Origin of the sequence: Mumia xiangluensis (genome assembly GCF_010994095.1) — a bacterium.
In the GTDB taxonomy this organism is placed as follows: Bacteria; Actinomycetota; Actinomycetes; order Propionibacteriales; family Nocardioidaceae; genus Mumia; species Mumia xiangluensis.
On sequence record NZ_WJYO01000001.1, the window covers coordinates 565,294 to 622,964 of the forward strand.

Genomic DNA, 57,671 nt, shown 5'->3' on the forward strand with positions numbered 1-57,671 from the left:
CAAACTACGCGCCCGAGCCCGTGTCCTGCCAGTCGCGTGCAGCGGTGGACGCACAACCTTTGTGGATCTCGACCACATTTATGTGGATAACTGCGGTTGTGCATGTGCACAGGTTGTGGGTATCTGTGTGGATTACCGCGGCGGAGTATCCACACCTGTGGGCTGACCTGGGGAAACGTCGTCCCCCGCGTGTGGAACGAAACTCGCAGGCGGGCGTGTCTCTCAAGTTGCACACAGGCTGGAACCGATCTAAATTGCCCGGCCGCGCCCGACATGTCCGAATCCGGCACTCGTCGACGTGCCATGTCCACACCCTCCTGGAGCGCTAGCCTCAGCCACGTGAGCGACACGATCCACATCGACGGGCTCCACAAGAGCTTTGGGACGACGCGCGCCTTGGACGGTTTGGACCTCGTGGTCGAGACCGGCGAGGTTCACGGCTTCCTCGGTCCGAACGGCGCCGGGAAGTCCACCACCATCCGGGTCCTGCTCGGCATGCTGCGCCACGACGGCGGGACGGTCCGGCTGCTCGACGGCGACCCGTGGTCCGACGCGACCGCGCTTCACCGACGACTCGCCTACGTCCCCGGTGACGTGACCCTGTGGCCGAACCTCTCCGGCGGCGAGGTCATCGATCTCCTCGGCAGGCTCCGCGGCGGGGTCGACCGCGCCCGACGCGACGACCTGATCGAGCGCTTCCAGCTCGACCCGACGAAACGCGGCCGCAGCTACTCGAAAGGCAATCGCCAGAAGGTCGCCCTGGTCGCCGGGCTCGCGGCGAACACCGAGCTGCTGCTCCTGGACGAACCCACCTCCGGACTCGACCCGCTCATGGAGGAGGTGTTCCGCGGCGCCGTCCAGGAGGTTCGCGAGCAGGGTCGGACTGTCCTGCTCTCGAGCCACATCCTGAGCGAGGTAGAGGCCCTCTGCGACCGCGTCACGATCATCCGCGAGGGCAGAACCGTCGAGTCCGGGACGCTCGCCGAGATGCGGCACCTCACCCGTACGTCGGTCGACGTGACCACGTCGCGTCCCCTCGAAGGGCTCGACGCCCTCGCCGGCATCCATGACCTGGTCCTCGAGCAGGGCGGCGCCCGTGCGCGCTTCGACGTCGACACCGCCCGGATCGGCGAGACGCTCACCCACCTCGGGACCTTCGGAATCACGGCTCTGACCAGTACACCTCCGACGCTCGAGGAGCTGTTCCTCCGCCACTACGGCGACGAGATCGAGGCCGCCGAGGAGCCGGTGTCGTGACCGACTCCTTCACCGGCACGGGCACGCTGGTCCGGCTCGCTCTGCGGCGCACCCGCTTCGCGCTGCTCTGGTGGTTCGTCGGCATCAGCGCGCTGTACTACGTCACCGCGGTCAGCCTCGCCGCGACGTACCCCGACCAAGCCTCGCTCGACCGGCTCGCCGCCTCCGTCGAGGGCAACGCGGCACTCCTCGCGATGGCCGGTCCCGACTACGCGCTCGACACCCTCGGCGGCCAGACCGCGTGGCAGACCTCGGCGTTCGGCGCGATCCTCGCCGGACTGATGAGCACCTTCCTCGTCGTCCGCCTGACGCGCGCCGGCGAGGAGAACGGGCAGGACGAGCTGATCCGCGCCGACGTCGTGGGCCGGTCGGCGACGACGGCCGCCGCCCTCGTCATCACGAGCGCGATCAACGTCGTCCTCGTCGTCGCGGTCGCCCTCCTCCTCATCGCGAGCGACCTTCCTGTCGCGGGGTCGTGGGCGCTCGCGCTGGCGCTCGGCTGCGCGGGACTCGTGTTCATGGGATTCGCGCTCGTCTTCTGCCAGGTGTCGAGCACGACCCGCGGCGCGTGGGGCATGAGCGGCGGCGTCATCGCCCTCGCGTACCTGCTCCGGGCTGTCGGGGACGTCGGCAACGGCGCCCTGTCGTGGCTCTCGCCGATCGGCTGGGGCCAGCAGATGCGGGCGTACGACGACGAGCGCTGGTGGCCAGCCTTGCTGTCGCTCGCCGTCGCCATCGCTCTCTGCGGCCTGGCGCGGGCGCTCTTCGACCGGCGAGACTTCGGCGCCGGTCTCGTCGCGGCACGGCGCGGTCCGGGGACCCGCGAGTGGCGCGGCGGCGCGTACGAGCTCGCCTGGCGCCTGCAGCGTCCGACCGTGATCGGATGGCTGATCGGCCTCGCCGTCGGCGGGTTCGCGTACGGGTCGATCGGCGACGACGTCGGCGACCTCGTCGGCGACGGCGACCTGTCGGACGTGATGACCGGCGGCGAGACCAGCGGGACGGCACTCGTCGACGGCTTCTACGCCAGCGCCGTCCTGCTGCTGGCGATCGCGGCCGCTGCCTTCGGGGTGGCCTCAGTGCTGCGCGCCCGCGCCGAGGAGGTCAACGGCCGCCTCGAACCCGTGCTGACGACCGCGCTCTCGCGGCCGACGTACCTCAGCAGCCACCTGCTCGTGGCACTCGGCGCCTCGACGCTCGGGATCGCCCTCGCTGGCTTCGCGACCGGCCTCATGAACGGCGTCGTGTCAGGCGACTACGGGAGGGTCTGGCCGCTCACCTGGGCCGGGCTCTCGTACGCTCCCGCGATCTGGGTCCTGATCGGCGTCGCGGTGGCACTCATCGGCCTCGTCCCGCGACTGACGTCGTTGGCCTGGGTCGCCATCGTGTTCGCGGCGGTGGTGATGTTCTTCGGGCCCCTGCTCCAGTTCCCCGACTGGGTCACCAACGTGTCGCCGTTCTCCCACCTGGCGATGGTGCCGCTCGAAGATCTGTCGTGGCCCCCGATCATGTGGTTGACGGCGGTCGCCGTCGCGCTCCTGGCTGCGGGCTACGTCGGGTTCCGTCGGAGGGACGTGGTCAACTAGCCCGGTGAGGTGGCACCTGGACGCGCGCGATCGCGAGATCTTCCGCATCTCCGTCCCGGCGTTCGCGGCTCTCGTCTCCGAGCCGTTGATGCTCGCCGCCGACACCGCGATCATCGGCCACCTCGGCACCGACCCCCTCGCCGGTCTCGCGCTCGCGTCGACGGTGCTCCAGACGTTCGTCGGGCTGTGCGTCTTCCTCGCGTACGGCACGACAGCCTCGGTCGGTCGCCACATCGGCGCGGGAGACCTGCGCGGGGCCATGACGACCGGCATGAGCGGCGTCTGGCTCGCCGTCATCATCGGCGCACTCGCCGCCGTGGTCGCCGGAGCCGGCGCCTCGCTGCTCATCGGTGCCTTCGGCGCCGACGACGCCGTGACCGACCAGGGCGTCACCTACCTCGTGTGGGCGGCCCCGGGCATCCCCGCGATGCTCGTCGTCCTCGCTGCCACCGGTGTCCTGCGCGGCATGCAGGACCTCAAGACGCCCCTCTACACGGTCGTCGTCGCGAACATCGTCAATGTGCTCCTCAACCTCGCGCTGGTCTACGGGCTCGACATGGGGATCCGCGGTGCCGCCATCGGCACCACCGTTGCGCAGCTCGGCTCCGGCGTGTTCCTCGCGTACGTCGTGGTCCGCGCGGTGCGCGCCCAGCACGCCCCGGTGCGCCCCCAGCGCTCCGGTATCCACGAGGCCGCGCGCGCCGGCGTCGCCCTCGTCGTTCGTACGCTCACCCTGCGGGCCGCACTCCTGATCGCGACCGCCGTCGCCGCGACGATGGGCTCGGCGGCGCTCGCCGCGCACCAGATCGCCGTGACGATCGTGACGATCCTCGCGTTCGCCCTCGACGCGATCGCGATCGCCGGTCAGACGTTGACGGGCCGCTCCCTCGGCGCGGGCGACATCGCCGGCACGCGGTCCACGACCCGGCGGATGATCGGCTGGGGCGTCGTCTCGGGCATCGTCGCAGCGGTCCTGCTCCTCGCTTCCGCACCCTGGCTCCCGGACCTCTTCACCTCCGACGAGGACGTGCGCCACCTGCTGATCGGCGCCCTCGTCGTCATCGCGCTGACGCAGCCGATCTCGGGAGTCGTCTTCGTGCTCGACGGCGTGCTGATCGGGGCGGGCGACGGCGCCTACCTCGCGTGGGCCGGCGTCGTCACCCTCGTCGCGTACGCCCCGCTGGCCGTCGCCGTCTGGCTGCTCGGTGGCGGACTCGTGTGGCTCTGGATCGCGTACGCGGCGTTCATGGTCGCGCGGATGGTCACGCTCGTGCTCCGCGAGCGGACCGATCGTTGGATGGTCGTCGGCGCGTAGTCGTCGGCGCGTAGTCGGCGGCGGCGCGTAGTCGGCGGCGGCGCGTAGGGGTAGGTGCGCGACGGGCGGCGCAGCAGCGGCCGGCGTCAGGCGAAGCGCGGTCAGGCGGCGCGGATGCGGCGGCCCGGCCCGTCCGAGCTCGACGCGCAGCTGACGCAGACCGCCTGAACGTCCACGTGCATGCCGCTGAGGTGCTCGTCGAGAACGAGGCAGCACTCGGCGCAGCGGTCGAGCCAGCCGTCGGCAGCGACGAACTCGGCGTCGCAGTCGATGCACATCACGACCAGCTCGCTCATCACGCGCCACCTCTCGAAGGACCGGGGAAACCCTTACGTGTCGAGTGTGCGCGCAGGCACTGACAAGACCGACGACGTGGTCCCGTCGGCGTGTCGGGCTCGCGACGCACGAGCAGCCTGATCGTGGGCCATAGGTGCCACCCGGTGGCATCTATGGCCCGCATTGGCTGATCGGGGTGTGGCGTCAGGAGGCCTTCTTCGCCGCCTTCTTCGCGGTGGTCTTCTTCGCCGCGGCCTTCTTCGCAGGCTGCTTCTTCGCCGCCTTCTTGGCCGGTGCCTTCTTCGCTGCCGACTTCTTCGCTGCTGGCTTCTTCTTCGCCGGCTTCTCGTCCTGGTCCACCCCAGCGACCGGCTCGCCCTCGCCCTTCTTCGCGCGATCGATCGACGCCTGCAGAGCGGCCATCAGATCGACGACGTTGTCGGACTCCTCCTCGCCCTCGCCGACGGCGGGCTGCAGGACCTCGTTGCCCTCGAGCTTCGCCTCGACCAGCTCGTCGAGCGCCACCTCGTACTCGTCGGTGTACTCCTCGGGGTCGAAGTCGCCCTCCATGCTCGCCAGGAGAGCCTGAGCCATCTTGACCTCCTGGGGGCGCAGGTCCAGATCCTCGCCGAGGAAGCCGAACTCAGGCTTGCGGACCTCGTCGGCCCACAGCAGCGTGCTCATCGTGAGAACCCCGTCGCGCACGCGGATCGTCGCCATCTGCTCGCGGGTGCCGATCGTGACCTTGACGACCGCCACCATGTCGGACGACTCGAGGGCCTCACGCAGGAGCAGGTACGGCTTGAGGCCGGCGTTGGTGTCCGGCTCCAGGAAGTAGCTCTTGTTGTAGAGGATGGGGTCGATCTGCTCGAGCGGGACGAACTCGAGGACGTCGACGACCTTCTTGGTCGGCAGCGGCAACTGCTCCATGTCGTCGTCGGTGAGGACGACCATCCGCCCGTCCGGCAGCTCGTAGCCCTTCGCGATCTCGGAGTACTCGACGACCTCGCCGTCGGCCTCGGCGACCCGCTTGTACTTCACTCGCGACCCGTCGCTGCGCCGGACCTGCCGGAACGAGATGTCGTGCGTCGCTGTGGCGCCGTACATCTTGATCGGGATGCTCACCAGGCCGAACGAGACCGTGCCCTTCCACATCGCGCGCATCGTTCCACCCCCTCTCGTACGCCAAGCGAACCGGCAGCGACCAGCGCTGTCAATCGGGAGACTCACCGTAGGCGCCGCTCTCATCGGTCCTCGGTCTGCAAAACCGCGCCGCTGGACGGAGAGTGAGGGCATGACGACCGACCGGCTGCGCATCGGGTTCAAGCTCATGGCGGAGAGCTTCGACCCGTTGACGATCGTGGACCAGGCGGTCGCCGCTGAGGAGGCCGGGTTCGACTTCGTCGAGGTCAGCGACCACTTCCACCCGTGGCTGTACTCGCAGCAGCACTCCGGCTTCGCCTTCTCGATGCTCGGCGCGATCGCCGCTCGGACCACGCACCTCGGGCTCGCGACGGGCGTGACTTGCCCGATCATGCGCTACCACCCCGCGATCGTGGCGCAGATGGCGGCGACCACCGCGGTGCTGAGCCGCGGACGCTTCACCCTCGGTGTCGGCTCGGGCGAGAACCTCAACGAGCACATCGTCGGCGGCGGCTGGCCGTCGGTCTCGGTCCGTCACGACATGCTCAGCGAGGCCCTTGAGATCATCCACACGCTCTTCACCGGTGGCTACCACTCGTACTCCGGGCAGTACTTCGACCTCGAGGACGCCCGGATCTTCGACCTGCCGGACACCCCTCCGAAGATCGTCGTCGCGGCTGGTGGCGAAGAGGCCGCGAAGCTCGCCGCCGAGCTCGGCGACGGACTGTTCGCGACCGAGCCCAAGGCGGAGATCGTGGACGCGTACGCGACGGCGGGCGGGAACGGCCCACGGTACGCCGAGGTGCCGCTCGCCTACTCCCTCGACATCGACGCCGCCGCGGAGGCTGCGCACCGGACCATGCGCTTCGGGCTCGCGGGCTGGAAGGTGCAGGCCGAGCTCCCGAACCCGGTGAACTTCGAAGCCGCGACGGCGAGCGTACGGATCGAGGACATGCGTGCCGCGTTCGGGTGCGGGCCCGACACCGAACGCCACCTCGAGGTCGCCCAGCGCTTCCTCGACACCGGGTTCGACAACCTCGTCCTGATGAACGCGGGTCCCCCCGAGGAGATGGGCGCATTCTTCGAGCACGTCCGTACGTCCCTGCGCCCGCGACTGGAAGATCTCGCGTCCTGACGCGAGACTCGTGCGATGCGGAAGATCGGGATCGAAGAAGAGATGCTGCTCGTCGACCCTGCGACGGGCCGGACGACGGCGGTCTCCGAGCGGGCCGTCCGGCGTCATGACGGCGACGCGGAGATCGAGCACGAGCTGTTCCTCGAGCAGATCGAGACGATGACCGAGCCCCACGCGCTCCTCGCCGATCTCGCCGCCAACCTGGAAGAGGTCCGCCGGCAGTCGGTCGCCGCGGCCCGGTCGGCGGGCGCATCGCTCATCGCGTCAGGAACCCCTCCGCTCCTCAGCGGCGAGCTGTCGGTCACCCCGAAACCGCGCTACGAGCGGATGATCGAGGAGGCCGGAGAGATCGGCCGGTACGCCGTCGTCTGCGGCATGCACGTCCACGTCGACGTCGACGGAGACGACGAGGCCGTCGGCGTGATGGACCGCATCCAGCCGTGGTTGCCGATCATCCTCGCGATCAGTGCGAACTCCCCCTACTCCGACGGCCGCGAGACCGAGTACGCAAGCTGGCGCTCGCGCAGCTGGACGGCGTGGCCGACCGCCGGTCCGGTCGAGCCGTTCGGCGATCCCGCGACCTACCACCGCGCCGTCTCCGAGCTGATCGCCTCAGGGGCCGCCCTCGACGAGGGGATGATCTACTTCGACGCCCGGATCGCGCGCTCCCTCCCGACGATCGAGGTCCGCGTCGCCGACGTGTGCACGGACCTGCGTGACGGGGTCCTCGTGGCCGCACTCGTCCGGGCCCTCGTCGAGACCGAGGCGCGCGCGTGGGCCGAGGACCGGCCGACCGACCCGTGGAGGGTCGAGCTGCTTCGCGGTGCGCGCTGGCAGGCCGCACGGCATGGCACGGCCGAGCGGCTGTTCGACCCGGGCACCCGCCAGCTCCTTCCGGCCGGCGACGTCCTCGCGAACCTCGTGTCTCACGTCGCCGAGGCACTCGCGGATGCGGGCGACACCGACCTCGTCCACGAAGGGCTCGAGCGCATCGCGCAGTCCGGGACCGGGGCCGATCACCAACGCCGCATCGGCGTCGACGGCGACCTCGTGGCGGTCGTCGCCGACCTTGCCCTGCGCACCGACCCCGACGCCTGAGCCGTGAGGGCCGGAGGCGCGGAGGCCGGAGGCGCGGAGGCGTGAGCCGTGAGGCCGGAGCCGTGGAGGACGGAGGCACGGTGTCATCGCGCACAACGAGAAGGACCCGCCACCCCAGAGGGGTGACGGGTCCTTCAGTGCGTGGCGGTGTGCCTGAGTTCAGGCAGCGACCACGTTGATCGTGACCTTGGCCGTGACCTCTGGGTGCACACGCACCTGGACGGCGTACGTGCCGAGGGCCTTGATCGGGTTGCCGATCTCGATGCGACGCTTGTCGACGGACGAGCCGGCGCCCTTGAGCGCGTTGGCGACGTCCGAGACGGTGATCGCACCGAAGAGGCGACCCTCGGAACCGGCGCGAACCGGAACCTTCACGGTGTTCGACTCAAGCTTCTGCTTGGCGGCCTTGGCCTCGTCGAGGTCGTGGATCGCGCGGGCCTCACGGGCCTTCTTGATCGACTCGACCTGCTTCTCCGCGCCCTTGGACCACAGGATCGCGTAGTTGCGGGGCAGCAGGAAGTTGCGGCCGTAGCCGCCCTTGACCTCGACGATGTCGCCGGGGGCACCGAGGCCGGTGACCTCGTGGGTGAGGATGAGCTTCATGGTGTTCTCCTTCCCCTACGATCAGCGACCGGTCGAGGTGTACGGCAGGAGCGCCATCTCGCGCGCGTTCTTGATCGCGGTGGCGATCTTGCGCTGCTCCTGGACAGACACACCCGTCACGCGGCGAGCGCGGATCTTTCCGCGGTCGGAGATGAACTTCCGCAGGAGGGTCGTGTCCTTGTAGTCGATGTAGGTGATCTTCGCAGCCTTGAGCGGGTTGCTCTTCTTCTTCGGCTTACGAACAGCGGGCTTGGCAGCCATTGTGGTGCTCCCTTCCGGTGAGCCCGACCCGCAGGACGGGTCGGAATGACACGGCGGTCGAAGGACCGCCTTGCAGTTCTCGGTGCTCCGAGTTCTCTAGATCCGTACGGCTCAGAACGGCGGTTCGTCGTTCGAGCCGGCGGGCGTGCTCGCCCACGGATCGTTGCCAGCGTTGCCACCCTGCGGTGCGGGCGAGGACCACGGGTCGCTCGCGGGGGCCTGCTGGCCTCCGCCGAACCCCTGGCCACCCTGGCCGCCACCGGAGTAGCCGCCACCCTGGCCGCCGCCGGAGCGAGCAGCCTTGGTGACCTTGGCGGTCGCGCTGCGCAGGCTCGGACCGACCTCGTCGACGTCGATCTCGAACACGGTGCGCTTCTCGCCCTCACGGGTCTCGTACTGGCGCGACTTCAGTCGCCCCTGCACGATCACTCGCATGCCCTTCTGCAGCGACTCGGCAACGTTCTCCGCGGCCTGGCGCCAGACGGCGCAGCCCAGGAAGAGCGTGTCTCCGTCGCGCCACTCGCCGCTCTGGCGGTCGAAGGTGCGCGGAGTCGAGGCGATGCGGAAGTTGGCAACCGCGGCGCCGGACGGTGTGAACCGCAGCTCGGGCTCGTCCACAAGGTTGCCGACGACGGTGATGACGGTCTCGCCTGCCATGTCTCACTCCAACGTTCGCGGGATGTCTGCTGGCTAGCAGTCAACATCAAGACTCAGACACTGGCGACCCTTTGGGCGACGACCGTGGGAAACCACGGGATCGGGCCGGCTGGGGACGACGTGTCGTTCGTCCGTCACTTCTCGGGTCGAAGGACCTTCGTACGCATGACGGACTCGTTCAGCGTGAGCTGACGATCGAGCTCCTTGACAGTCGCGGGGGTCGCGGTCAGGTCGACCACGGCGTAGATCCCCTCGGACTGCTTGTTGATCTCGTAGGCAAGACGACGCTTGCCCCAGATGTCGACGTTGTCGACGGTGCCACCGTCCTGACGCACCACGTTGAGGTACGTGTCCAGGCTCGGGGCAACCGTGCGCTCGTCGAGGCTGGGATCGAGGATCACCATGACTTCGTAGTGACGCAAGGCAACTCCACCTCCTTCGGTCTGTACGGTCACGGTCCTTCCGTGACAGGAGGGCTCTGCATCTGTCGCCCATCGCACCGGGTGGCGGATGGGCAACCAGGAGAGTCTATCCGGAGGCCTCGTGGCACCCCAAATCGCCGTTCGGCCCGGAAGTGAGGATGATCGCGTCCGTGGGCACAGCACTTCTGTGGGGCACGGTCGCGGCGTCGTCGCTGCTGATCGGTGCCGTCCTCGGCGTCGTGCGCCAGTGGAGCGACGCGGTCGTCGGCACGGTGCTCGGCTTCGGCGCGGGCGCGCTGATCTCCAGCATCTCGTACGAGCTGTTCCAGGAAGGGCTCGAGGTCGGCGGCGGGCTCGCTCTCGCCTTCGGGCTGGCGTTCGGGGCCGTCGTCTTCTACGTCTCGGACAGGATGGTCGAACGGGTCGGCGGACGTGCTGCTGGTGGCGCTGCGGGTCTGCCGCTCGCGCTCGGCGCTTTCCTCGACGGGATCCCCGAGCAGGCGGTGCTCGGCATCGGCATCGCCGAGGGCGGCGGAGTCAGCGTGGCGCTGCTGGTGGCGATCTTCGTGTCCAACCTCCCGGAGGCGGTCGGATCGGCGACCGACATGCGCAAGGCTGGCTCGCCCGCGCGGCACGTCCTCCTGCTCTGGAGCGCGGTCGCGGTGGTCTGCCTGCTGGCGACCGCGGGCGGGTACGCCGCGGCGGAGGTCACCGCCGGTCCGTTCGTCGGGGTCGTCGACGGGTTCGCGGCCGGGGCGCTCCTGGTGATGCTCGTGGGAGCGATGATCCCCGAGGCCCAGGCCAAGATCCACGAGAAGGCGGGCCTCGCCGCCGTCGTCGGCTTCGCGGTCGCTGCGGCACTCTCGCTCACGGGCTGACCTGCGACCGCGCGCACCGACGACCGCGCAACGACGACGATGCGCCCAGACCCCGAGGGGCCGAGGCGCATCGCCGTTGCTCACTACTCGGTGGAGATGGCCCGCAGCACGTTCAGCCGCGACGCGCGCAGCGCCGGGAACACTGCCGCGAGCACGCCCACCACGGCGGCGATCACGACGTAGACGACGAGCGTGCCCACCGGGATCGACAGCTCGGTGATGCCCTCGTCGTCGAGCACCCGCTGGAGCACGGTGCCGAAGACGAGGCCCATCGCGATGCCGAGGACGGCGCCGAGGACCGCGATCGCGACCGCCTCCAGCCGCACCATCCGACGTAGCTGCCGTCGGCTCATCCCGACCGCGCGGAGCAACCCGACCTCGCGGGTCCGCTCGATCACGCTCAGGGCGAGCGTGTTGACGATGCCGAGCGCGGCGATCACGATCGCCAGCCCGAGCAGGGCGTTGATGAGCATCAAGATCCCGTTGATCTGCTCGCGCTGGGAGTCGATGAACTCCTGCTGGGTCTGCACGACCACCGTCGGGATGTCGGCCACCACGTCGCGTACGGGCTCTTCGATCTCGGAGGCGCTCGACCCGGGCGCCGCGTTGACGGCGACGAACGAGTCCTCGCGGGTCAGCTTCACCAGGTCGACGAAGGCGAACGACGTGAGGTACTCGGTGGTCACGTTGGTCTCCGGGTAGGTCCCCGCGACCGCCAGCTCGTACTTGCCGGACTGTGTCTCGACGGTCATCGCGTCGCCGACCTCGAGACCGAGGTCGTCGGCCTTGTCCTCACGCACCGCGATCTCGTCCGCCGCGAGGTCGTCGACCGTCGCGTCGAGATCGAACATGTCGAACAACCGAGGCGGGTCGGTCGCCGTCACGGCGGCGAACGCGTTGTCGTCGATCCGCGCCGGGACGAACTGCGTCTCGACCACGTCACCGACGCCGTCGATCTCACGGATCTGGTCGGCGATCGCCGTGGAGAACGGGGCGCCGACCGGGTTCGTGAGGAGGAAGTCGGTGGTGAACTCCTTCTTCACGCCGACGTCCACGGACTTGTTGACCGACGAGCCGAGGATGCTCATCGTCGTCACCAGCGTCAGGCCGATCATCAGCGCCGACGCCGTCGCTGCCGTGCGGCGAGGGTTGCGCAGGGCGTTCTGGGTGGCCATCCGGCCGACCAGGCCGAACGGGCGGTAGAGCCCGCCGATCGTGACGAGCACCGGGTGGCTGAGCAGCGGGCTCATCAGCGACACCCCGATGAGGATCGAGAACGCGCCGCCACCGACGTACCAGGCGCCGTTGTCCACGCCGCTCAGCCCGAGCCACAGCAGCCCGGCGCCGATGACCACGAGGATCGCCCCGAACAGCATGCGCAGCCGCATCGAGGACTCCGGCAGCGCCACGTCGTCGCGCATCGCCGCGACCGGCGCCACCCGCGCGGCACGGCGTGCGGGGAGGTAGGCGGCGACGAGCGTGACGAGCACGCCGACGACGTACCCGACGATCCAGGTCCGCGGCGCGATCACCAGCGGCGTCTCGCTGACGTCGAGCCCGAAGCTCTTGAACAGGGCTGTCAGACCCTGCGCGAGCCCGATGCCGAGCAGCACGCCCAGCGTCGACCCGACGAGCCCGACGATCAGGGCCTCGATCAGCACCGACCGGCTCACCTGCCGACGCGACGCGCCGAGCGCCCGCAGCAGGGCGAGCTCACGGCTGCGCTGCGCGACGAGGATCGAGAACGTGTTGACGATGAGGAAGGTGCCGACGATGATCGCGATGCTCGCGAACACGAGCAGGATGGTCGTCAGGAAGCCGAGGATCTCGCCGATGAGGTCCTCCGTCTGCGCCGCCGCAGCGTCACCCGTCACCGCCTCGAACCCGTCGGGCAGGATCTGGTCGGCCTCGTACGCGAGCTCCTGCTGCGTCACGCCGTCGGCGGTCGTCAGGGCGACCTGATTGAAGACGTCCTTGCCGTCCAGGAACAGCTCCTGGGCGTACGCGGTGTCGAACAGCACCAGCGAGGCGCCCGCCATCGACCCGCCACCGAACTCGGCCAGCCCGACGAGCTCCACCTCGAGGCGTGGCTGGTCCCCGGTCGACACGAGCGTGACGGTGTCGCCGATCTCGTAGCCGCCCTTCTCGGCGCTCGTCGCGTCGATCGCGACCTCGCCGGCCGCGGACGGCTCCCTGCCCTCGGCGATCACCACCGCCGGCTCCCCGGTCATCGCCGGCGCGTCGTCGTAGTTGAACGAGAGCGTCGGCGGCCCGAAGCCGGTGACCAGCTTGCCGTCGGAGCCCACCAGGGTCAGCGACTGGCTCTGCACGCTCCCGTCGGCACGCTCGGCTCCCGACAGCTCACCGAGCTCGTCGACCAGCGATGCGGGAATCGTGCGCGTGTCAGCGCTCGGGGCCTGGTCCCAGCTGCCGGTGCCCTCCGGTCGGACCGTCACGTCAGGCGTCGAACCCTCGACGATCCCGTCGAAGGACTTGCTCATCGTGTCGGTGAAGATCAGCGTGCCGGCGACGAACGCGACGCCGAGCACGATCGCGAACGCGCTCATCAGCAGGCGCACCTTGCGCGCCAGCAGGTTGCGCAGGGTCACGCGCAGCATCAGGCTGCCCCACCCTCGAGGGAGCGCTCGGCGGCGGCGTCCATGGCGCGGGTCTGGATGGCGGCCATGCGCTCGAGGATCTTCTCGGGCGTCGGCGCCTGCATCTCGTCGACGACCTTGCCGTCGGCGAGGAAGACCACCCGGTCCGTGTACGAGGCTGCGACCGGGTCGTGCGTCACCATCACGATGGTCTGGCCGAGCTCGCGGACGCTGTGCTGGAGGAACTTCAGGACCTCGGCGCCGGAGGTCGAGTCGAGGTTGCCGGTCGGCTCGTCGGCGAAGACGATCGTGGGCCGGCCGACGAGCGCACGCGCCGCGGCGACGCGCTGCTGCTGGCCGCCGGACATCTCGTTGGGCCGGTGACCGAGGCGGTCCCGCAGTCCGACGGTGTCGATCACCTGGTCGTACCAGGCCTGGTCGGGTTTGCGGCCCGCGATCGAGAGCGGGAGCAGGATGTTCTCCTGGGCCGTGAGCGTCGGCACGAGGTTGAACGCCTGGAACACAAAGCCGACGTCGTCGCGCCGCAGCTTGGTGAGCTGCTTGTCGTTGAGGCGCGCGAGCTCGGTGTCGCCGATGAAGACGGTGCCGCTCGTCGCGGTGTCGAGGGCGGCGAGGAGGTGCATGAGGGTCGACTTGCCGGAACCCGACGGCCCCATCACGGCCGTGAACTCGCCGGCGTAGACGTCGAGGCTCACGCCGTCGAGCGCGCGCACCTCCGCCTCTTGCTTGCCGTAGGTCTTGTGAAGGTCGACCGCGCGGGCGGCGACGGAGCGGGTCGTGGCGGGTGTGGGGCCGTCAGACATGGCAGAACTCCTGAGAAGGGCGGGCTTCTTGTCCACGCTAGGTGACGGCAGTGTCAGAACGACATCGGTTTTGCCCCTGGCGAACAGCGCTGATGATGGGGGACATCCCTGATCTCGCCGGCGACGAGTTGGCCCGGCGGGTCGATACTTGATCCATGAGCAACTCCGAGCTCGATCCGCAGGAGATCACCTGCCCGCCCGGGCCTCCCGAGGTCGACGTCGAGGTCCTCGAGCCCCGCTTGGTGCCGCTGGGCGGCCCGCGGGCGATGACCGTGCGCCGTACGCTCCCGCAACGCTCGCGGTCGCTCATCGGTGCATGGTGCTTCGCAGACCACTACGGCCCCGACGACGTCCGGTCGAGCGGCGGCATGGCCGTGCCCGGTCACCCGCACACCGGGCTGCAGACCGTGACGTGGCTCTTCACCGGTGAGGTGGACCATCGGGACACGCTCGGGTCGGTGCAGCGGATCCGTGCGGGCGAGGTCAACCTGATGACCTCGGGCCGTGGCATCGCGCACTCGGAGTACTCGACGTCGGAGACCACGACGCTGCACGGAGTCCAGCTGTGGACGGCACTCCCCGAAGCAGCGCGGTTCGCCGACCGCGGGTTCGAGCACTACGTGACCGAGCCGGTTCAGCACGGACCCGCCACCGTGCGGACCTTCGTGGGATCGTTCGCCGGGTCCTCCTCACCCGTCACCACCTACTCGCCGCTCGTCGGAGCCGAGATCACCGTGCCGGCCGGGTCGGAGGTGCGCTTCGAGCTCGACCCGTCGTACGAGCACGGGGTTCTCGTCGATCTCGGCCCCGTCCAGGTGGACGGGTTCCACGTGGAACCAGCGGCACTCTCCTACCACCCCCTCGGGCGTACGACGCTGGTGCTGCGCACGGGTGACGTGGCCGGGCGCGTCGTCCTCCTCGGCGGCACGCCGCTCGACGAGGAGATCGTCATGTGGTGGAACTTCATCGGGCGCGACCACGAGGAGATCGTGCGCTTCCGCGCGGAGTGGATGGCGCAGGTGCACGCTGCGGCCGATGCCGACGACGACGCGTACGGACCGTTTCCCGAGGCATGGGGCGGCGCGGTGCTGCCGGCGCCCGAGCTTCCGCACACGCGGCTGATGCCGCGCAAGCGTCCACCGGTCTGATCCACCGGGGGCACACGACGCGCTCGGTGGACGGCGACACTTCACCGAGGAAACACCGGCCTGCCACCTGTTCAGAGGCGCGTCGAGGTGACTCCACGGGCTAGGCTGATCGCACGCAGACTGGTCGGACGTGGGCCAGAGGGGCGGTGCCATGACAGCTGTCGCCGAGACCGTGGTGGTGACCCACCACGCCACTGGCACGCGCCGTCAGCGGACCGTGCTGGTCCTCAACGCCAGCTACGAGCCGTTGCAGCGGGTGTCCCTTCGGCACGCCATCCGGATGCTCGTGCGCGAGGTCGCCGTGGTCGAGGAGGCGCACCCCGAGGCCCGGTTCGGTCCGTTCCCGCTCCCGAAGGTGCTCCGCCTCGTCCGGTACGTCGTCACGCGCTGGGTGCACGCCCGCGTCCCGCTGTGCACGAAGGCTGCCGTCAAGGCCCGCGACAAGCACTGCGGCTACTGCGGTGGGCCCGCCGAGACGGTCGACCACATCCTGCCGCGCTCCCGGGGCGGGCTTCTCACGTGGGAGAACTCCGTGGCCGCGTGCCTGCGGTGCAACCACCGCAAGAGCGACCGCACGCCGGCCGAGGCAGGCATGACCCTCCTGGTCACGCCGGCGATCCCGCGCCGGACGCCGCTGACGTTGCTCTGAGGCGGGGCACCGCCTCCGAGGTCGGCTCTGGCACGCATCCTCAGCAGGGGCAGAGGGTGCGTGGCGTCGCTCCGGTAGCCTCGGGGCCGTGCCTCTCACCGTCCGTACGATCAGCAGCGCCGACCACCTGGCGTACCTGAACGCCCTGCCCTCGGCGAGCTTCCTCCAGACCCCCGCGTGGTCCGCGGTCAAGGCGGAGTGGAAGGGCGAGTCGATCGGCTGGTTCGACGGAGCAGAGATCGTCGGCGCCGGGCTCGTGCTGTACCGCAAGCTCCCCAAGGTCGCGAAGTACCTCGCCTATCTCCCCGAGGGCCCGAGCATCGACTTCGCGGCTGCGTCGACGGGACCTGGCGGACTGTCCGCCTGGCTCGACCCGATGGTCGAGCACCTGGCGCGCCAGGGCGCGTTCGGCGTCCGGATGGGCCCGCCTCTCGTGCTGCGCCGGTGGGACGCGGCGACAGTCAAGAAGGCGGTCGCCGACCCGGCCCTGGAAACCCTCGGCCAGGCCCCGGCGACGCTGTCGAACCGACGCGCAGCGGCCGTCACCTCCCAGCTCCGGCACCTGGGATGGCGCGAGCAGATCGGTGAGGGCGGCTTCACCGCCGGCCAGCCGAAGTACAACTTCTGGCTCCTGCTCGTCGAGGCCGACGGCACGCCGCGTACCGAGGAGGCCGTGCTGCGCGGGATGAACCAGCTCTGGCGCCGCAACATCAAGAAGGCCGACAAGGCCGGCGTCGAGGTCTCGCTCGGCACTGCTGACGACATCGCCGCGTTCCACACGATCTACGCCGAGACGGCGGAGCGCGACCACTTCACGCCGCGGCCCCTCCCGTACTTCCGCACCATGTGGGAAGCGCTCAACGGCGAGGACCCGGACCGCATGCGCCTCTACCTCGCGCACCACGAGGGCGACCTGGTGGCGGCGACCACGATGGTCCGCGTCGGGCAGCACGCCTGGTACTCCTACGGCGCGTCGACCACCGCCAAGCGCGAGGTGCGGGGGTCGAACGCGATCCAGTGGCGGATGATCCGCGACGCGATGGCAGCCGGCTGCGCCGTCTACGACATGCGCGGCATCACCGACACCCTCGACCCCGAGGACAGCCATGTCGGACTCATCCAGTTCAAGGTCGGCACCGGCGGCGAGGCCGTCGAGTACGCCGGCGAGTGGGACCTACCGGTGAACAAGCTCCTGTACCTCGCGTTCCAGCAGTACATGAAGCGCCGCTGAGGCTGTGCACATGCGGAAAGAGGCGGTGCACATGCGGGAAGAGGAAGGCTGACATGACCCTGACGCTCCACGTCGACGGAGAGCGCTGGCGCTCGCACCTGCGAGGCACGGCAGAGCTGTACGACGGCATCATCCCGGTCATCAAGGGAAACGGGTACGGCTTCGGCAACCGGGCGCTCGCACGACGAGCGGACTGGCTGGGCGCGGACACCGTCGCGGTCGGGACGTACGCCGAGCTGATCGACGTCCTCCCCCGCTTCGGCGGCGACGTGCACGTGCTGACCCCGTGGCGCCCGTTCTGGACCGACACGATCCGCCCGGAGCGGATGTACGACCCGCGCGTCGTGCACACGGTGAGCCGCATCGAGGACCTGGCGCCGATGCGTGCCGAGGCGCCCGAGGGCACGCGGATCGTGGTCGAGGGCGAGACCGCGATGGCTCGCCACGGTGTCGACCAGCACGCGCTGACGTCGGTCGCCGACGAGCTCGGTGACCTGGTGCTCCTCGGCTTCTCGATCCACCTCCCGTTGTCGGAGGCCAACCTGGCCGAGGCCGATCGCTGGGCGGCGGTGTTCGAGGCGTCGAAGCTCGCGCCCCGCGTCACCGGGACGCCGGTGTTCACCGTCTCGCACCTGAGCGACCGTGAGGTGCGCGCGCTGGCGGAGCGCCGCCCCGGTCTCCGCGTACGCCCGCGGGTCGGCACCGCGCTCTGGCTCGGGGACCGCGGCGCGTTCCGCGTCACCGGAGTGGTGACCGACCGCCACGTCGTCGAGCGCGGCGAACGGATCGGCTACCGCCAGCGGCCGATGCCGGTCGGAGGCACGGTCCTCATCGTCTCCGGCGGCACCTCGCACGGCATCGGGCTCGAGGCTCCCAGCTCCGCGGTGACGCTGAAGCAGCGCGCGACGTCGGTCGCGAAGGGCAGCCTCGGTGCGGCCGGGCTCGCGCTGTCACCGTTCCTGGTGGCCGGCAAGCAGCGGTGGTTCGTCGAGCCGCCGCACATGCAGGCGAGCATGATCCTGGTCCCCTCGGGGACGGCCGTCCCCGAGGTGGGCGAGGAGGTCGAGCTCGACGTACGCATGACCACCACCACGTTCGACGTCGTCGACCTTCCCTAGCGGCCGGCCCCTCGCGCCTTCCTCGCCCGGCGAGGACCGCAGGCGCCTCAGGCGAAGAAGGCGCGCAGGTCCTCGACGATCTCCTGCGGCTTCTCGAGCATCGCGTAGTGGCCACCCTCGGCGAACTCGCTCCAGTGCACGATGTTGTCGTTGTCGCGATCGGCGAACGCCCGGATGGTCTTGAAGTCGTCGGCGAAGACCGCGACCCCCGTACGGGAGTGGTTGACCTCCGGCTTCGCGTCGCGGTGCGCCTCCTCGTAGTGGTAGCGCCCGACCGTCGCGGAGGTGTTCGTCAGCCACTCCAGCGTGACCTCGGCGAGGATCTGGTCGGTGGTCAGGAGGCTTGTCCCGTCGCCGAACGACTGGAACAGCTCGTTCCACGCCAGCTGTCCGACGGGCGAGTCAGAGACGCCGACGGCGACGGTCTGCGGGCGTGAGGCGTTGATCGCGTTGTAGCCGCCGACCGACTGGAACCACTGCAGGTGCTCGAGGGCCGCGTACTCCTTCGGCCCGAACCCGTCCATCTCGCCGGGCGCACCCGTCGGGAACGAGAAGAGCTGCAGGACGTGCATCCCGAGGAAGCCGTCGGGCTCCATGAGACCGAGCTCGCGCGACACCATCGCACCGCCGTCGCTTCCGTGCGTCCCGTACGACTCGTACCCCAGGCGCCGCATCAGCACGTCGTACGCCCGCGCGACCCGGTCCATCGACCAGCCGCGGTCGACGACGGGGATGCTGAAGCCGAAGCCGGGCATCGACGGGACGACCACGTCGAACGCGTCCTCGGCACGACCGCCGTGCGCCACCGGGTCGACCAGCGGATCGATCATCTCGATGAAGTCGATGACGGACCCCGGGTAGGAGTGCGCGAGGAGGAGGGGCGTCGCGTTCTCCTCGGCGGAGCGGACGTGGAGGAAGTGGATGGTCTGGCCGTCGATCTCGGTGAGGAACTGGTCGTACGCGTTGAGGCGGGCCTCGACCGCACGCCAGTCGAAGGTCGTGCGCCAGTGCTCGACGACCTCGCTGAGGTAGGCGTTGGGCACGCCGTAGGTCCAGTCGTCGCCGGGCGCCGCCTGCGGGAGACGCGTGCGGGCGAGCCGGTCGGCGAGGTCGTCCAGGTCTGCCTGCGGGACCTCGATGCGGAAGGGACGGATGCTGGTGCTCTCGTGTGTGCTCATAGAAGGACAGTACGAAGCATTCCGGCACCGTTCGTTCCGCATATCTGGCAGGATCTCGAGAATGTTGGAGACGTCGGCCCGCCTGCTCGCACTGCTGTCCGTGCTCCAGGCACGCCCGACCTGGTCCGGGCTCGAGCTGGCCGAGCGCCTCGACGTCACACCACGCACGGTGCGCAACGACGTCGAGCGCCTGCGCGAGCTCGGCTACCCGATCGAGGGGGTGCGGGGACCGAGCGGCGGCTACCGACTCGGGCCCGGCGCCAAGCTGCCCCCGCTCCTGCTCGACGACGCCGAGGCCGTCGCCGTCGCCGTCGGGCTGCGGGAGGTGCACGGCATCGCCGGCATCGAGGAGAGCACCGCCAGCGCGCTCGCCAAGCTCGAGCAGGTCCTCCCGCACCACCTCAGTCGCCGGGTCACGGCGATCACGGACACGGTGGGTGCCGGGCCGGTCAACACCGACAGCAACGTCGAGGACCCCGAGATCGACTCGGCCACGCTGTCACGGCTCGCCGACGCCATCAGGGACCACGAGCGGCTGCGGCTCACCTACGACGGCGGCCGCCTCGACGTCGAGCCGTACCGGGTGATCACCTGGCAGCGCCGGTGGTACCTCGTCGCCCGTGTCGTCCCGGCGGGGACGTGGCGGGCGCTGCGCGTCGACTGGGCTGAGATCAGCCCGATGCCTCAGCCACGGTTCGAGCCCCGCCCGATGGACGTCGACGACTACACGACCTTCGTCGTGCGCGACGTCGCGTCGTCGGGATGGTCCGTCCACGCGCGGATCACCGTCGCCGCGCCGGCCGTCGAGGTGCGGGCGCGGATCAACGACGCGGTCGGTGTCGTCGAGGACGTCGACGCCCACACCAGCGTGCTCATCACCGGCGCGGACAGCATCGAGATCCTCGCCGTCTACATCGGGATGCTCGGCCTCGACTTCACGGTCGACTCACCGACGGAGCTCGTGGAGCACGTGCGGCTCCTCGGGCGACGGTATGCCGCTGCTGCCGGGGGCTGAGGCGCCCGACGCGTCGGCCCCGGAGTCACCGACGACCAGCGTCATGCGGACGGCGAGCCAGATCGTCGCCGCGACGTGCGCAGCGATCGCGACGACGTACACGACGTCCGTCGCCTCGCCGACGGGCTGGGTGGACTGACCGAGGTGCCACCAGGTCGCGACCACGAGGAACACCTCGACGGCCTGCCAGACCAGCAGGTCCCGCCACACGGGACGGGCGAGGACGGCCAGCGGGAGCAGCCACAGCGCGTAGCCCGGAGCGTACGTCGTGCTCACGAGGAGCATGACCGCGAGCAGCACGAACGCGAACCGGGCGGTCTGCGCGACGTCGCCGGACCGCGAGGCGCTCACGAACGTCATCGACGCGGCGAACGCGCACACGGCGATCACGATGGCGGCGACCACCTGCGGTGAAGGGTCGAACCCCATCTCACGCAGTGCCGCCCAGATCGATCCGACCCCGTCCTCGCGGTACAGCCAGCGCTGCACGCCGGTGCCTACGGCCGCACCCGACGTCGTGACCGCGGCGACCGCGCCCCCGACGACGAGGGTGAGAACGCTGGTGACCACCAGCCGTCCAGCCGCCCGTGCGTGCCGGAGCAACGCCGTCGCGATCAGCGGGAGGAGGACGGCGAGGGGCCACCACGCGGTGAGGACGGCGATCCCGAGCACGACTCCGGCTGTCCGGGCCCGACCTGCGGTCCACGCCGCGAGCCCGATCGACATCAGGGCCACCCCCACGAGGTCCCAGCCGACACCGATCAGCAGTGCGACCAGCGGCGAGGCCGCCAGCGGCATCAGCGCAGCGGCCGGCGCACCCCAGGAAGGCCACGGGCGAAGCGCGTCGTGGGTGCGGGAACGCACCGAGGCCCGGGCCAGCACGACCAGCGACACGAGCAGCGCGACGAGGGACAGCAGCGCGACGAGGCCGGTGTAGGCGACGGCCTCGCGGCGTACGTCGTCGGCCACCTCGACCCGCACCGCGTCCATCGACGACCGTGCGTCGAGGTCGGGCTGGGCCAGGAGGTGCACGACGGAGGCCGAGGCGTACTGCAGAGCACCGATCGGGAGCGGGACGGCGTTGACCGGCCAACGCCCGTCGTCACGCGACCACGGCAGGACGCCCTCGGCGAGGCCGGTGGTGGCGTACTCCCCCGGCAGCTCGCTCGCGCACAGCCGGGCGTACGAGGTGCCTGCCGGGACGGGCGACGTGGAGAACCAGCGGTGGCCGTCGGCGACCGCGCACGAGGTCTTCGTCGCGAGGCCGAGCGTCCCCACGAGCGCCGCCGTCGCCAGCAGGATCCGCAAGGGGGTCCACCACGCGTTCGGGGCTACCCGGCCCCCCGCCGGCTCTCCCACCGTCAGCCGCCGCCGTTGCCGCCGCCACCGCCACCGCCGCCGCCACCGCCGTTGCCAGGTCCGTCCGTCTCGTCGGTCGGAGTGGGCTCCGTCGGGTCCGTCGGCATGGTTGGCATCGTCGGCTCCGGATCCTCCGGCGTGTCCGTCTCCTCCGTCGGGAACGGGAGCGTCGGGCGCGTCGGACGGGTCGGACGGTCCGGGCGCTCCTTCTTGGGCTTCTTCGTCTTGGGCGGCTCGGACGTCGGCGGGGTGTACGTCTTGCCCTTCGTCGACTTGATGTTCGCCGGCGGCGGGAACTCACCGCAGTCGTCGCCGTCGACGACCTTGTTCATGAACGACTGGAACGTCTTGGCGGGGTACTGGCCGCCGTAGAACGTGGGCATGTAGCCGTTCAGCGCCTCGTTGCCGTTCTTGCCGCGCACGTACATCACTGCGGTCGCGAGCTTCGGGGTGTAGCCGACGAACCACGAGCTGGACACGTGCGGGCTGCCGACCTCCTTGCCGCCCTCGACCTTCTGGAACGTCGCCGTCCCGGTCTTGCCGGCCGTCGGGCACATCGTCCGGGCGTTGGTCCCGCTGCCGGACTTGACGACCGTCTGCAGCGAGGCCGTGACGTCCGCGGCGACCGCCTCGGAGAACGCCTCCTTCGACCGGACCTTGTTGCGGTAGAGCTCCTCGCCGCTCGCGTCCTTGACCCGCTCGATGACGTACCAGTCGTTCTGCTGGCCGTTGTTCGCGAACGTGGCGTACGCGGCTGCCATGTCGACGTTCGGGACGGGCGCGTAGCCGAGGGAGACGACCGCGACGCTCGGGTCGTAGCGCGCGGCGGCGGCCTTGGACACACCGGCCGCCCGCGCGGCGGCGATCGTCTTCTCGCCACCGTCGTCCATCAGGTCGTACGTGAGGTCGACGAACGCGGTGTTGATCGACTTCTCGGTGGCGCGCTCGAGGGACACCTGGCCGAACGACTGACCGCCGGAGTCACCCTGGTTCTCGATCTCCGCGCCGCCGGACAGGCGGAGCGGGGACGAGCCGTTGAGCTGGGTCTTCAGGCTGTAGCCGTCACTGAGCGCAGCGGCCACGGCGAACGGCTTGAACGACGAGCCCGGCTGCGAGCCCAGCATCGCCCAGTTGAGCTGGCTCTTGAGGTAGTTCGGACCGCCGTACATCGCGCGGAGCGCGCCGGTCTCGGGCTCCACGGCCGAGAGGGCGACGTTGAGCTGCTTCAGGCCCTCGGGCTTCATCTCCTTGACGGTCTCGACCGCGGCGCGCTGCGCGTCGTAGTCGAACGTCGTCACGACCTTGAGACCGCCGCCGGTGATCTTGGCGTCGCTGAAGCCCTTGTTCTCGAGCTGCTGCTCGGTGACACGGAGCAGGAAGCCCTTCGCGCCGCCGAACCGGTTGTTCTGGCGCTGCTTCTCGACCTTCGGGAGCTCGGCGGAGTACGCGGCGAACTCCTCGTCGGTGATGTTGCCGGCCTGGCGCATGCCGTCGAGGACGTAGGTGTAGCGAGCCATCAACCGCTCGTGGTCGCTCTCGTCGTACGGGTCGAACGCGCTCGGGTTGTTGATGACCGACGACAGCATCGCGGACTGCGGAACGGTGAGCTTGGCGGCCTTGTGGCCGAAGTAGGTCTGGGACGCGGCCTCGATGCCGTACGCGCCGTTGCCGAAGTAGATCGTGTTGAGGTAGCCCTCGAGGATCTCGTCCTTCGACATCTGGTTGTGGACCTTGATCGAGAGGATCGCCTCCTTGGCCTTGCGGCTCCAGGTGCGGTCCTGTGTGAGGTAGAGCACCTTCACGTACTGCTGCGTGATCGTGGACCCGCCCGACGTCGAGCTGGTGGTGGCGTTGTCACGCAGCGCGCGGGCGATGCCCTTGAAGTCGAGACCCTGGTTGGTCTCGAAGCTGCGGTCCTCCGCGGCGATGACGGCCTGCTTGATCGTGTCCGGCATCTCGTCGAAGGCGATCGACGTGCGGTTCTGGGTCTGGAACTCGCCGATCTTGTGCTTGCCGTCGGAGTAGTAGACCTTCGTGGTCTGCGTGAGGAACTCGGCGTTGGCGTCGGGGATCGACACCGCACGGTAGGCGAAGTACAGCCCCGCGATCCCGAGGACGAACATCACCACACCGGTGATGAGACCCCACTTCACGACGCGTCGCCACAGAGGCTTCTTGGGCTTCTCGGCGTCGCCGGCGTCGCGTCCCTTGCCGGGCTTCTCCGCCTTGCGTGAGCGGGGGCCTCGGGACGGCTCGGCCTTCCTGGATCGGGGCGTCACGGGTCCGCCGTGCGACTGGTCAGTCACGCGTCGTACTCCTCTGGGTTGCTGCGGGGGGATTCCTGACCGGGTCACGGGCAGGCCTTCAGGATCACGCTGCGGCGCATGACCCGCGTGCAAGTGTGCCGAATCGCGGGGTCGATCCAAAACCCCCACGTGCGGGAGGCCGACATTTGACAGCGATTAGATGTATCGCAACGATATATCTAGACGACGGGCCAACGCCGCCCGTCGACGGAGAATCGTGGAGGAGGTCGTCGTGGCCAAGCGCGGTGCCGCACTCGAATTCGCTGTACTCGGGCTGCTCCACGACACGCCGATGCACGGCTACGAGCTGCGCAAGGAGCTCAACGCCTTGCTCGGTTGGGGGCGGGTGCTGTCGTACGGCACGCTCTACCCCTGCCTCAAGGCGCTCGGCAAGCAGGGCTACATCGTGGCCGACGAGCCTGCCGACGTCCCGGCCTCGCGCGGCAGGCGCGGCAAGATCGTCTACCGGCTCACCGCCGAGGGCAAAGAGCACTTCGCCGACCTGCTTGCAGCACCGGGACCGTCCTCCTGGGAGGACGAGAGCTTCGGCATCCACTTCGCATTCTTCTCGCGCACCGACTCCCGGACTCGTGTGCGAATCCTCGAGGGACGACGGAGTCGCCTCGAGGAGCGGCTCGACAAGGTGCGTACGGCCACCCAGCGACGCCGGGAGCGGCTGGACGCGTACACGTTGGAGCTGCAACGCCATGGTCTCGAGTCGGTCGAACGCGAGGTGCGTTGGCTGACGGGGCTGATCGACGCCGAACGGTCCGGCCGCCAGCCGGGTGACCCTCAGGCTCAGGCGAACACCAAGAACCCGCCCACAGGCGGCGGTCAAGACGATAGACGGGGTCAATGACCCCGAGGAGGAGGAACCCTATGGGTTCGGTACGCGTAGCGATCGTCGGCGTGGGCAACTGCGCCACGTCGTTGATCCAGGGCGTCGAGTACTACAAGGACGCGGATCCCGAGGGCACCGTGCCCGGTCTGATGCACGTCCAGTTCGGCGACTACCACGTCAAGGACATCGAGTTCGTCGCGGCGTTCGACGTCGACGCCAAGAAGGTCGGCTTCGACCTCTCGGAGGCGACGCAGGCCAGCGAGAACAACACCATCAAGATCGCCGACGTGCCGCTGACCGGCGTGACGGTGCAGCGTGGGCACACGCTCGACGGCCTCGGGAAGTACTACCTGCAGACCATCGAGCAGTCCGACGCAGAGCCGGTCGACATCGTCGCCGTCCTCAAGGACACGAAGGCCGACGTGCTCGTCTCCTACCTCCCGGTGGGCTCGGAGCAGGCCGACAAGTTCTACGCGCAGTGCGCGATCGACGCGGGCGTCGCCTTCGTCAACGCACTGCCCGTGTTCATCGCGTCGGACCCGGAGTGGGCCAAGAAGTTCGAGGACGCCGGCGTCCCGATCATCGGCGACGACATCAAGAGCCAGGTCGGCGCGACCATCACCCACCGCGTGATGGCCAAGCTGTTCGAGGACCGCGGCGTGACGCTGGACCGTACGTACCAGCTCAACGTCGGCGGCAACATGGACTTCAAGAACATGCTCGAGCGTGATCGCCTCGAGTCCAAGAAGGTCTCGAAGACCCAGGCCGTCACCTCGAACCTCAACGGTCCGCTCGCCGGCAAGATCGAGGACAAGAACGTCCACATCGGCCCGTCGGACTACGTGCAGTGGCTCGACGACCGCAAGTGGGCGTACGTCCGCCTCGAGGGCCGCGCGTTCGGCGACGTCCCCCTCAGCCTCGAGTACAAGCTCGAGGTCTGGGACTCCCCGAACTCCGCCGGCATCATCATCGACGCGATCCGTGCGGCGAAGATCGCCAAGGACCGCGGCATCGGTGGTGCGCTCATCTCGGCGTCGTCGTACCTGATGAAGTCGCCGCCGGTGCAGCGTCCGGACGACCTCGGTCGTGCGAAGCTCGAGGCGTTCATCGAGGGCACTGAGGAGCGCTGACCCCTCCTCCCTCACACGTTCGGCGCGGGCCCCCTGGTCGGGGTCCGCGCCGTTCGTGCGTCCCGGGCGGGCTCGACCCGGTCCCGCTACGTTGTTGGCACGGTCTCGGGATCCACCGACACGGAGGACAACGATGAGCACGATCAGCGAGTCCACCGACCGACGCTCCGCGAAGGGCCTCGGCATCCTCATCGCCATCGCCGGTGTGGTGATGGTCATCGCCGGGGCGACGACGTACACCCTGGTGAGCCAGACGCTCGCCGACGAGAAGATCACGGTGTCCGACGATGCCCGCTTCGCCGCCGGCGACGACGTCAACGGTCCGTGGTCGGCGTACTGGCAGGCCGACATCATCCAGCAGCACGCGGAGGAGGCTGCCGACGGCAACACGTACGCGGAGCTCGAGCAGGACGATCCGCGTCGCGAGGTCGTGATGGATGCATCGTTCCTGCGCGCCTCCTTGTTCACCTCGGTCGTCGCGTTCGGGGTGTCCGCACTGGTGGTCGGCCTCGGGATCGTGTTCCTCCTCGTCGGGTGGGCGCTGGTCCGGTTGTCGCCGAGCCGTCGCGCCGAGCCCGCGCCGACCGTGGAGTAGCCACCGCGCCCGCCCGGGCCGCTGCGATAGTGGCCGGGTGCGCGTGACCTTGTGGACCCCGGGCTTCGTCCGGCTGCTCGGCGTCCGGGTCGCGGCCCAGGTGAGCGACGGTCTGTTCCAGGCCGGTCTGGTGTGGCTGGTGCTGCTCTCCCCCGAGGCCCAGCGCTCGCCGGAGCGGTTCGTGGCGGTCCTGGTCCTGGTGCTCGTGCCGTTCAGCGTCCTCGCGCCGTTCGTCTCGCTGGTGCTCGACCGCTGGCCCCGGCGAGACATCCTGGTGTGGGCTCAGGTGCTGAGGACGGCGGTCATCGCGATGGTCGGTGTCCTCGCGTGGGCGACCTCGGAGCGGGCGACGTGGCCGGTGTACGCCTTGGTCCTCGTGGCGCTCGGGCTTGCCCGCCTCATCCTCGCTGGCCTGTCGGCGTCCGTCCCGCACGTCGTCTCGGCGGACCGCCTGGTCGACGCGAACACGCTCGGACCGACGCTCGGTGCCGGAGCCCACGCGTGCGGCATCGGGATCGGTGCGACCCTCATCGCCCAGGACGCGTCGTCGTCGGTGGTCCTGGGTGCCGGCGCGGTCGCGGGCCTCGCCGCCGTCGTGGTCGCCCACGGCTTCGGTCGGCTCACCCTCGGACCCGACGCCGGGACGCACCCACCGCAGCCCCGGGACGTCGTCCGTGACCTCGTGGACGCTGCCGCCCACCTGCGCACCCGTCGTACGGCGGTGGTGGCGCTCGGCTCGTTCGGCCTGCTCCGCGTGGCGTACGGCGGGTTCACGCTCCTCGCGTTCTCGGCGACCGCGGCCGACGGTGACGACGCCGCAGCCGCGCTGGTGGCGACCGGGGTGGCGGTCGGGTTCGTCGTGGGCGCCGTGACCACACCGTTCGCCGCGCGCGCCGCCGGTCTGGCCCGGTGGGTCGTCCTCACCGGCGTGGGAGGCGCGGTCGTCGTCACCGGTGCGTGGGCGCTCGGTGGCGGCGCGACGTGGGCGTGGTGGCTCCAGGCGTTCGCGTTCGGCGTCGTCCACCAGGCGTGGAAGATCCGTACGGACACCGCTGTCCAGCGCACGGTCGACGAGGCGTACCTCGGCCGGACGTTCGTGCTCTACGACGTGATGAACAATCTCGCGTACGTCGCGGGCGCGGCGACCGTGCTGGTGCTGTGAGCCCGGCCGACGACGTGCCTGCTCACGAGACGCGGTCGCCGGACGCGACGTACTCCCAGTGCCACGGCTCCGGCCGGGAGCCACCCGGGCGCGCCCACGACGGCAGCGCCCACCCGAAGTCGGGCGCGTGCGCATCCATCCAGTCCCAGGCGCTCGTCCCCGCGACACCGTCACTCGCCGTGCAGAGGTCGAGCGCGAGCCCGAGCCCATGGTTGCTCGTCCCTGGAGGCGCGACCATGCTGGGGTTCCCCGCGTGCATCGACGCCTGCTGCGCGTACGTCCGGTAGCCGTTGTTGACGCACGGATAGCGTCCGAAGGTCTCCTTGAAGGCTTCCTGGAGGCTTGCCCACGCCTCCGCCGCGTCGGCGCGCAACAGCATCCCCGACCCCGGGATCGCGCAGAGCGCGGAGGCCGGCAGCCTCCCGTTGGGACCGGAGGGCTGGTCACCCGTCGAGTCGCAGTCGGTGAGGATGCGCATCCGCTCCGCCATCGCTCGCCCAGACGTGCTGAGGCTCCGGCTCGCGCGCAGCTCGGTGCTCTCGCGCTCGGCCCGGCGGTCGACCTCGGCGGTGATCTGGCGTGCGAGGGCGGCAGCCTCGGCCGCGGCCTGGCGCTTCCCCTGCACATGGAGTGCGGCGGGCACGGCGAGCGCCACGAGGGTGACGAGTACCGTCGCGGCGGCGAGGCGGCGACGTGACAGCCACGCTCTCCGGGACACGGTGCTCGTCGACCGGTCCGTGGCGCGGTCGGTGGACGTCGTCGCGGTCACGCGGTCGGTCGGGGTCGTAGCCCGGCGGCCTCCCGGCGGCGTCGCGCGTCGACCGCCCGCCGTCATCGGGCTGCGGCCACCGGCGGTCGTGGCTCTGCGGCCACCGGCAGGCGTGGCTCTGCGGCCACCGGCGGGCGTCGCACGTCGACCGCCCGCGGGTGTCGGCGTACGCCGTGCAGGCACGGTGGACCCGGTGCCGGCGTGCGGGGTCGCAGGCTCGGCACTGGTCGACGCGCTGCGCCGTCCCGCCACCGTGGTCCTCTCGTCAGCCCCCGCTGGCGATCACCCTAGCGACGCCGGCGGGACCTCGGCCACACTCCGGCGGCAGGCATCACGCGTCCGCGTCGCGCGCCGCCCACCAGGCGAGCAGGGCTTCGCGGGCCGACTCCTCACCGAGCGGGCCGCGGTCCAGGCGGAGGTCGAGCAAGAACCGGTACGCCTCGCCGACCTGCTTGCCGGGACCGACTCCGAGGATCTCCATGATCTGGTTGCCGTCGAGGTCGGGGCGCATCCGGTCGAGCTCCTCGGCCTCGGCCAGCGCCGCGATCCTCGCCTCGAGGTCGTCGTAGGTGCGCTGGAGCCGCTCGGCCTTGCGGCGGTTGCGGGTCGTCGAGTCCGCCCGCGTCAGGACGTGGAGCCGGTCGAGCTGGTCGCCCGCGTCGCGGACGTAACGACGCACCGCGGAGTCGGTCCACTCGCCGGTGCCGTACCCGTGGAACCGCAGGTGCAGCTCGACCAGCGTGGAGACGTCGTCGACCACGTCGTTGGAGTAGCGCAGCGCGCGCAGCCGCTTGCGGGTGAGCTTGGCGCCGACCGCGTCGTGGTGGTGGAAGGTGACGGTGCCGTCCTCGAGGAAGCGGCGCGTGCGCGGCTTGCCGATGTCGTGCAGCAGCGCCGCGAGACGGATGATCAGGTCCGGGCCCTTGCCGGGAAGGCGCTCCTCCAGGGCGATGGCCTGCTCGAGAACCGTCAGCGAGTGGTCGTACACGTCCTTGTGACGGTGGTGCTCGTCACGCTCGAGCCGGAGCGCCGGCAGCTCGGGCAGGACGTACGCCGCGATGCCGGTGTCGACGAGCAGCGTGAGGCCTGCGCGGGGGTGACGCCCGAGCAGCGTCTTGTCCAGCTCGTCGCGGACCCGCTCGGCCGACACGATCGTGATCCGCTCGGCCATGGCGCGCATCGCGTCGACGACCTCCTGGACGGCGGTGAAGCCCAGCTGGGACACGAACCGCGCCGCGCGCATCATCCGCAACGGGTCGTCGTCGAACGACTGAGTGGCTGCGACCGGGGTCCGCAGCACCTGCACCTCGAGGTCCGCCAGCCCGCCGAACGGGTCGACGAAGGTCCCGGTCGCGAGGTCGTACGCCATCGCGTTCACGGTGAAGTCGCGTCGGGACAGGTCACCGTCGAGCGAGGTGCCGTACTTCACCTGCGGCTTGCGTGAGGCAGGGTCGTACTGCTCGTCGCGGTACGTCGTGATCTCGATGTGGAGGTCACCCTTGCGAGCAGCGATCGTGCCGTAGTCGCGGCCCACGTCCCAGGTGGCGTCCGCCCAGCCGCTCAGCAGCGCGTCGACGTCGTCGGGATGCGCCGACGTCGTGAGGTCCCAGTCGTTGCACGGCCGACCGAGGACGGCGTCGCGGACGGGCCCTCCCACCAGCGCCAAGGTCTGGCCCGCCGCGTGGAAGCGCTCCGCCAGGTCGACGACCGCCGGGGCGGTGCGCAGGAGGTCGGACAGTGCAGCGCCGGGATCACGCAGTGCAGAGGAAGGGGAGGCGGTGGCCATGACCCCCCAGTCTACGTGGGCTGCTCCGGGCACGTTGCGCCTCGCTCTAGCATTGCCCCGATGACACGCGCCGAAGTACGCCCCTCCCGCCCTGCGCGCCGACGTACGGCTCGGGTGGTCGTGGCGACCCTGCTGGCTGCTGTCGTCGCGACGCTCGTCCCCTCTGCAGGTGCGCCCGCCGGGGCTGCCGACGCCGACCGCCTCGCGGTCACGATCGACGCGCTGACACCTGTCGCGCTCGGCACCGGGGACACCCTCGTCGTGAGCGGGCGGGTGAGCAACCCGTCGTCGCAGGCCTGGAGCCGGCTTCGCGTGCACCTCGTGATGCCGTCTGTCCCGCTGACCGACGCTGCAGCCGTCGATGCGGCACTCGCCGAGCCGAGCGCGGACGTCACCGGCACGCGGCTCACCTCGCCGGGTGTCGTGGTCGAGGCCGGCGACCTCCAACCTGGAGACACCACGACCTTCCAGCTGGAGGTCCCCGCGACCGAGCTCCCCGTGACGACGGCCGGGGTCTATCCCGTCGGGGTCCATGTGCTCGCCACCGGCGGCGACGGAGCCAGGTCGCCTGACGCGGTCGGACGGGCGTACACCGTCGTCCCGTACGTCGCCGACGAGCGCACGGCGTCGACCCGGGTGTCGATGGTCTGGCCGTTCATCGCGCCGATCCAGCGCGACGCGCGCAACCGCTACGTCGGGACCCCCGCGCTCGTGCAGTCCGTGTCGCCGGGCGGGCGGCTCCGCCGGATGCTCGACCTCGCGCGCGCCGACGTGTCGGCCCCGAGCACTGTGCTGATCGACCCCGCGTTGCTCGACGCCCTGCGCGACCTCGCGAACGGCTCGTACGGCCCGGCGCGCGACAACGCTCCAGGGGGCACCGCCGCGTACACGCCTTCCGCGGTCGTGGACGAGTCCACCGCGGCCGGGCGGGTCCAGGTCTTCCTGACCGAGCTCGTCGCGTACGCGCGGAGCCATGCGGTGTGGGCCCTCCCGTACGGGCGCCCGGACACCGCCGCTCTCACGCGTCGAAGCGCCGGCGAGAGCGGCAAGGTTGTCGTCGAGGCGGCGCAGGCGGCGACGGCCGCGACGCTCGCGCAGTTCGACCTGTCCGCCCGGATCGTCTCGTGGTCGCCGAACGGCATCACCAACGCGAACAGGATCAACGGCGCACGCCGGCTCGGCGCCACCGCGTTCCTCGTCTCCCCTGAGGTGCTTCCCGGCTGGACGCGCGCCGACAGCACTGCGCTCAGTACACCGATCGCCGACAAGCCGGCGGACCTCGTCGTCGTCGACCCGACCCTGGCGCCCGAGTCCGCCGGCTCCAACCCGACCCTCGTGCTGCGGCAGCGGGTCGCCGCGCGAGCCACGCTCGCGGCGCTCGGTCACGGGTCGCGCACCGTCGTCGTCGTCCCTGACCCGAGCTTCGATCCCGGCAACGAGTGGGCGCGTGCGCGCTTCCCGACCCTCTTCGACGCGCCGTGGATCAACCCCGTCACCGCTGACGCGCAGCTCGGCGACAGGGCCGCGGCGTGGGAAGGGCGGGTCAGGCTGCCGGCGAAGGCGAACCAGCGTCCGATCGACGGCGACCAGGTCGCTGCTGCTGCGCGCATCGTTGGCTCCGGCAGCGTGGTCAGCGAGATCCTCGGCGACGACGAGCGGCGTGACGTCTTCTACCAGCAGAGCGCCGCGCTCGCGACGTCGCAGGACTGGCGGGCGGCCCGCACCCGTGGCGTCCAGCACGCCGAGGAACAGGCCGCGTCCGTGTCGCGGATCCTCGAGCGCGTGAGCGTGTCCACCTCCTCCTTCGTCACGCTGTCCGGCTCGTCGGGTCGCTTCCCGGTGACGATCACGAACGAGCTCACGTCGCCGGTCACGGTCGGCGTGCACTTCACCGCCGACGACGCGGCCGCCCGCATCGAGGACATCGCCCCGCAGGAGATCCCCGCCGGACAGAGCGTCACGCTCACCGTGTCGGCAGACGTGGGCCAGGCGACGACGACGACGTTCGTCGCGACGCTGGCGACCGCGGAGGGTTCCCTGTTCGGGGAGGGCGCGGCATTCACGCTCCGCTCCAGCGTCGTCGGCCGCATCATCTGGTTCTTCCTCGGTCTGGCGCTGCTCCTCGTGGTCGTGGCGATCGTCAGGCGCGTCGTCAAGGCACGCGCCGCCGCTGTCCCGGCCGAGGCCGACCTCGGAGACGACGCATGAGCAAGCACCGGCAGTCACGGCGCGACCGCCGCCGTGCCGCACGGAACGCGACGACGATGGCAGCCCCTCTGGCGGCCGAGGCTCCCGACGCCACCGCGGAGGTGAGCGAGACCAGCGAGGCCGTCGCTGAAGCCGTACGCCGCACGTCCACGGGGCTGCTGTCCGCGAGCGTCCTCATGGCGGCGGGCACGATCGTTTCCCGCATCTCGGGGTTCGTCCGATCCGCCCTGATCTTCGCTGCGATCGGGTCGTCGCTGAACGCCGACATCTTCACCGGCGCGAACACGATCCCGAACGCCCTCTACATCCTCGTCGCCGGCGGCATCTTCAACGTCGTCCTCGTGCCTCAGCTGGTGCGGGCCATGAAGAACGACAGCGACGGCGGTGAGGCGTACGCCCAGCGCATCGTCACCCTCGGCCTGCTGGTGCTCGGCATCGCGACGGTCGTGCTGGTGATCGCCACGCCGCTGCTGGTGCGGCTCGTGTTCGACCACCGGCTCTTCGACCCGGGCAACGAGGACGCGCTCTCGTCCGCGTACGCGCTCATGCGCTACTGCCTGCCGCAGGTGTTCTTCTACGGTGCGTTCGTCCTGGTCGGCCAGATCCTGAACTCGCGCGGACGGTTCGGCCCGATGATGTGGGCGCCGATCGCCAACAACCTGATCTCCTGCGCGATCCTCGTCACGTACATCGTCGTCTACGGGAGCAGCAACGGCTCCGACGGCTTCACGAGCGGCCAGGAGATCCTGCTCGGTGTCGGGTCCACGGTCGGCATCGCGGTCCAGGCGCTGGTGCTGGTCCCGTACCTGCGCGCTGCCGGGTTCCACTACCGTCCGAGGTTCGACTTCCGCGGCGTCGGACTCGGCCACACGCTGAAGCTCGGCGCTTGGACCCTGGCGTTCATCCTGGTGAACCAGGTCATGTTCGTCGTGATCACCCGGATCAGCACGAGCGCCGGCCTGCTCGCGCTCGCCGACGGCGACGCCGACCCTGCGGGCACCACCGTCTACGCCAGCGCGTTCCTGATCACGCAGGTCCCGCACGGCGTCATCACGGTGTCCCTCGTGACCGCCACGATGCCGCTGATCTCACGCCTCGCGGCGCAGGGCGACCTCCGCGCGATGCGCTCGGAGATCCAGAGCAACATCCGGCTCGTGCTGGCGCTCCTCGCACCCATCGCCGTCGCGGTGTTCGCGCTGTCCGAGCCGCTCGGCACCCTCGTGGCCTCGTGGGGCGCGATGGAGGGCCGGACGGAAGCCGTGTCGACGACGATCGCCGCCTTCGCGCCCGCGATCATCTTCTTCTCGCTGCACTACATGAGCCTGCGGGGCTTCTACGCCCTCGAGGACACGCGCACGCCGTTCTTCCTCCAGCTCGTGCTCGCGACGGTGAACATCGCGCTGGCGGTCGCGTTCGCGACGCGCGTCGATCCGCAGGCCATCTCCTCGGTGCTCGCCATCGCGTACGGCTGCGCGTACCTCGTCGGCTCGTTGCTCGCGATCACCGTGCTGTCCTTCCGGATCGGACCGGTGCTGGACTGGAGCGCGCTCGGGTTCCTGGCGCGGCTGGTCCCCGCCTGCCTGGTCGCAGGGGCCGTCATCCTCGCGTGCGGCAACCTGCTCGCGGAACCACTCGGCCTCGATGGCGACGACAAGGTCACGGCGCTGGTCACGCTGGTCGTCTTCGGCGGCCTCGGCGCTGCAGCCTTCCTCGTCATGGCGTTCCTGCTCCGGATCCGTGAGGTCACCACGGTCCTCCGTACCATCGCCCGACGCTGACCGGACCTGTTTCGGCAGCCGCTCCCGGGCGGGCGCCGCACCTGGATAGCATGAGGCGTGGACCAGACTGCGGCACTCTGCTCGGGGCTCATGCTCTCGGGCCGCTACCGCCTCGACGACCTGATCAAGGAGTCGGGCGGCGCGGTGACGTGGAAGGCGTACGACACGGTCCTCGACCGTCCCGTCGGCGTCCAGGCCGTCCGCGCCGACGACCGCCGCGCGACGGCGTTCATGCTTGCTGCCGGCCGGTCGACGGCGGTCTCCGACCCGCGGTTCCTCCGTGTGCTCGACATCATCGAGGGTGATCACGGGCACACGTTCCTCGTACGCGAGTGGGCCCGCGCGGTCTCGCTCGACCACGTCCTCGGCCCGTCGACCCTCACCAACACCCGGTCGACCCATGTGGTTCTCGAGCTTGCTGACGCGTTCGCGCAGGCGCACGAGGCCGGCGTCTACCACCGCCACCTTCGACCGGCGACCGTCCTCGTCAAGGACAACGGCGGCATCCGCATCATCGGCCTCGCAACCGACCACGCGCTCCGTTCGGCTCACCACGACGTCGACGACGCCGACGTCGGCTACGCGGAGCAGCTCGACGTCGAAGCCATCGGCAAGATCCTCTACGCGTGCCTGACCGGCCGCTACCCCGGTGGCGACGAGGGTCTCGCTCCGGCGCCTCGCGAGCACGGGAGGGTGCTGCGTCCCCGGCAGGTGCGCGCCGGTGTATCCCCGGACGTCGACACGGTGTGCGACCGCATCCTCGGCCGCCCACCGCGTCACCACCGCCCGTCGCTCCGGACGGCGCGTGACGTCGCGCTGGAGCTCGCGATGACGGGAGACGACAGCCCTGTCGATCCCGAGGTCCAGGTCGCGTCGTCGCCCGACGTCTTCCGCCACGACCCCGTGCGCGATCTCCACGCCGACCCGCCGCCGGCGGTCAACCCGCCGAAGCCTCGCCCAGCAGCACTGGCTCCCCCGCCTCCGACCCCGCTGGAACGCGGCGTCTCCAAGGTCAAGAGCTCCACCAAGGGCAGCGAGCGCAAGCTGATCTGGCTCGCGCTGGCGGTCATCGCGGTGCTGTCGGTGACCCTCACGTTCATGGTCGGCCGCGCCTCGGCGCCCTCCGATGAGCCCCCGGTCGACGACTCGCCGCCCGCCGAGGTCAGCCGGTCGGTCGTCGACTTCGGTGTCGACTCCGTGACGTCGTTCGACCCACGGCCGGACGGTGACGGCGAGGAGAACCCGGGCCAGGCCAAGCTCGCCGTCGACGGAGACAGCAGCACCGCCTGGACGACCCGGGAGTACTACCGCCGCGACGACCTCGGTGGCCTCAAGGACGGTGTCGGGCTGCTCATCGACCTCGGACGTGTTCGGGACGTGACCGCCGTCCAGGTCGAGTTCGGCGCCGCGCCCACGTCGTTCCGCGTCTATAGCGCGCCGGGTGTCGCGAAGCCGCCGAAGAACACGTCCGACATGGTGCGGGTCGGCGGCTACACCGACGCCCCGACCGGCGCCTCGGTGTCGTTGTCGCAGCCGACCACGACCCGCTACGTGCTGGTGTGGCTGACACGACTTCCCGAGGTCGACACGGACATCTTCCAGGGCGTGGTGTCTGAGGTCACGGTCCGTGGCCTCGAATAGCTGACCCGAACGCCTTGACTCGCCGGGGTGTGACGGCTCACGGGAATGGCGCGCACCTATGATTCGTTATGCGTGGTGCGGTTTCCACACGCACTGATCGTGAACACCAAAGGCGGAGCATGTCCACTGACGTACGCAACGTGATCATCATCGGCTCGGGCCCGACCGGCTACACCGCAGCGGTCTACACGGCACGCGCCAACCTGTCGCCGCTCGTGTTCGAGGGTTCCGTCACCGCTGGTGGTGCACTGATGAACACGACCGAGGTCGAGAACTTTCCCGGTTTCCCCGAGGGCATCGACGGACCGGCGCTGATGGACAACATGCGTCGGCAGGCTGAGCGCTTCGGCGCCGAGCTCGTCGCCGACGACGTCGTCTCGGTCGACCTGACCGGCGACGTGAAGATCGTCCGTACGGCCACCGGCGAGCACCACGCGCGCTCGGTGATCCTCGCGATGGGCTCCGGCTACCGCAAGCTCGGAGTGGACGGCGAGGACCGTCTTTCCGGTCGCGGCGTCAGCTGGTGCGCGACCTGCGACGGCTTCTTCTTCCGCAAGCAGGAGATCGTCGTCGTCGGTGGCGGTGACTCAGCCGTCGAGGAGGCGACCTTCCTGACGCGCTTCGCCGACAAGGTCACGCTGGTCCACCGACGTGACGAGCTTCGCGCCAGCAAGATCATGCAGGAGCGGGCCTTCAAGAACGACAAGATCGAGTTCGCATGGAACTCGGCTGTGAAGGAGATCCGCGGCGAGCTCTCGCTCGAGGGCGTTCTCCTCGAGGACACCGTCACCGGCGAGGAGCGCTACCTCCCCGCGACGGGGCTCTTCATCGCGGTCGGCCACGATCCTCGTTCGGAGCTCCTGCAGGGCCAGGTCGATCTCGACCCCGAGGGCTACGTGCTCGTCCAGCCCGGCTCCACGCAGACCAACCTACCCGGCGTGTTCGCCGCCGGTGACCTGGTCGACCACACGTACCGCCAGGCCGTCACGGCGGCCGGCACCGGATGCGCGGCTGCTCTCGACGCCGAGCGCTACATCGCCGACCTCGAGCACGCCGAGCTGACCCGGGCGTGACGATCGTGAGCCGCGCAGGGATCTCCTCCTGGGAATCCCCGCGTAGGCACGCGGCGTTGCACCTGACAGCACCGCGCGACCGCTCGGCGGTCATCGTTCTCACCCGAGCAGCTCGCCGTCGGGCTGCTCAGTCACCATCATCGCTTCGATCGAAGGGGAAGTAACCGTGGGAAACATCCAGGCCGTCACTGACGCCGAATTCCCGACTGCCGTCCTGGGAGCCGACAAGCCTGTCCTCGTCGACTTCTGGGCCGAGTGGTGTGGCCCGTGCCGTCAGGTCTCCCCGATCCTCGAGGAGATCGCAGCGGAGTACGGCGACAAGATCACCATCGTCAAGATGAACGTCGATGAGAACCCGCAGACTCCCGCGTCGTACCGCGTCACCTCGATCCCGACGCTGAACGTCTACCAGAACGGCGAGATCGTCCAGACGATCGTCGGCGCCAAGCCCAAGAGTATGCTTCTCAAGGAGCTCGACGCCTTTGTGAGCTGACCGTCGCCCCGCTCCATGAGCGGGTGTGGCTCGGTAGGCGGCTCCTCATCGCCTGTGACAAGGGCCCCGGCACCAGATGGTGCCGGGGCCCTTGTCCGTGGTGCGCGAGGCGCTCAGCGCTGCGGAGGTCCGCCGCGCGACTGAGCAACCTGACCGTTTGTCGACAAATCTCTTTGGAGATTTAAGGTCTAATCGCCTCGGAGGGATTAGTTCTCGGCTTGCTTCGAGGGATCCATGAGCGTGACGATGCGCTCGAGATCGTCGATGGACGCAAACTCGACGGTGATCTTGCCCTTCGTCTTGCCGAGATCGACCTTCACCCGCGTGTCGAATCGGTCCGCCAGCCGATCGGCGAGGTCGGCCAGCTTTGGCGCAACCGGGCGCCGTGCACGTTGCCGCGGCTCGACAGCAGGATCGTCACCCTCGCCGAGCGCCACAATCTCCTCGAGTGCTCTGACGGAGAGGCCTTCCGCCACGACTCGCTGCGCGAGTCGATCTTGGCGGTCGGTGTCCGTGACCGAGACCAAGGCCCTCGCGTGGCCCGCGCTGATGACGCCGGCGGCGACTCGCCGCTGGACAGCGGGTGTGAGTCGGAGCAGCCGGAGCGTGTTGCTGATCTGAGGGCGTGAACGGCCGATCCTGCTGGCCAGCTCGTCGTGCGTGCAGCCGAAGTCGTCGAGCAGTTGCTGGTACGCCGCTGCCTCCTCGAGCGGGTTCAGCTGAGACCGGTGCAGGTTCTCGAGGAGCGCGTCTCGCAGGAGGTCCTCGTCGGACGTGTCGCGCACGATCGCCGGGATGACATCGAGTCCCGCCGCCTTCGTCGCGCGCCAACGCCTCTCGCCCATGACCAGCTCAAAGCGGTCGTCCGCGACCTTCCGCACGACGACGGGCTGAAGCAGTCCGATCTCTCGGATCGAGTGGACCAGCTCCGCCATGGCGTCTTCGTCGAAGACCTCACGCGGCTGGCGGGGGTTGGGCGAGACCTCGTCGACCGGGATCTCGGCGAAGTACGCGCCGTCGACCGGCGTCAGCCCTGTCGATGCCGCGAAATCTTCAGCCGTCGCAACGGCTGACGGCGTGGGAGCACCGTCGACTGCACGGAGGCTCCCGCCGCTCTGCGCCGGCGATGAAGGAGTCGATCCGTCCTCGCGCGACCCTGCGCTCTCGCCTGTTTCACGTGAAACCTCTGCCGGTGCAGTCGGGATGAGCGCCCCGAGTCCACGCCCGAGGCCGCGTCGCTGCTGACTCATGCCGCCGGCTCCGCTCCGGCCTCGGCGATCTCGCGGGCGGCCTCCAGATAGGACAGAGAGCCGGGCGAGCTCGGGTCGTACGTGATCACCGTCTGCTGATAGCTCGGCGCTTCAGAGATCCGCACAGATCGCGGGATGGCTGTCTTGAGCACACGATCACTGAAGTACGCGCGGACTTCGTCGGCGACGCCGGCGCTGAGCCGAGTGCGCGCGTCGTACATCGTCAGCAGAATCGTGCTCAGGTTGAGCGACGGGTTGAGCTGCTCCTGGACCATCTCGACGGTCTTGATGAGCTGGCTGAGACCCTCAAGTGCGTAGTACTCGCACTGGATCGGGATCATGACCTCTCGTGCGGCCGCCAACGCGTTCACGGTCAAGAGACCGAGCGAAGGAGGGCAGTCGACGTAGACGTAGTCGTACGGCCGCTCCTCACTCGCATTGGCGGCGAGGAACTCATCGAGCGCACGACGCAACCGCGTCTCACGGGCCACCATCGGCACCAGCTCGATCTCCGCTCCAGCCAGGGCGATCGACGCCGGGAGAACGTCGAGGTCCTCGACGTCAGGACACGGCTGGATCAACGAGGTGATGCTCTGCCCGTCGACGAGAACCTCGTAGACCCCTGGCGTCTCAGCGTTGTGCTCGACGTTCAACGCTGTCGAAGCGTTGCCTTGTGGATCAAGATCGATCACCAGGACGCGCTGCCCATGCGAAGCCATCGCCGCGGCGACGTTCACTGTCGTCGTCGTCTTGCCGACCCCGCCCTTCTGGTTGGCGACGACGATGACACGTGTGCTCGTCGGACGCGGCATGGGGTCACGAGAGTCTGCCACCTGCTGCCGACGCAGACTTGCCTCGACCTCCTGGGCAAGTGGGGTGTCAGTCGCGAAAGCGCCACTGTGCGCGAGATCTGAGGCGCGAGGGACACTCATCGGTACGCGGGGGTCGTTCACGCAGGCTTCTCCTCGTGAGTCTTGGTTTCACGTGAAACAGGTGGGGTCTGCCACCCCACTGGACCTCGGTCCATGGTGCCGGGGAGTGCATTCACTTTCGAGCTGGTCCAGGGATAGCCCAGAGTCGGCGCCACATCAGCGTGCGTCATCAGCCCACCTTGTCAATCGTCACCATCGTCGTGGGGGTCTCGACGACTCCATCACCGTACGACTTGACGCGCGGGTTTGTCCCACCCGCCGCGCGGATTGTGGACAGGGACACGTCGATCTCGCTCTGGGCAGAGGAACCCTTGATCACCCACATCACACCGCCCGGCCGCACGAGGGGCATCGACCAACGGACGAGCTTGTCGAGAGCGGCGACCGCGCGCGACGTCACCACGTCATACTGGCCCTTCGCCTCGTCTGCGCGTCCACGAAAGACCGTGACGTTGGAGAGCCTCAACTCGTCCACGACCTCGGTCAGGAACGTCGTCCGGCGGAGAAGTGGCTCGATCAGCGTGATCTCGATGTCTGGACGCGCGATCGCCCACACCAGGCCAGGAAGCCCAGCGCCGCTGCCGACGTCTGCCACCGTCGCACCGGGGTCGAGCGCGTGCGCCATGACCCCGCAGTTGAGGATGTGTCGCTCCCAGAGACGCGGCAGCTCCCGTGGGCCGATCAACCCACGGACAACTCCTTGGTCAGCGAGGATGTCGACGTAGGCCGATATCGCCGACACGTGGTCACCAAACACCGCCTCAGCGGCGTCGGGGGGCGATGTTTCACGTGAAACATCCATGGGATGTGCCTCAGTCAGCCAGGATGACGACGCGGCGCTCAGGCTCCTGGCCCTCAGACTCGCTCGTCAGGCCCGCAGCGGCCACCGCGTCGTGGACCACCTTGCGCTCGAACGGCGACATCGGAACCAACCGTGCCGGCTCTCCTGACGCCTGGACCGTCGCGATCGCATCGGCAGCGATCTGCTGGAGCTCGGCGCGACGCTGAGCACGGAAGCCAGCGACATCGAGCATGAGGCGGCTGCGTTCGCCGGTCTCACGGTAGACCGCGAGACGAGTCAGCTCCTGGAGTGCTTCGAGCACCTCCCCGTCACGGCCGACGAGCATCGACAGATCGCCGCCGACGATGGAGACGGAGGCGCGGTTGCCCTCGACGTCCATGTCGAGGTCCCCGTCGACGTCCGCGATGTCGAGGAGCTCCTCGAGGAAGTCAGCTGCGATGTCGCCCTCGTTCTCGAGGCGCTCCACGCGCTTGCTTCGCGAGCCTTCGTCATCGGCAGCCACAGGCTGCGTGGTGGCTGCTTCGGACTCGTGTGATGTCTCGGTCACGACTTCGCCCCTCCCTGGCCGGCTTCGTCGTCCGGCGCGTCGTCTGAATCTGGCTGCGAATCAGCGGCTGGGCTCTGGCCCTGCGAGGCCGGACCCTTCTTCCGCTGCTCGCGGGACTGCTTCTTCGGCTGCTGACGCCGGGGTGCAGCCGGCTTGTCCTCGATCGCGGGCGCTTCGGGCGTCGGCTCCTGCAGCTTGCCGCGGCGCTTGTCGCGCTCGCGCTTCGCCTCGAAGGCGGGCGTGCCCGGCGCTGGGTTGTTGCGGATGACATAGAACTGCTGGCCCATCGTCCAGGCGTTCGACGTCGTCCAGTAGAGGAGAACACCGACCGGGAAGGCGATGCCGCTGATCGCGAACACGAACGGGAGCACGTAGAGGAGCAGCTTCTGCTGCTGCGCGTACGGGCCGGTCAGTGCATCGGCGGGCATGTTCTTCGACATCAGCTGCCGCTGCGTCAGGAAGGTCGTGGCGGTCATGAGGACGACGAGCACCGCACAGACGATCTTCACGTGGACCGTCGGGTCGGTGAACTGGCTGGCGATCTGGACGCCGAGGAACGTGGCCTGGCTCATCGACTCTGCCTGCTCAGGCGAGAGGAATCCATGCGCGGTGCCGTTCGCGGCACCGTTGATCACGCGGAAGAGCGCGAAGAAGATCGGCATCTGCAGCAGCAGAGGGAGGCAGGACGCGAACGGGTTGGTGTTGGCCTCGCGGAACAGCTTCATCTGCTCCTGCGCCATGCGCTCACGGTCGTGGCCGTACTTCTTCTGGAGCTCGCGAATCTTCGGCTGCAGCAGCTGCATGTTGCGGCTGGCCTTGATCTGCTTCACGAACAGCGGGATCAGCAGCATCCGGATCGTGATCGTCAGGCCGATGATCGACAGGGCCCAGGTCCAGCCGGAGTCCGGATCCAGGCCGAGCTGTGAGAACAGCCAGTGCCAGGCCAGCATGATCCCGGAGACCGGGTAGTAGAGGACCTGCATGATCGTGTCGAAAAAGTCGACGATCGCGTCGAACATCAAACCCCTCGCGGTGGAGTCGGGGAGGATCCGCGGGCAGCGGATCTGGGGGGAACTGGGTCGAGACCTCCCGCAGCCCACGGGTGGCAGCGAGCAAGCCGACGGGCAGCCAACCAGCTGCCACGGGCAGCGCCGTGCTCTTCCACGGCGGCGAGCGCATAGGCTGAGCAGGACGGGTAGTACCGACAGACCTGACCGTACAGCGGACTGATCGCGAACCGATACGCCTTCAACAGGGCGACGAGGACGGTCTTCACAGCACGATCACGCCGATCATGGCGATGCCGGCGCAGTGCAGAGGCGAGACAGCACCTGGTCGACGTCTGGCGCGAGCTCGGCGGAGGACTTGCGGGCCGACGCGGGGAGCGCCCGGATCACGATGTCCGTCCCGCCAGGAAGACTGTCGAGCCGGCCAGCGACCAGTGCCCGGAGCCTGCGCTTCACGGTGTTGCGAGTCACGGCGTCGCCGACCTGCTTGCCGACGATGAACGCCGCGCGGACCGGATCCTGCGGAGAACGGGCATCCAAACGAACGTAGGCGAGGACGGTGCGGGAGCCCGCACGTCGTCCTCGCCTCGTCGTTGTTCGGATGTCGTCGCTCGTGCGGAGACGATGCGCCGGGCTCAGCACCGCACAGCCCGCTCGTCTCAGGCCGACAGGCGCGTGCGGCCCTTGCGACGACGGTCCGCCAGGATCGCGCGGCCGGCACGCGTGCGCATGCGCAGGCGGAAGCCGTGCTTGCGCGCGCGGCGACGGTTGTTCGGCTGGAAGGTGCGCTTGGTCACGGGAAAGCTCCCCATCGTGTCTCGGACCGCAACGCTCGCGGTCATCGGGTACTGGGCGGTCATGCGTGTGCCGGTTCGACGGCCACCGCCCGCCGACGTCCACCAGAAGGTGCTGGGGCACGCAGGCATGCGGCAGGTGTCGAGGACTTCGACCTCACCACGGTACGTGGTGCTTCCACAGCGGGTCAAACTGGCCCCTACACCCGTGAGGAGCCCCACGTCCAGGCTACACGCCGGAACCCCCGGGTTGCGGAACCGGGAAGACCCTGTGGACAATCGGTTGTCGGTGCCTGTCCGGGCTGTTAGCGTCCCCGGAACAGGCCACTATCCACAGGGGCCTTCGTCGGTCCGGTGGGGTCGAAAAACATTGAGATTACGGGAATCTCATCACGGGGATCAGTAAGTCCACATGTTGTGGATAACTATGTGGACGCCTGTGCCAGTCGCAGGAGCCGGAGATTGGGGCCATCGATGGACGAACAGCAGTCACCCAACAACCGGCAGGAGTCCGACGCCCCGACGAGTGACGCACGCGACGCCGAAGCGTTGCGGACCAGGTGGAACGCCATCACCGAGGTGCTCCCCGTCACGACTCGTGCCTGGGTCACCAGCTCGGTTCCCATCACCCTGCACGAGAACACGCTCCTCGTCGGCGTCCCCAACGACTTCACCCGGACCCAGATGGAGGCCCGCCTCCGTCCGCAGCTCGAACGTGCACTGTCCGACTCGTTCGGACGCGAGATCCGGATCGCCGTCACCGTCGACCCCGACGTCCTCCCGGCCTCGACGCAGCACGACGACGACGCCATCGACTTGTCGACAAATCGAGAAGGGGACATTTCTCGTGTCGACGAGGCGCCGTCGCGCGAGTCGTACGAGCCCGTCGCCCCGCGGATCCCCGACGGCATCCGCGACGAGGCCGGCGACCAAGCCCCGCAGCAGCCCGCACCGCCGCACCGGCAGGTCGCCGAGGCCGAGACCCCCCCGTACCAGGACCCGACCCCGGCGTTCGTGCCGACGGCTAGCCATGCCCGGCCCCCGCAGCACGTCCGCGCGGCCGAGACCCGTCTGAACCCGCGCTACCACTTCGAGAACTTCGTCATCGGCTCCTCCAACCGGTTCGCCCATGCGGCGGCCGTCGCCGTCGCAGAGGCGCCGGGTCGGGCGTACAACCCGCTGATGATCTACGGCGAGTCCGGCCTCGGCAAGACGCACCTCCTCCACGCGATCGGGCACTACGTCAGGAGCCTCTACGCGAACGCCCGCGTGCGCTACGTCAGCACCGAGGAGTTCACCAACGACTTCATCAACGCCATCCGTGACGACCGGATGCCTGCGTTGCAGCGTCGCTATCGCGACACCGACGTCCTGCTGATCGACGACATCCAGTTCCTCGAGGGAAAGATCCAGACCCAGGAGGAGTTCTTCCACACCTTCAACACCCTCCACGGGTCCAACAAGCAGATCGTCATCACGTCCGACCGGCCGCCACGCGGACTCGAGTCGCTGGAGGACCGCCTCCGGAGCCGGTTCGAGTGGGGCCTGACCACCGACGTGCAGCCTCCCGACCTCGAGACCCGCATCGCGATCCTGAGCAAGAAGGCCGAGATCGAGAAGCTGACGGTCCCGCCGGAGGTGCTCGAGTTCATCGCCAGCCGCATCCAGACGAACATCCGCGAGCTCGAGGGCGCGCTCATCCGCGCGACCGCCTTCGCCAGCCTCAACCACCAGGCCGTGGACCTGCCGCTCGCTGAGATCGTGCTCAAGGACCTCATCCCCGAGGGCGGCGAGCCGGAGATCACCGCGGGGCTGATCATCGCCCAGACCGCGTCGTACCTCGAGTACTCGATCGAGGAGATCTGCGGTGCGAGCCGGTCACGCGGGCTCGTCCAGGCACGTCAGATCGCGATGTACCTCTGTCGCGAGCTCACCGAGCTGTCGCTGCCCAAGATCGGACAGCACTTCGGCGGTCGCGACCACACCACCGTCATGCACGCCGACCGCAAGATCCGCACGCTGATGGCCGAGCGTCGAGTCGTCTACAACCACGTCACGGAGCTCACCAACCGCATCAAGCAGCAGGCCCGGCAGGCGAGCTAGAGCGCCGATCTCGCCGACATCAGGCCTCGAAGGGGCCGGTACGCCACGCGTACCGGCCCCTTTTCTTGTCTTTCTGGACTACCCACACCTGGGGAAACCCCTGGGGATAACAGCACCAGTTCGTGCACAGGGCCCCACACAACGGTGCACACGCTGGGGAGCCACTCGGTCTCGTCCACGGGCCCGCACAGCCGAAGGGGGCGTCATCCACACCGGCCGCGCACGTGAAAACTGACCCTGACCTGGAACGACAAGAGTTATCCACCTCATGCACAGCACCTACTCCTATGGTGAGAACCTCAATATCTTGGGATTCCTTCGAAGTCATCCACAGGCCAGACCTGGGGACGACGAATGACAAGATCCCTGAGTGGTCGCCGGAGCCGGAGCCGTGGCAGGATTCCAGGAAACATGTCATTCCCCCCGGCCGAGTCCTGGCCGGAACCACCCGTCCGGAGGCACAGCGCTGTGAAGTTCCGCATCGACCGCGACGCCTTGGCCGACGCAGTCGCCTGGACGGCTCGGAGCCTGCCGACCCGTCCGACCGTCCCCGTGCTCGCCGGCCTGATGGTCGAGAGCACCGACGGGGGCATCGCACTCTCGGGCTTCGACTACGAGACCTCGGCCCGCTCGACCGTCGACGCCGACGTGGCGGACGAGGGGCGCGCGCTGGTCTCGGGCCGCCTCCTCGCCGACATCTGCAAGTCGCTTCCTGGTCGCCCGGTCGACGTGTCCGTCGACGGCACCAAGGTCTCGGTCGTCTGCGGCAGCAGTCGTTTCAGCCTCCAGACGATGCCGGTGGAGGACTACCCCCAGCTCCCCGCGATGCCGACGGCCTCGGGCACCGTGAGCTCGGACGACTTCGCCACGGCAGTCGCCCAGGCGGTCGCGGCCGCGGGCCGAGACGACGTCCTGCAGCTGCTGACCGGCGTCCGCATCGAGCTCGAGGGCTCGAGGATCTCGCTGCTCGCGACCGACAGGTTCCGTGCGAGCCTGCGTGAGCTGACCTGGTTCCCGGAGTCGCCCGACGCGTCGGCCACCGCCGTCGTTCCCGCCAAGACGCTGTCCGACATCGCCAAGTCGTTCACGGCGGGCGGAGAGCTGACGATGGCCGTCGCCACGGGCGACCAGGGCCCCGGACTCATCGGCTTCGAGGGATCCACGGCGTCCGGCACCCGTCGTACGACGACGCGGATGCTCGAGGGTGAGTTCCCGAAGGTCCGGCAGCTGTTCGCCGCCAACGCGCTCACCGTCGCGTACGTCGACCGCCAGGAGCTGATCGACGCCGTCCGTCGCGTCTCGCTAGTCGCCGAGCGCAACACACCCGTCCGCCTGACGTTCTCCGACGGTCAGGTCCTCCTCGAGTCGGGAAGCGGCGACGACGCCCAGGCGCAGGAGACGCTGGAGGCACGGGTCGACGGCGACGACATCGTCGTCGGGTTCAACCCCACCTTCCTGCTCGAAGGCCTCCAGGTCATGACGGAGCCGGCCGTGCACCTGTCGTTCACGCAGGCCAGCCGCCCCGCGACGCTGGCCGGTGTCCAGGAGCTCGGCGGTGAGCCCAACACGTCCTTCCGGTACCTCATCATGCCGATGCGACTGCCCGGCTGAGCACCACCCGCACCCGCATGCTTCTCGGGGCCGTTCCAGTCTCGGGGCCGTTCCAGCACGAAGGAGAGCCATGGACATCGGACTGATCGGCCTGGGCAAGATGGGCGGCAACATGCGCGAGCGCATGCGCCGAGCGGGCGTCACCGTCGTCGGGTACGACCGCAATCCCGACCTCGCGGACGTCGCCTCCCTCGGAGCGCTGGTGGAGGCTCTCCCCTCCCCGAAGGTCGTGTGGGTGATGGTCCCGGCCGGTGACCCGACCCACGAGACGATCGCGCAGCTGCGGGACCTGCTCGGACAGGGCGACGTGGTGGTCGACGGCGGCAACTCGCGCTGGACCGACGACCTGCGCCACGCCGGCGAGCTCGCCGAGAAGGGCATCGGCTTCGTCGACTGCGGGGTCAGCGGCGGTGTCTGGGGCCTGACCGAGGGGTACGCCCTCATGGTCGGCGGCGCTCCCGACGACATCGCCAAGGTCCAGCCGGCCTTCGACGCGCTCCGCCCGAGCGCCTCGACCGGCTTCGTCCGTGCGGGCAGCGTGGGCGCCGGCCACTTCTCCAAGATGGTCCACAACGGCATCGAGTACGCGATGATGCAGGCGTACGCCGAGGGCTACGAGCTCCTCGAGAAGGTCGACCTCGTCGACGACGTCACCGAGGTGTTCGGATCGTGGCGCGAGGGCACCGTCGTACGCTCATGGCTGCTCGACCTGCTGGTCAAGGCGCTGGAGGAGGACCCGGGTCTCGCCAGCATCCGCGGCTACGCGGAGGATTCGGGCGAGGGGCGCTGGACGGTCGAGGCAGCGATCGACAACGCCGTGCCGACGCCCGCCATCGCTGCGTCGCTGTTCGCGCGGTTCTCGTCGCGCCAGGACGACTCGCCTGCGATGAAGGCGATCGCGGCCATGCGCAACCAGTTCGGCGGCCACGCGGTGAAGTCGGAGTAGCCCGAGGACCGTGCACGTCACCCACCTCTCGCTCCACGACTTCCGCTCCTACCCCGAGCTCGAGCTCCCCCTCGAACCCGGCGCCAGCGCGTTCATCGGTGCGAACGGCCAGGGCAAGACCAACCTGGTGGAGGCCATCGACTACCTCGCCACGCTGGGGTCGCACCGCGTCGCGGCCGACGCCCCACTGGTCCGGGTCGGTGCCGAGCGCGCCGTCGTCCGCGCGTCGGTCGAGCGCGGGGACCGTACGGCGCTGCTCGAGATCGAGATCACGCCGGGCCGCTCCAACCGGGCGCGCGTGAACCGAGGCCCGCTCCCCCGCCCGCGCGACCTGCTCGGATGGCTGCGGTCCGTCGTCTTCTCGCCCGAGGACCTCCGCCTCGTCAAGGGCGACCCGAGCGACAGGCGCCACTTCCTCGACGCCCTCCTGATCCTGCGCTCACCCCGGTTCGCGGGGGTGCGCGCCGACTACGACCGTGCGCTCCGCCAGCGCAACTCCCTGCTCAAGACGGCACGGCAGGCGGGACGGGGCAAGGGGCTCGAGACCCTCGACGTCTGGGACGGCCAGCTCGCGGCGTACGGCGGTGAGCTCCTCGCGGCGCGGCTCGCGCTGCTGGACGAGCTCGGCCCGTACCTCGCGGCGGCCTACCGTGACGTAGCCGCCTCGGCCGCGGCGGAGCGCACGGCAGCGGTCGCCGAGTACAAACCGTCGTTCGACCACCCCGACACCCGCGACCGCGACGTGCTGCGCGAGGCGATGGCCGAGCAGATGCGGGAGCGGCGTCGCGACGAGATCGACCGCGGCGTCAGCCTCGTGGGACCGCATCGCGACGACGTGGTCCTGTCGCTCGGGGACCTCCCGGCGAAGGGCTACGCGAGCCACGGCGAGTCCTGGTCGTTCGCGCTCGCGCTACGGCTCGCGTCGTACGACCTCTTGCGTGCCGACGGCGACGACCCGATCCTGATCCTGGACGACGTCTTCGCCGAGCTCGACCGCGATCGCCGCTCCCACCTCGCCGACCGGGTCACCGAGGCCGAGCAGGTGCTGGTGACGGCAGCGGTGGCAGAGGACGTGCCGACCGGTCTGCGAGGGCGCCGGTACGACGTGGCTGCGGGCACCGCGACCCGCGCCGAGGAGGCGACCGATGCCTGACGACCGAGGTGGTCCGACCGACGGCACGGAGGCAGGCGGCACGGAAGCGGCCGACGGCCGGCAGCGCGAGGAGAAGCGGGCCGAGCCGGCTCCCGACGAGCCCGAGCACCGGTCGGACGGCATCGAGCTCGCTCGGAGCATCGCCCGCTCCTACCGCGGCGTCGGGCCCGCGGCGCCGCGCGGTGGCAAGGCACGTGCGCGTCGCCGGCAGCGCACCACCCCGAGCGCGTCGGGAGCACATCCGGACGACCGCGACCCGCAGCTGCTCGAGTCGACCCTCGACCGTCTGGTCAGCGAGCACGGGTGGGACACGGAGGTCGCCGTGCACGGACTGTTCGGACGCTGGGCGGAGATCGTCGGACCGGACATCGCCGAGCACTGCCGTCCGGAGACGTACGCGGACGGCCAGCTGACCGTCCTCGCGGACTCGACGGCCTGGGCGACCCAGCTGCGGCTGCTCGCGCCGAACGTGGTCGGTCGGCTCAACGAGCGGCTCGGCGACGGGACGGTGACCCGGATCAACGTGCGGGGTCCGCAGGGACCGAGCTGGGCCAAGGGCTCCCTCCGCGTCCGCGGGCGAGGCCCGCGCGACACGTACGGGTGAGACCGCTCAGCGCGCGAAGACCGACGACAGCCGGTCGAACACCGCGACCGACAGTGCGGTCGCGAACCCGATCGCGGCCATGACCGCCGCCGCGGGACCGAGACCGGACCAACCGCCGTCGGGGCGTACGCCGATCACGAGAAGCACGACGCCGGCGACGGCCGCTCCGACGAGGGCGAGGCCGAGCGACCCCAGCAACGTGCCGGCAGGTGGTCCGCCACGGCGCAGCGCGAGGACCAGGACGACCCCTGCACCCCAGATCAGACCCACTGCGAGGGCGGCCAGCACGTCGGCAGGGCGGTGCCAGCCGGCGACGACCGTCGAGACACCGGTGAGCACCACGACGCCGGTGCCGCCCATGACCACGAGCCAACGAAGGGCGATCGGCGCGACGAGGAGGGCCGCGAGGACCAGCGAGATCGCGGCTGTCGTGTGCCCGCTCGGCAGGCTGTTGACGTGCCACCCGTAGCTGTAGTCGGGACGCTCGAGGATGGCCCGCTTGAGGAGCTGCGTCGTCACGTTGGCCCCGACAAGCAGCACCACAGCACCGAACGCGGCCGCGAACCGGCGGCGAAGCACCGCCATCGCCGCGAGGACGACCATGGCCGCGGCCATCGTGCCGATGGAGAGGTAGCCGAGGACGGAGAGGAGCTGCTCGAGCGCGTCGCGCCGGGCGTACACGGCCTCCATGGCGGACTGGTCGAGCCGCTGCCCGTCGCGCGTCGCGAGAAGGTACGTGACCACGAGGTAGAGCGCGGTCACGGACAGGACGAGCAGGGCGAGGGCAGCGGAGATCGTGCGTCCGCGTCCAGGAACCCGTGCCGCGGACGGTGCGCGCGTGACCGTCGGTGGTGCCATGTCGTCTACCTTGCCGTATCGCTCAACTGCGCCTCAGAACGGTGCCTCGAAAGACGCGAACCGTGAGGGCCTGTGTGGGGTCCTTGGGGAGCCATGGGCGCATACGGGGCATTGCCGGGCGGGTCCTGGGCGACGACAGCGGCCCTCTGAGGCCTCTCAGAACCCTCCTGACCCGGCGACCGCCCCCACCCCGAGACGAGGATGCCTGTAGAAGGGCCTCTACCGGCTACAATAGGTCAGTCGCGTCCCGATCCGCTCGCCTGGCGGCGAGCAGCCCAGGTCGGGGCGTCTGCGAGTTCCGTGACGATGTCACACGACGACGATGGAGGCCACCCGCCTGTGAGCGAGTCGATCCCTACCCCCGAGACCGACCCGGCACCTTCGGGATCCTCCTACGACGCCGGGGACATCCAGGTCCTCGAGGGCCTCGATGCCGTCCGCAAGCGTCCGGGCATGTACATCGGCTCCACCGGTGAGCGAGGCCTGCACCACCTCGTCCAGGAGGTCGTCGACAACTCCGTCGACGAGGCGATGGCCGGCTTCTGCGACACGATCGAGGTGACCCTCCTCGCCGACGGCGGCGTGAAGGTCGTCGACAACGGGCGTGGCATCCCGGTGAAGGACCACCCGATCGAGAAGATCCCGACCGTCACGCTCGTCCTCACGTCCCTGCACGCCGGCGGCAAGTTCGGCGGCGGCGGATACAAGGTGTCGGGCGGTCTGCACGGCGTGGGCGTCTCCGTGGTCAACGCGCTCTCGACCAAGCTGTACGTCGAGGTCGGGCGCGAGGGCTACGTGTGGCGCCAGTCCTTCACGTACGGCGCACCGGACGGTCCGCTCGAGCGGGGCGAGGAGACCGACTCCACCGGCACGACGATCACGTTCTACGCCAGCGACGACATCTTCGAGACGACGACCTACTCGTTCGAGACGCTCGCGACGCGGTTCCGTGAGATGGCGTTCCTCAACAAGGGCCTCGAGATCCGTGTGCGTGACGAGCGCCCCGCTGCGGGCGAGGTGGCCGACGCGCTGCAGAGCGCCGAGGCCACGCAGGACATCGCGCCCGACGACAGCGCGACCGGCGGCATCGCCGAGGGCCTGATGGAGCGACGCTTCAAGTACGACGACGGTCTCGTCGACTACGTGAAGCACATCAACACCGGCAACCGCACGCCGCTCAACCGCGAGGTCATCGCCTTCGAGGCCCAGAACCCCGATGCCGGTCTCGGTCTCGAGATCGCGATGCAGTGGAACACCTCGTTCTCCGAGTCCGTGCACACGTTCGCGAACGCGATCAACACCCACGAGGGCGGCACGCACGAGGAAGGCTTCCGCTCGGCGCTGACCTACACGGTCAACAAGTTCGCGGAGGACCAGGGCCTCATCAAGAAGAAGGAGGACCGGCTCTCCGGCGACGACATCCGCGAGGGCCTGGCCGCCATCATCTCGATCAAGCTCTCCGAGCCGCAGTTCGAGGGCCAGACCAAGACCAAGCTCGGCAACACCGAGGCGCGGTCCTACGTCCAGACGGTGACCAACGACCACCTCGGCGCGTGGTTCGAGCAGAACCCCGCCGAGGGCAAGCTCGTCATCCGCAAGAGCATCGACGCGGCGGCTGCCCGGATGGCGGCGCGCAAGGCCCGCGACCTCGCACGCAACCGCAAGGGTCTGCTCGGCGGTGCGGGTCTCCCGGGCAAGCTGGCCGACTGCTCGTCGCGCAACCCGGAGGAGTGCGAGCTCTTCATCGTGGAGGGCAACTCCGCCGGCGGCTCGGCCAAGGGCGGACGCGATCCCCGGATCCAGGCGATCCTCCCGCTCCGCGGCAAGATCCTCAACGTCGAGAAGGCGCGGATCGACAAGATCCTTCAGAACGCCGAGGTGCAGGCGATCATCTCCGCGCTCGGCACGGGCGTGACCGACGACTTCGACATCGACAAGCTGCGCTACCACAAGGTCGTCCTGATGGCGGACGCCGACGTCGACGGCCAGCACATCTCGACGCTGCTGCTCACGCTGCTCTTCCGCTTCATGAAGCCGCTGATCGACGGCGGCTACGTCTATCTCGCGCAGCCGCCGCTGTTCAAGCTGAAGTGGACCAACCAGCCGCACGAGCTCGCGTACTCCGACCGTGAGCGCGACGCTCTGCTCGAGGCCGGCAAGGCCGCGGGCAAGCGCCTTCCCAAGGAGGCGCCGGTCCAGCGCTACAAGGGTCTCGGCGAGATGAACGACCACGAGCTGTGGGAGACCACGATGGACCCGGAGCAGCGGATCCTGCGCCAGGTCACGCTCGACGACGCGGCGAACGCCGACGAGGTCTTCACCGTCCTCATGGGCGAGGACGTCGAGCAGCGACGCGCGTTCATCCAGCGCAACGCCAAGGACGTCCGGTTCCTCGACATCTGAGGAGTGAGGCGAAAGGAATGGCGCGAGGAACGAGCGGCATGCCTGGAGCCGAGCCCCGCACGATGTCGAGCGACAAGCAGAGTCATCTGAACACTGACCCGTACGAAGGAAACCTCTCGTGACCGAGACACCCATGCCGCCGCCGCAGCGGATCGAGCGCGTCGAGCTGCAGACCGAGATGCAGCGCTCGTACATCGACTACGCGATGAGCGTCATCGTCGCTCGCGCGCTGCCCGACGTCCGCGACGGCCTGAAGCCTGTGCACCGCCGTGTTCTCTACGCGATGTACGACGGTGGCTACCGTCCCGACCGCGGATACAGCAAGTGCTCGCGCATCGTCGGTGACGTCATGGGTCAGTACCACCCGCACGGCGACACCGCGATCTACGACACGCTCGTACGCCTCGCGCAGACGTGGGTGCTCCGCTATCCGATGGTCGACGGCCAGGGCAACTTCGGCTCGCCGGGCAACGACGACGCGGCGGCCATGCGTTACACCGAGTGCCGGCTCGCGCCGATCGCCATGGAGATGGTGCGCGACATCGACAAGGAGACCGTCGACTTCACGCCGAACTACGACGGCCGGTCACTCGAGCCGAAGGTCCTGCCTGCGCGCATCCCCAACCTGCTCGTCAACGGCTCGGCCGGCATCGCCGTCGGCATGGCGACGAACATCCCTCCGCACAACCTGCGCGAGGTCGCCGACGGTGCGATCTGGGCGCTCGAGCACCCCGACGCACAACGCGAAGAGCTGCTCGAGGCCCTCATGGATCGGATCAAGGGCCCCGACTTCCCCACCAACGCGATGATCGTCGGCACCCAGGGCATCGAGGACGTCTACCGCACCGGCCGCGGCTCGGTGACGATGCGCGCCGTCGTCGACATCGAAGAGGACAACAAGGGCAAGATCTCGCTGGTCGTCAAGGAGCTGCCCTACCAGGTCAACCCCGACAACCTGCTCACCAAGATCGCCGACCTCGTCAACTCGGGTCGCGTCCAGGGCATCTCGGACGTGCGGGACGAGTCGAGCTCCCGGGTCGGACGCCGCCTGGTCGTCGAGCTCAAGCGGGACGCCGTCGCGCGGGTCGTGCTGAACAACCTCTACAAGCACACCGAGCTGCAGACGAACTTCTCCGCCAACATGCTGGCCCTCGTCGACGAGGTGCCGCGCACGCTCACGCTCGACCAGTTCATCAGCAACTGGATCGAGCACCAGGTCGAGGTCATCAGGCGTCGCACCGAGTACCTCCTCCGCAAGGCCGAAGAGCGTGCCCACGTCCTGCGCGGTCTGGTCAAGGCGCTCGACATGCTCGACGAGGTCATCGCGCTGATCCGCGCGAGCCAGACCACCGAGGACGCGAGCAACGGCCTGATCCAGCTGCTCGAGATCGACGAGATCCAGGCGCGCGCGATCCTCGACATGCAGCTGCGTCGGCTCGCCGCCCTCGAGCGGCAGAAGATCATCGACGAGCTCGCCGAGATCGAGGCCGAGATCGCCGACTACAAGGACATCCTGTCCAACGTCACGCGCCAGCGCTCGATCGTGGCCGAGGAACTCACCGCGATCGTCGAGAAGTACGGCGACGACCGCCGTACGCGCATCATCCCCGCCGACGGCGACCTGTCGATCGAGGACCTGATCCCCGACGAGGACGTCGTCGTCACGATCACCCGCGGCGGCTACGTCAAGCGCACGAAGACCGACCTCTACCGCGTGCAGAAGCGCGGCGGCAAGGGCGTCCGCGGTGCGACGCTGCGCGGTGACGACGTCGTCGACCATCTCTTCTCGACGACCACCCACCAGTGGATCCTGTTCTTCACGACCGCCGGACGCGTCTACCGGGCCAAGGCCTACCAGCTCCCGGAGGCCGGCCGCGACGCGAAGGGCGGGCACGTCGCCGGACTGCTCCAGTTCCAGCCGGACGAGCAGATCGCGCAGGTGCTCGCGATCCGCGACTACTTCCAGTCCCCTTACCTCGTCCTCGCGACCAAGCACGGCCTCGTGAAGAAGACGCGCCTCGCGGACTACAACAGCCCGCGCCAGGCAGGCGTCATCGCCATCAACTTCCGTGACGCCGACGACGAGCTCGTCGGAGCCGAGCTGGTCAGCCCGGACGACGACCTGGTGTTGTTCTCACGGCGAGCGCAATCGATCCGGTTCACCGCGGACGACGACGCGTTGCGACCGATGGGACGCGCCACGTCCGGCGTCACGGGGATGAAGTTCCGTGAGACCGACGAGCTGTTGTCGATGGCCGTGATCCAGCCGGGCGAGCACGACCGGGAGCAGTTCGTCTTCACCGCCACGAACGGCGGCTACGCCAAGAAGACACCGGTGGACCAGTACCGCGTCCAGGGTCGCGGCGGGCTGGGCATCAAGGCGATGAAGCTCCAGGACGAGCGCGGGTCGCTCGTCGGCGCCATGGTGGTCGACGACGACGACGAGATCATCGCGATCAAGGCCAGCGGGCAGATCACGCGGTCCCGAGTCGCGGACGTGTCCTTTACCGGTCGTGACACGATGGGCGTCAAGTTCGTCGGTGTGAAGGGTGACGACGAAGTGGTCGCCCTTGCGCGGAATGAAGAGAACTCGACACTGTTGGATACTGTCGATGAGTCCGACGCCGAGGAGACGGTCGAGGCACCGGAGCCGGAGACCACCACCCCCGACGCCCAGGAGGAAGCATGACGGACCGCAAGCCGAACCCCACGGCTCCCGAGCGGCCGAGGCAGAGCGCGCCCGACAGCGGTGCCACCAACGGTGGCCAGCGTCGACCCGCCCAGCCCACGCCGGGGAGCCTGAACGGGGGTCGTCCTGCGCAGCGGCCTTCGAGCCCTCCTGCCGCGCCGGCGACGCCGGCCCCGCCTGCGCCCCAGCAGCCGGCACCCCGTCCGGCCCAGCAGAACTCGCCCCGTCCCGGGCAGCAGGCCGCACCTCAGGGTCAGGGCCGTCCGAGCTCACCCAGCGCCCAGGCAGCTCGACCTGGTCCGACGACGCCCGCGGCAGCGCCGGCCTCGCCCCAGCCAGGGCCGACCACGCCGACCACGCCGAGCACGCCACCCGCAGCGCAGGCGGCTCCCGCCGCGCCGGCCAAGCCGGTGGGCACGCCACCGGCCGCGCCGTCGAAGCCTGCCCCGCCCGCGCCGGGCACCCGTCCTGCCGGTCAGTCGGCGCCCGCGCAGCAGGCGCCCGGCAAGCTCACCGCCGCGCAGTCGGCGCCCGCACAGCAGGCGCCAGGCAAGCCAGCGCCCGCACAGCAGGCGCCCGCCAAGCCAGCGCCCGCCAAGCCAGCGCCCGCACAGCAGGCGCCCGCCAAGGCGACGCCGAGTGCGAGCCCGGCGGCCCGCAAGGCTGACGACACGACCGCCACGCGCCCCGCGGCGAAGGTCCCGGTCCAGACCGCCGGCGCCATCGCCGAGGCCGAGGCGAAGGCCAAGGACGCGCCGACGGTGACGCAGCCGGTCGTCTCGGTGCCGACCGTGTCCCCGGCCGAGCAGACCCGCACGGGCAAGCAGCGCCGGCCCAAGCCGTACGAGGATGCTCCGAAGGCTCCCGCCAAGACGACCCGCAAGGCACGACTGCGTGTCCACCGCGTCGACCCGTGGTCGGTCATGAAGATGTCGTTCGCGCTCGCGATCGCTCTCGGGATCGTCACCGTCGTCGCTGTGACGCTCGTGTGGGCGGTCCTGGGAGCGGCCGGCGTCTGGGACGCGATCAACTCCACCGTGGCGACAGTCCTCAACGACAACGCGGACGCGTTCGACATCGGCGAGTACGTCGGGTTCGGTCGCATCATCGGTCTGACCATCGTCGTGGCGGCCATCGATGTCATCCTCATCACGGCGCTGGCCACCGTCGGAGCCTTCCTCTACAACCTCGCAGCCCAGCTTCTCGGCGGTTTCGAGGTCACGCTCGCCGAGGACGAGTGAGACGTCACCTGGTGCTGGCCGACCCCGATTTGGGCGGGCGACTCAGCACCAGGTAGAGTCTCCGACGGTTCACCGCTTCGGAGACCGGGGCCTATAGCTCAGCTTGGTTAGAGCGCTTCCCTGATAAGGAAGAGGTCACAGGTTCAAGTCCTGTTAGGCCCACTCGACCCCCACCTAGAGGAGTGTCAGATGAAGAAGCTTGTGATCGCCGTCATCGCCGCCGCTGGTCTCTTCGTGGTGGTGAACCGGAAGAAGAAGGCCGGCAACGCTGCTCAGCCGTGGGCAGACGCGACCGACAAGGTCTGACAGTCAGCTGGCGCACCTCGCGCCGGCGCCGTCCGGGGCTGTGGCGCAATTGGTAGCGCACCTGCTTTGCAAGCAGGGGGTTAGGGGTTCGAGTCCCCTCAGCTCCACACTGTGATCTCCGACGAGATCGACGAAGGCCGGATCCCTCAGGGGGTCCGGCCTTCGTGCTGTCCGGCCCCGCGCTCGCGGGCCACGGCCACGAAGCGACGTACGACCGTGGGAGGGTCGACCACGACGCTGGCACGCGCCATGGCGTGGAGGGCGTCGTGCTCGGACGGCTCGAAGTAGCCGTGGTGCCGGTACGTCGTGATGCGGGTGCAGAGCCCCTCGACGTCGAGCTCGGGATGGAACTGCGTCGCGTAGACGTGCCGCCCCACCCGGAAGGCCTGCACAGGACAGAGGGGCGACGAGGCGAGCACGACCGCGCGGGGCGGCAGAGCGCTGATCGCCTCCTTGTGGCCGACGAACGCGTCGAAGGTGCTCGGAAGGCTCGCGAACACCGGATCCGCACGGCCGGCTTCGGTCAGGGTCACCGGGACCCTGCTGATCGGTTCAGCGAACTCGCGGTCGACCGTCGCGCCCTGGTGGGTGCCGAGGACTCCGATGCCGTAGCAGGCGCCGAGGAACGGCAGGTCCCGTGCGACCACCACGTCGAGGAGGTCGGCGAGCTCCCGTTCGACACGGCGCTGGACCACCGACTTGGCATCGTCGGGATCGCTCGCGTTGAAGGGTCCGCCTCCGAGCACGATGCCTGCGTAGTCGTCGACCTCGACGGTGCCGAGCGGGCCCTTCTCCATCCGGACGCGCCGCAGCGACTCCTCGGTCAGGTCGCCGAAGCGCAGGAAGGCGGCGTACTCCTCGTCGGCGGCATCATCGTCCTCGCGGATGCTCAG

At 69.5% G+C, this 57,671-nt stretch carries 52 protein-coding genes and 2 tRNA genes (1 of these 54 running past the window's edge); 30 read left to right on the top strand and 24 right to left on the bottom strand.

Annotated features, from left to right (window positions below; translation table 11 throughout):
• Positions 1–339: 339 nt before the first annotated feature.
• Genes GH747_RS02560 through GH747_RS02570 form a run of 3 tightly spaced genes read left to right on the top strand, consistent with a single transcriptional unit; the run spans position 340 to position 4,158 of the window.
• Positions 340–1,257 (top strand): ABC transporter ATP-binding protein, encoded by a 918-nt coding sequence (locus tag GH747_RS02560; protein ID WP_149767962.1) that lies wholly within the window; start codon positions 340–342, stop codon positions 1,255–1,257.
• Positions 1,254–2,843, top strand: coding sequence for an ABC transporter permease (locus GH747_RS02565; protein WP_149767964.1), 1,590 nt, complete (start codon positions 1,254–1,256; stop codon positions 2,841–2,843). Before GH747_RS02560 ends, GH747_RS02565 begins: the two co-directional genes overlap by 4 nt.
• A gap of 4 nt (positions 2,844–2,847) precedes the next feature.
• Positions 2,848–4,158, top strand: coding sequence for an MATE family efflux transporter (locus GH747_RS02570; protein WP_228552741.1), 1,311 nt, complete (start codon positions 2,848–2,850; stop codon positions 4,156–4,158).
• Between the two features lie 101 nt (positions 4,159–4,259).
• On the opposite strand, the gene GH747_RS02575 is transcribed toward GH747_RS02570, so the two are convergent.
• Both GH747_RS02575 and ku read right to left on the bottom strand, forming a co-directional pair.
• The gene (locus tag GH747_RS02575; RefSeq protein ID WP_149767966.1) at positions 4,260–4,454 is read right to left on the bottom strand and encodes a hypothetical protein; all 195 of its coding nucleotides are present in this window, start codon (positions 4,452–4,454) and stop codon (positions 4,260–4,262) included.
• 184 nt (positions 4,455–4,638) lie between these two features.
• Entirely contained in the window at positions 4,639–5,598 is a 960-nt protein-coding gene (ku, locus tag GH747_RS02580) for a non-homologous end joining protein Ku (RefSeq protein WP_149767968.1), read from the bottom strand.
• A gap of 130 nt (positions 5,599–5,728) precedes the next feature.
• Between ku and GH747_RS02585 the strand changes: the two genes are divergently transcribed.
• On the top strand, positions 5,729–6,712 hold the full coding sequence (locus tag GH747_RS02585) for a TIGR03557 family F420-dependent LLM class oxidoreductase (protein WP_228552742.1): 984 nt from the start codon (positions 5,729–5,731) through the stop codon (positions 6,710–6,712).
• A gap of 15 nt (positions 6,713–6,727) precedes the next feature.
• Positions 6,728–7,810 carry a carboxylate-amine ligase gene (locus tag GH747_RS02590; RefSeq protein ID WP_149767970.1) on the top strand — a complete coding sequence of 361 codons (1,083 nt, stop codon included), beginning with the start codon at positions 6,728–6,730 and terminating at the stop codon, positions 7,808–7,810.
• Between the two features lie 159 nt (positions 7,811–7,969).
• Here GH747_RS02590 and rplI read toward each other — a convergent pair whose 3' ends face one another.
• The 4 genes from rplI to rpsF form a co-directional block, all read right to left on the bottom strand.
• Positions 7,970–8,413 (bottom strand): 50S ribosomal protein L9, encoded by a 444-nt coding sequence (gene rplI / locus GH747_RS02595; protein ID WP_149767972.1) that lies wholly within the window; start codon positions 8,411–8,413, stop codon positions 7,970–7,972.
• A gap of 21 nt (positions 8,414–8,434) precedes the next feature.
• A complete protein-coding gene (gene rpsR, locus GH747_RS02600; protein ID WP_149767974.1) occupies positions 8,435–8,674 on the bottom strand; it encodes a 30S ribosomal protein S18 in 240 nt (79 codons plus the stop codon).
• A 111-nt stretch (positions 8,675–8,785) separates the two neighbouring features.
• The gene (locus tag GH747_RS02605; RefSeq protein WP_149767976.1) at positions 8,786–9,331 is read right to left on the bottom strand and encodes a single-stranded DNA-binding protein; all 546 of its coding nucleotides are present in this window, start codon (positions 9,329–9,331) and stop codon (positions 8,786–8,788) included.
• A gap of 134 nt (positions 9,332–9,465) precedes the next feature.
• A complete protein-coding gene (rpsF, locus tag GH747_RS02610) occupies positions 9,466–9,753 on the bottom strand; it encodes a 30S ribosomal protein S6 (protein ID WP_149767978.1) in 288 nt (95 codons plus the stop codon).
• Positions 9,754–9,923: 170 nt separating this feature from the next.
• Between rpsF and GH747_RS02615 the strand changes: the two genes are divergently transcribed.
• Positions 9,924–10,631, top strand: coding sequence for a ZIP family metal transporter (locus GH747_RS02615; RefSeq protein WP_149767980.1), 708 nt, complete (start codon positions 9,924–9,926; stop codon positions 10,629–10,631).
• Positions 10,632–10,714: 83 nt separating this feature from the next.
• Here GH747_RS02615 and GH747_RS02620 read toward each other — a convergent pair whose 3' ends face one another.
• Both GH747_RS02620 and GH747_RS02625 read right to left on the bottom strand, forming a co-directional pair.
• Positions 10,715–13,249, bottom strand: a complete 2,535-nt coding sequence (locus GH747_RS02620) for an ABC transporter permease (protein ID WP_149767982.1) — start codon at positions 13,247–13,249, stop codon at positions 10,715–10,717.
• Positions 13,249–14,052 carry an ABC transporter ATP-binding protein gene (locus tag GH747_RS02625; protein ID WP_149767984.1) on the bottom strand — a complete coding sequence of 268 codons (804 nt, stop codon included), beginning with the start codon at positions 14,050–14,052 and terminating at the stop codon, positions 13,249–13,251. The genes GH747_RS02620 and GH747_RS02625 overlap by 1 nt, the downstream gene beginning before the upstream one ends.
• A 155-nt stretch (positions 14,053–14,207) precedes the next feature.
• On the opposite strand from GH747_RS02625, the gene GH747_RS02630 reads away from it, so the two are divergent.
• From GH747_RS02630 to GH747_RS02645, 4 genes are all read left to right on the top strand, one after another.
• Positions 14,208–15,200 (top strand): pirin family protein, encoded by a 993-nt coding sequence (locus tag GH747_RS02630; protein ID WP_149767986.1) that lies wholly within the window; start codon positions 14,208–14,210, stop codon positions 15,198–15,200.
• Positions 15,201–15,351: 151 nt separating this feature from the next.
• Positions 15,352–15,849 carry an HNH endonuclease gene (locus GH747_RS02635; RefSeq protein ID WP_149767988.1) on the top strand — a complete coding sequence of 166 codons (498 nt, stop codon included), beginning with the start codon at positions 15,352–15,354 and terminating at the stop codon, positions 15,847–15,849.
• An 88-nt stretch (positions 15,850–15,937) separates the two neighbouring features.
• A complete protein-coding gene (locus GH747_RS02640; RefSeq protein WP_149767990.1) occupies positions 15,938–17,080 on the top strand; it encodes a lipid II:glycine glycyltransferase FemX in 1,143 nt (380 codons plus the stop codon).
• A 53-nt stretch (positions 17,081–17,133) separates the two neighbouring features.
• Positions 17,134–18,198 (top strand): alanine racemase, encoded by a 1,065-nt coding sequence (locus GH747_RS02645; protein ID WP_149767992.1) that lies wholly within the window; start codon positions 17,134–17,136, stop codon positions 18,196–18,198.
• A gap of 47 nt (positions 18,199–18,245) precedes the next feature.
• On the opposite strand, the gene GH747_RS02650 is transcribed toward GH747_RS02645, so the two are convergent.
• A complete protein-coding gene (locus tag GH747_RS02650) occupies positions 18,246–19,376 on the bottom strand; it encodes an epoxide hydrolase family protein (RefSeq protein ID WP_149767994.1) in 1,131 nt (376 codons plus the stop codon).
• 61 nt (positions 19,377–19,437) lie between these two features.
• On the opposite strand from GH747_RS02650, the gene GH747_RS02655 reads away from it, so the two are divergent.
• On the top strand, positions 19,438–20,391 hold the full coding sequence (locus GH747_RS02655; RefSeq protein ID WP_149767996.1) for a helix-turn-helix transcriptional regulator: 954 nt from the start codon (positions 19,438–19,440) through the stop codon (positions 20,389–20,391).
• Here GH747_RS02655 and GH747_RS02660 read toward each other — a convergent pair.
• Both GH747_RS02660 and GH747_RS02665 read right to left on the bottom strand, forming a co-directional pair.
• Entirely contained in the window at positions 20,323–21,699 is a 1,377-nt protein-coding gene (locus tag GH747_RS02660; protein WP_149767998.1) for a hypothetical protein, read from the bottom strand. The genes GH747_RS02655 and GH747_RS02660 overlap by 69 nt on opposite strands.
• Before the next feature lie 53 nt (positions 21,700–21,752).
• On the bottom strand, positions 21,753–24,056 hold the full coding sequence (locus GH747_RS02665; protein WP_149768000.1) for a transglycosylase domain-containing protein: 2,304 nt from the start codon (positions 24,054–24,056) through the stop codon (positions 21,753–21,755).
• A 232-nt stretch (positions 24,057–24,288) separates the two neighbouring features.
• Between GH747_RS02665 and GH747_RS02670 the strand changes: the two genes are divergently transcribed.
• From GH747_RS02670 to GH747_RS02685, 4 genes are all read left to right on the top strand, one after another.
• Positions 24,289–24,915 (top strand): PadR family transcriptional regulator, encoded by a 627-nt coding sequence (locus GH747_RS02670; protein WP_149768002.1) that lies wholly within the window; start codon positions 24,289–24,291, stop codon positions 24,913–24,915.
• A gap of 20 nt (positions 24,916–24,935) precedes the next feature.
• On the top strand, positions 24,936–26,027 hold the full coding sequence (locus tag GH747_RS02675) for an inositol-3-phosphate synthase (protein WP_149768004.1): 1,092 nt from the start codon (positions 24,936–24,938) through the stop codon (positions 26,025–26,027).
• Between the two features lie 133 nt (positions 26,028–26,160).
• On the top strand, positions 26,161–26,622 hold the full coding sequence (locus tag GH747_RS02680; RefSeq protein WP_149768006.1) for an aromatic ring-opening dioxygenase LigA: 462 nt from the start codon (positions 26,161–26,163) through the stop codon (positions 26,620–26,622).
• A 37-nt stretch (positions 26,623–26,659) separates the two neighbouring features.
• Positions 26,660–27,784 (top strand): MFS transporter, encoded by a 1,125-nt coding sequence (locus GH747_RS02685; RefSeq protein WP_149768007.1) that lies wholly within the window; start codon positions 26,660–26,662, stop codon positions 27,782–27,784.
• A gap of 22 nt (positions 27,785–27,806) precedes the next feature.
• Here the strand turns inward: GH747_RS02685 and GH747_RS02690 are convergent, their stop codons facing one another.
• Together GH747_RS02690 and GH747_RS02695 are read right to left on the bottom strand one after the other, a co-directional pair.
• On the bottom strand, positions 27,807–28,502 hold the full coding sequence (locus GH747_RS02690; RefSeq protein ID WP_163695258.1) for a M15 family metallopeptidase: 696 nt from the start codon (positions 28,500–28,502) through the stop codon (positions 27,807–27,809).
• A 382-nt stretch (positions 28,503–28,884) separates the two neighbouring features.
• On the bottom strand, positions 28,885–30,339 hold the full coding sequence (locus GH747_RS02695) for a CCA tRNA nucleotidyltransferase (RefSeq protein ID WP_149768010.1): 1,455 nt from the start codon (positions 30,337–30,339) through the stop codon (positions 28,885–28,887).
• A 60-nt stretch (positions 30,340–30,399) separates the two neighbouring features.
• Here GH747_RS02695 and GH747_RS02700 point away from each other — a divergent pair, with 60 nt between their 5' ends.
• The 5 genes from GH747_RS02700 to trxA all read left to right on the top strand — a co-directional run bounded on the left by GH747_RS02700 (position 30,400) and on the right by trxA (position 37,532).
• The gene (locus GH747_RS02700) at positions 30,400–32,547 is read left to right on the top strand and encodes a DUF6049 family protein (RefSeq protein ID WP_149768012.1); all 2,148 of its coding nucleotides are present in this window, start codon (positions 30,400–30,402) and stop codon (positions 32,545–32,547) included.
• Positions 32,544–34,325, top strand: coding sequence for a murein biosynthesis integral membrane protein MurJ (murJ, locus tag GH747_RS02705; protein ID WP_149768014.1), 1,782 nt, complete (start codon positions 32,544–32,546; stop codon positions 34,323–34,325). Before GH747_RS02700 ends, murJ begins: the two co-directional genes overlap by 4 nt.
• 57 nt (positions 34,326–34,382) lie before the next feature.
• On the top strand, positions 34,383–35,966 hold the full coding sequence (locus tag GH747_RS02710; protein WP_149768015.1) for a protein kinase family protein: 1,584 nt from the start codon (positions 34,383–34,385) through the stop codon (positions 35,964–35,966).
• Between the two features lie 119 nt (positions 35,967–36,085).
• Positions 36,086–37,039 carry a thioredoxin-disulfide reductase gene (gene trxB, locus GH747_RS02715; RefSeq protein ID WP_149768016.1) on the top strand — a complete coding sequence of 318 codons (954 nt, stop codon included), beginning with the start codon at positions 36,086–36,088 and terminating at the stop codon, positions 37,037–37,039.
• Between the two features lie 166 nt (positions 37,040–37,205).
• Positions 37,206–37,532: a thioredoxin gene (gene trxA, locus GH747_RS02720; protein WP_149768017.1), complete on the top strand. Its 327-nt coding sequence runs from the start codon at positions 37,206–37,208 to the stop codon at positions 37,530–37,532.
• 206 nt (positions 37,533–37,738) lie between these two features.
• On the opposite strand, the gene GH747_RS02725 is transcribed toward trxA, so the two are convergent.
• The 8 genes from GH747_RS02725 to rpmH form a co-directional block, all read right to left on the bottom strand.
• The gene (locus GH747_RS02725; RefSeq protein WP_149768018.1) at positions 37,739–38,782 is read right to left on the bottom strand and encodes a ParB/RepB/Spo0J family partition protein; all 1,044 of its coding nucleotides are present in this window, start codon (positions 38,780–38,782) and stop codon (positions 37,739–37,741) included.
• Complete coding sequence (locus tag GH747_RS02730; RefSeq protein WP_149768019.1) at positions 38,779–39,594, bottom strand: ParA family protein; 816 nt, start codon at positions 39,592–39,594, stop codon at positions 38,779–38,781. Before GH747_RS02730 ends, GH747_RS02725 begins: the two co-directional genes overlap by 4 nt.
• 289 nt (positions 39,595–39,883) lie before the next feature.
• Entirely contained in the window at positions 39,884–40,516 is a 633-nt protein-coding gene (rsmG, locus tag GH747_RS02735; RefSeq protein WP_149768020.1) for a 16S rRNA (guanine(527)-N(7))-methyltransferase RsmG, read from the bottom strand.
• A gap of 10 nt (positions 40,517–40,526) precedes the next feature.
• Positions 40,527–41,018 (bottom strand): Jag family protein, encoded by a 492-nt coding sequence (locus GH747_RS02740; RefSeq protein ID WP_149768656.1) that lies wholly within the window; start codon positions 41,016–41,018, stop codon positions 40,527–40,529.
• 41 nt (positions 41,019–41,059) lie between these two features.
• Positions 41,060–42,082 (bottom strand): membrane protein insertase YidC, encoded by a 1,023-nt coding sequence (gene yidC / locus GH747_RS02745; protein ID WP_149768021.1) that lies wholly within the window; start codon positions 42,080–42,082, stop codon positions 41,060–41,062.
• A complete protein-coding gene (gene yidD, locus GH747_RS02750; protein ID WP_205602731.1) occupies positions 42,082–42,339 on the bottom strand; it encodes a membrane protein insertion efficiency factor YidD in 258 nt (85 codons plus the stop codon). Before yidD ends, yidC begins: the two co-directional genes overlap by 1 nt.
• A gap of 16 nt (positions 42,340–42,355) precedes the next feature.
• Positions 42,356–42,712: a ribonuclease P protein component gene (gene rnpA, locus GH747_RS02755; protein WP_149768022.1), complete on the bottom strand. Its 357-nt coding sequence runs from the start codon at positions 42,710–42,712 to the stop codon at positions 42,356–42,358.
• 17 nt (positions 42,713–42,729) lie between these two features.
• Positions 42,730–42,882: a 50S ribosomal protein L34 gene (rpmH, locus tag GH747_RS02760; RefSeq protein ID WP_149768658.1), complete on the bottom strand. Its 153-nt coding sequence runs from the start codon at positions 42,880–42,882 to the stop codon at positions 42,730–42,732.
• Between the two features lie 456 nt (positions 42,883–43,338).
• On the opposite strand from rpmH, the gene dnaA reads away from it, so the two are divergent.
• The 5 genes from dnaA to GH747_RS02785 all read left to right on the top strand — a co-directional run bounded on the left by dnaA (position 43,339) and on the right by GH747_RS02785 (position 49,281).
• Complete coding sequence (gene dnaA / locus GH747_RS02765; protein ID WP_149768023.1) at positions 43,339–44,967, top strand: chromosomal replication initiator protein DnaA; 1,629 nt, start codon at positions 43,339–43,341, stop codon at positions 44,965–44,967.
• Positions 44,968–45,435: 468 nt separating this feature from the next.
• Positions 45,436–46,578, top strand: a complete 1,143-nt coding sequence (gene dnaN, locus GH747_RS02770; protein WP_149768024.1) for a DNA polymerase III subunit beta — start codon at positions 45,436–45,438, stop codon at positions 46,576–46,578.
• 70 nt (positions 46,579–46,648) lie between these two features.
• The gene (gene gnd / locus GH747_RS02775; RefSeq protein ID WP_149768025.1) at positions 46,649–47,524 is read left to right on the top strand and encodes a phosphogluconate dehydrogenase (NAD(+)-dependent, decarboxylating); all 876 of its coding nucleotides are present in this window, start codon (positions 46,649–46,651) and stop codon (positions 47,522–47,524) included.
• A gap of 10 nt (positions 47,525–47,534) precedes the next feature.
• Positions 47,535–48,677 carry a DNA replication/repair protein RecF gene (gene recF / locus GH747_RS02780; RefSeq protein ID WP_149768026.1) on the top strand — a complete coding sequence of 381 codons (1,143 nt, stop codon included), beginning with the start codon at positions 47,535–47,537 and terminating at the stop codon, positions 48,675–48,677.
• Positions 48,670–49,281, top strand: a complete 612-nt coding sequence (locus GH747_RS02785) for a DciA family protein (protein WP_149768027.1) — start codon at positions 48,670–48,672, stop codon at positions 49,279–49,281. Before recF ends, GH747_RS02785 begins: the two co-directional genes overlap by 8 nt.
• Before the next feature lie 6 nt (positions 49,282–49,287).
• On the opposite strand, the gene GH747_RS02790 is transcribed toward GH747_RS02785, so the two are convergent.
• Positions 49,288–50,139: a phosphatase PAP2 family protein gene (locus GH747_RS02790; RefSeq protein ID WP_149768028.1), complete on the bottom strand. Its 852-nt coding sequence runs from the start codon at positions 50,137–50,139 to the stop codon at positions 49,288–49,290.
• A 306-nt stretch (positions 50,140–50,445) separates the two neighbouring features.
• Between GH747_RS02790 and gyrB the strand changes: the two genes are divergently transcribed.
• Positions 50,446–52,542: a DNA topoisomerase (ATP-hydrolyzing) subunit B gene (gene gyrB, locus GH747_RS02795; protein ID WP_149768659.1), complete on the top strand. Its 2,097-nt coding sequence runs from the start codon at positions 50,446–50,448 to the stop codon at positions 52,540–52,542.
• A 133-nt stretch (positions 52,543–52,675) separates the two neighbouring features.
• Positions 52,676–55,231, top strand: a complete 2,556-nt coding sequence (gene gyrA, locus GH747_RS02800) for a DNA gyrase subunit A (protein WP_149768660.1) — start codon at positions 52,676–52,678, stop codon at positions 55,229–55,231.
• 253 nt (positions 55,232–55,484) lie between these two features.
• Here gyrA and GH747_RS02805 read toward each other — a convergent pair whose 3' ends face one another.
• A complete protein-coding gene (locus GH747_RS02805; protein WP_153816611.1) occupies positions 55,485–55,649 on the bottom strand; it encodes a hypothetical protein in 165 nt (54 codons plus the stop codon).
• Between GH747_RS02805 and GH747_RS22140 the strand changes: the two genes are divergently transcribed.
• From GH747_RS22140 to GH747_RS02820, 3 genes are all read left to right on the top strand, one after another.
• Complete coding sequence (locus GH747_RS22140) at positions 55,642–56,472, top strand: DUF3566 domain-containing protein (protein WP_149768029.1); 831 nt, start codon at positions 55,642–55,644, stop codon at positions 56,470–56,472. The two genes, GH747_RS02805 and GH747_RS22140, sit on opposite strands and share 8 nt — an antisense overlap.
• 87 nt (positions 56,473–56,559) lie before the next feature.
• Positions 56,560–56,634 (top strand) — tRNA-Ile (locus tag GH747_RS02815).
• A gap of 178 nt (positions 56,635–56,812) precedes the next feature.
• Positions 56,813–56,885, top strand: a tRNA-Ala gene (locus GH747_RS02820).
• Positions 56,886–56,924: 39 nt separating this feature from the next.
• Here the strand turns inward: GH747_RS02820 and GH747_RS02825 are convergent.
• On the bottom strand, positions 56,925–57,671 hold the 3' portion of the coding sequence (locus GH747_RS02825) for a glutamine amidotransferase (RefSeq protein ID WP_149768030.1). Its footprint extends 18 nt past the window's final position; 747 of the gene's 765 nt are visible here — the last part of the coding sequence; its start codon lies beyond the right edge, outside the window; the stop codon is at positions 56,925–56,927.

Bases quoted from the DNA above. Each gene is read 5' to 3' on its own strand.
- GH747_RS02575 (WP_149767966.1), bottom strand. From the start codon at position 4,454: ATGAGCGAGCTGGTCGTGATGTGCATCGACTGCGACGCCGAGTTCGTC.
- ku (WP_149767968.1), bottom strand. From the start codon at position 5,598: ATGCGCGCGATGTGGAAGGGCACGGTCTCGTTCGGCCTGGTGAGCATC.
- GH747_RS02585 (WP_228552742.1), top strand. From the start codon at position 5,729: ATGACGACCGACCGGCTGCGCATCGGGTTCAAGCTCATGGCGGAGAGC.
- GH747_RS02590 (WP_149767970.1), top strand. From the start codon at position 6,728: ATGCGGAAGATCGGGATCGAAGAAGAGATGCTGCTCGTCGACCCTGCG.
- rplI (WP_149767972.1), bottom strand. From the start codon at position 8,413: ATGAAGCTCATCCTCACCCACGAGGTCACCGGCCTCGGTGCCCCCGGC.
- rpsR (WP_149767974.1), bottom strand. From the start codon at position 8,674: ATGGCTGCCAAGCCCGCTGTTCGTAAGCCGAAGAAGAAGAGCAACCCG.
- GH747_RS02605 (WP_149767976.1), bottom strand. From the start codon at position 9,331: ATGGCAGGCGAGACCGTCATCACCGTCGTCGGCAACCTTGTGGACGAG.
- GH747_RS02620 (WP_149767982.1), bottom strand. From the start codon at position 13,249: ATGCTGCGCGTGACCCTGCGCAACCTGCTGGCGCGCAAGGTGCGCCTG.
- GH747_RS02625 (WP_149767984.1), bottom strand. From the start codon at position 14,052: ATGTCTGACGGCCCCACACCCGCCACGACCCGCTCCGTCGCCGCCCGC.
- GH747_RS02630 (WP_149767986.1), top strand. From the start codon at position 14,208: ATGAGCAACTCCGAGCTCGATCCGCAGGAGATCACCTGCCCGCCCGGG.
- GH747_RS02635 (WP_149767988.1), top strand. From the start codon at position 15,352: ATGACAGCTGTCGCCGAGACCGTGGTGGTGACCCACCACGCCACTGGC.
- GH747_RS02645 (WP_149767992.1), top strand. From the start codon at position 17,134: ATGACCCTGACGCTCCACGTCGACGGAGAGCGCTGGCGCTCGCACCTG.
- GH747_RS02650 (WP_149767994.1), bottom strand. From the start codon at position 19,376: ATGAGCACACACGAGAGCACCAGCATCCGTCCCTTCCGCATCGAGGTC.
- GH747_RS02655 (WP_149767996.1), top strand. From the start codon at position 19,438: ATGTTGGAGACGTCGGCCCGCCTGCTCGCACTGCTGTCCGTGCTCCAG.
- GH747_RS02675 (WP_149768004.1), top strand. From the start codon at position 24,936: ATGGGTTCGGTACGCGTAGCGATCGTCGGCGTGGGCAACTGCGCCACG.
- GH747_RS02680 (WP_149768006.1), top strand. From the start codon at position 26,161: ATGAGCACGATCAGCGAGTCCACCGACCGACGCTCCGCGAAGGGCCTC.
- GH747_RS02695 (WP_149768010.1), bottom strand. From the start codon at position 30,339: ATGGCCACCGCCTCCCCTTCCTCTGCACTGCGTGATCCCGGCGCTGCA.
- GH747_RS02700 (WP_149768012.1), top strand. From the start codon at position 30,400: ATGACACGCGCCGAAGTACGCCCCTCCCGCCCTGCGCGCCGACGTACG.
- murJ (WP_149768014.1), top strand. From the start codon at position 32,544: ATGAGCAAGCACCGGCAGTCACGGCGCGACCGCCGCCGTGCCGCACGG.
- trxB (WP_149768016.1), top strand. From the start codon at position 36,086: ATGTCCACTGACGTACGCAACGTGATCATCATCGGCTCGGGCCCGACC.
- GH747_RS02725 (WP_149768018.1), bottom strand. From the start codon at position 38,782: ATGAGTCAGCAGCGACGCGGCCTCGGGCGTGGACTCGGGGCGCTCATC.
- GH747_RS02730 (WP_149768019.1), bottom strand. From the start codon at position 39,594: ATGCCGCGTCCGACGAGCACACGTGTCATCGTCGTCGCCAACCAGAAG.
- rsmG (WP_149768020.1), bottom strand. From the start codon at position 40,516: ATGGATGTTTCACGTGAAACATCGCCCCCCGACGCCGCTGAGGCGGTG.
- yidC (WP_149768021.1), bottom strand. From the start codon at position 42,082: ATGTTCGACGCGATCGTCGACTTTTTCGACACGATCATGCAGGTCCTC.
- rpmH (WP_149768658.1), bottom strand. From the start codon at position 42,882: ATGGGGAGCTTTCCCGTGACCAAGCGCACCTTCCAGCCGAACAACCGT.
- dnaA (WP_149768023.1), top strand. From the start codon at position 43,339: ATGGACGAACAGCAGTCACCCAACAACCGGCAGGAGTCCGACGCCCCG.
- gnd (WP_149768025.1), top strand. From the start codon at position 46,649: ATGGACATCGGACTGATCGGCCTGGGCAAGATGGGCGGCAACATGCGC.
- GH747_RS02785 (WP_149768027.1), top strand. From the start codon at position 48,670: ATGCCTGACGACCGAGGTGGTCCGACCGACGGCACGGAGGCAGGCGGC.
- GH747_RS02790 (WP_149768028.1), bottom strand. From the start codon at position 50,139: ATGGCACCACCGACGGTCACGCGCGCACCGTCCGCGGCACGGGTTCCT.
- gyrB (WP_149768659.1), top strand. From the start codon at position 50,446: ATGTCACACGACGACGATGGAGGCCACCCGCCTGTGAGCGAGTCGATC.
- gyrA (WP_149768660.1), top strand. From the start codon at position 52,676: ATGCCGCCGCCGCAGCGGATCGAGCGCGTCGAGCTGCAGACCGAGATG.